At 64.3% G+C, this 57671-nt stretch carries 49 protein-coding genes and 1 pseudogene (1 of these 50 running past the window's edge); 31 read left to right on the top strand and 19 right to left on the bottom strand.

Translation table 11 applies throughout. From position 1 onward, the window contains the following. On the top strand, positions 1-354 hold a 354-nt coding region (locus BMY22_RS10590), incomplete at its 5' end, for a transposase (RefSeq protein ID WP_167363727.1). Between the two features lie 72 nt (positions 355-426). On the opposite strand, the gene BMY22_RS10595 is transcribed toward BMY22_RS10590, so the two are convergent. Further along, a complete protein-coding gene (locus BMY22_RS10595) occupies positions 427-1308 on the bottom strand; it encodes a LysR family transcriptional regulator (protein WP_090621819.1) in 882 nt (293 codons plus the stop codon). A 115-nt stretch (positions 1309-1423) separates the two neighbouring features. Between BMY22_RS10595 and BMY22_RS10600 the strand changes: the two genes are divergently transcribed. The 3 genes from BMY22_RS10600 to rep all read left to right on the top strand — a co-directional run bounded on the left by BMY22_RS10600 (position 1424) and on the right by rep (position 4740). Beyond that, positions 1424-1846 (top strand): DoxX family protein, encoded by a 423-nt coding sequence (locus BMY22_RS10600; RefSeq protein ID WP_090621821.1) that lies wholly within the window; start codon positions 1424-1426, stop codon positions 1844-1846. A 48-nt stretch (positions 1847-1894) separates the two neighbouring features. Then, on the top strand, positions 1895-2623 hold the full coding sequence (locus BMY22_RS10605; RefSeq protein WP_090621822.1) for a pirin family protein: 729 nt from the start codon (positions 1895-1897) through the stop codon (positions 2621-2623). Between the two features lie 107 nt (positions 2624-2730). Next, positions 2731-4740, top strand: a complete 2010-nt coding sequence (gene rep / locus BMY22_RS10610; protein ID WP_090621824.1) for a DNA helicase Rep — start codon at positions 2731-2733, stop codon at positions 4738-4740. Between the two features lie 214 nt (positions 4741-4954). On the opposite strand, the gene BMY22_RS10615 is transcribed toward rep, so the two are convergent. The 5 genes from BMY22_RS10615 to BMY22_RS10635 form a co-directional block, all read right to left on the bottom strand. Next, positions 4955-6841 carry an ABC transporter ATP-binding protein gene (locus BMY22_RS10615; RefSeq protein ID WP_244158846.1) on the bottom strand — a complete coding sequence of 629 codons (1887 nt, stop codon included), beginning with the start codon at positions 6839-6841 and terminating at the stop codon, positions 4955-4957. A gap of 75 nt (positions 6842-6916) precedes the next feature. Beyond that, the gene (gene spt, locus BMY22_RS10620; protein ID WP_167363728.1) at positions 6917-8119 is read right to left on the bottom strand and encodes a serine palmitoyltransferase; all 1203 of its coding nucleotides are present in this window, start codon (positions 8117-8119) and stop codon (positions 6917-6919) included. After that, complete coding sequence (locus BMY22_RS10625) at positions 8103-8366, bottom strand: acyl carrier protein (RefSeq protein ID WP_090621825.1); 264 nt, start codon at positions 8364-8366, stop codon at positions 8103-8105. The genes spt and BMY22_RS10625 overlap by 17 nt, the downstream gene beginning before the upstream one ends. Before the next feature lie 39 nt (positions 8367-8405). Then, the gene (locus tag BMY22_RS10630) at positions 8406-9317 is read right to left on the bottom strand and encodes an NAD-dependent epimerase/dehydratase family protein (protein ID WP_090621827.1); all 912 of its coding nucleotides are present in this window, start codon (positions 9315-9317) and stop codon (positions 8406-8408) included. Between the two features lie 6 nt (positions 9318-9323). Then, the gene (locus tag BMY22_RS10635) at positions 9324-11069 is read right to left on the bottom strand and encodes a fatty acyl-AMP ligase (protein WP_090621828.1); all 1746 of its coding nucleotides are present in this window, start codon (positions 11067-11069) and stop codon (positions 9324-9326) included. A 555-nt stretch (positions 11070-11624) separates the two neighbouring features. Between BMY22_RS10635 and BMY22_RS10640 the strand changes: the two genes are divergently transcribed. After that, a complete protein-coding gene (locus tag BMY22_RS10640; protein WP_090621916.1) occupies positions 11625-12779 on the top strand; it encodes an N-acetyltransferase in 1155 nt (384 codons plus the stop codon). Then, entirely contained in the window at positions 12763-13593 is an 831-nt protein-coding gene (locus BMY22_RS10645) for a nucleotidyltransferase family protein (protein ID WP_090621830.1), read from the top strand. Before BMY22_RS10640 ends, BMY22_RS10645 begins: the two co-directional genes overlap by 17 nt. Here BMY22_RS10645 and BMY22_RS10650 read toward each other — a convergent pair. Beyond that, complete coding sequence (locus BMY22_RS10650; protein WP_244158847.1) at positions 13584-14363, bottom strand: phosphocholine cytidylyltransferase family protein; 780 nt, start codon at positions 14361-14363, stop codon at positions 13584-13586. The two genes, BMY22_RS10645 and BMY22_RS10650, sit on opposite strands and share 10 nt — an antisense overlap. A 168-nt stretch (positions 14364-14531) precedes the next feature. On the opposite strand from BMY22_RS10650, the gene lptF reads away from it, so the two are divergent. The 5 genes from lptF to BMY22_RS10675 all read left to right on the top strand — a co-directional run bounded on the left by lptF (position 14532) and on the right by BMY22_RS10675 (position 20009). Beyond that, complete coding sequence (lptF, locus tag BMY22_RS10655; RefSeq protein ID WP_090621831.1) at positions 14532-15605, top strand: LPS export ABC transporter permease LptF; 1074 nt, start codon at positions 14532-14534, stop codon at positions 15603-15605. Continuing rightward, a complete protein-coding gene (gene lptG, locus BMY22_RS10660) occupies positions 15602-16684 on the top strand; it encodes an LPS export ABC transporter permease LptG (protein ID WP_090621833.1) in 1083 nt (360 codons plus the stop codon). The genes lptF and lptG overlap by 4 nt, the downstream gene beginning before the upstream one ends. A 351-nt stretch (positions 16685-17035) precedes the next feature. Continuing rightward, positions 17036-18076 carry a CDP-alcohol phosphatidyltransferase family protein gene (locus tag BMY22_RS10665; RefSeq protein WP_244158848.1) on the top strand — a complete coding sequence of 347 codons (1041 nt, stop codon included), beginning with the start codon at positions 17036-17038 and terminating at the stop codon, positions 18074-18076. Continuing rightward, positions 18069-19040: a diacylglycerol/lipid kinase family protein gene (locus tag BMY22_RS10670; protein ID WP_090621834.1), complete on the top strand. Its 972-nt coding sequence runs from the start codon at positions 18069-18071 to the stop codon at positions 19038-19040. The genes BMY22_RS10665 and BMY22_RS10670 overlap by 8 nt, the downstream gene beginning before the upstream one ends. Positions 19041-19049: 9 nt before the next feature. Beyond that, positions 19050-20009, top strand: a complete 960-nt coding sequence (locus BMY22_RS10675) for a hypothetical protein (RefSeq protein WP_090621836.1) — start codon at positions 19050-19052, stop codon at positions 20007-20009. Between the two features lie 87 nt (positions 20010-20096). Here BMY22_RS10675 and BMY22_RS10680 read toward each other — a convergent pair whose 3' ends face one another. Continuing rightward, on the bottom strand, positions 20097-21818 hold the full coding sequence (locus tag BMY22_RS10680) for a hypothetical protein (protein WP_090621837.1): 1722 nt from the start codon (positions 21816-21818) through the stop codon (positions 20097-20099). Between the two features lie 446 nt (positions 21819-22264). Here BMY22_RS10680 and BMY22_RS10685 point away from each other — a divergent pair, with 446 nt between their 5' ends. Continuing rightward, complete coding sequence (locus tag BMY22_RS10685) at positions 22265-23032, top strand: aspartyl/asparaginyl beta-hydroxylase domain-containing protein (protein WP_090621839.1); 768 nt, start codon at positions 22265-22267, stop codon at positions 23030-23032. Between the two features lie 66 nt (positions 23033-23098). Here BMY22_RS10685 and BMY22_RS10690 read toward each other — a convergent pair whose 3' ends face one another. Beyond that, positions 23099-23869 carry an aspartyl/asparaginyl beta-hydroxylase domain-containing protein gene (locus tag BMY22_RS10690; RefSeq protein ID WP_090621840.1) on the bottom strand — a complete coding sequence of 257 codons (771 nt, stop codon included), beginning with the start codon at positions 23867-23869 and terminating at the stop codon, positions 23099-23101. A 231-nt stretch (positions 23870-24100) separates the two neighbouring features. Here BMY22_RS10690 and BMY22_RS10695 point away from each other — a divergent pair, with 231 nt between their 5' ends. The 3 genes from BMY22_RS10695 to BMY22_RS10705 all read left to right on the top strand — a co-directional run bounded on the left by BMY22_RS10695 (position 24101) and on the right by BMY22_RS10705 (position 28363). Beyond that, complete coding sequence (locus tag BMY22_RS10695; RefSeq protein WP_090621842.1) at positions 24101-24940, top strand: metallophosphoesterase family protein; 840 nt, start codon at positions 24101-24103, stop codon at positions 24938-24940. Between the two features lie 840 nt (positions 24941-25780). Next, positions 25781-27070, top strand: a complete 1290-nt coding sequence (locus BMY22_RS10700; RefSeq protein WP_090621843.1) for a sugar MFS transporter — start codon at positions 25781-25783, stop codon at positions 27068-27070. Positions 27071-27391: 321 nt separating this feature from the next. Then, on the top strand, positions 27392-28363 hold the full coding sequence (locus BMY22_RS10705) for a glucokinase (RefSeq protein ID WP_090621845.1): 972 nt from the start codon (positions 27392-27394) through the stop codon (positions 28361-28363). Between the two features lie 79 nt (positions 28364-28442). Here BMY22_RS10705 and BMY22_RS10710 read toward each other — a convergent pair whose 3' ends face one another. Beyond that, positions 28443-29024 (bottom strand): hypothetical protein, encoded by a 582-nt coding sequence (locus tag BMY22_RS10710; protein WP_090621846.1) that lies wholly within the window; start codon positions 29022-29024, stop codon positions 28443-28445. A 745-nt stretch (positions 29025-29769) separates the two neighbouring features. On the opposite strand from BMY22_RS10710, the gene BMY22_RS10715 reads away from it, so the two are divergent. Next, positions 29770-31389, top strand: a complete 1620-nt coding sequence (locus BMY22_RS10715) for a malate:quinone oxidoreductase (protein WP_090621848.1) — start codon at positions 29770-29772, stop codon at positions 31387-31389. A gap of 122 nt (positions 31390-31511) precedes the next feature. Continuing rightward, on the top strand, positions 31512-32285 hold the full coding sequence (locus BMY22_RS10720; protein ID WP_090621849.1) for a haloacid dehalogenase type II: 774 nt from the start codon (positions 31512-31514) through the stop codon (positions 32283-32285). Between the two features lie 25 nt (positions 32286-32310). Here BMY22_RS10720 and BMY22_RS10725 read toward each other — a convergent pair whose 3' ends face one another. Then, positions 32311-33066 (bottom strand): metallophosphoesterase, encoded by a 756-nt coding sequence (locus BMY22_RS10725; protein ID WP_090621850.1) that lies wholly within the window; start codon positions 33064-33066, stop codon positions 32311-32313. 326 nt (positions 33067-33392) lie between these two features. Here BMY22_RS10725 and BMY22_RS10730 point away from each other — a divergent pair, with 326 nt between their 5' ends. Both BMY22_RS10730 and BMY22_RS10735 read left to right on the top strand, forming a co-directional pair. Beyond that, positions 33393-33998, top strand: coding sequence for a dual specificity protein phosphatase family protein (locus BMY22_RS10730; RefSeq protein WP_170849312.1), 606 nt, complete (start codon positions 33393-33395; stop codon positions 33996-33998). 153 nt (positions 33999-34151) lie between these two features. Beyond that, positions 34152-34910, top strand: a complete 759-nt coding sequence (locus tag BMY22_RS10735; protein ID WP_090621851.1) for a COG4705 family protein — start codon at positions 34152-34154, stop codon at positions 34908-34910. Between the two features lie 3 nt (positions 34911-34913). On the opposite strand, the gene BMY22_RS10740 is transcribed toward BMY22_RS10735, so the two are convergent. The 4 genes from BMY22_RS10740 to BMY22_RS10755 form a co-directional block, all read right to left on the bottom strand. Then, entirely contained in the window at positions 34914-35105 is a 192-nt protein-coding gene (locus BMY22_RS10740) for a hypothetical protein (protein WP_090621852.1), read from the bottom strand. Positions 35106-35181: 76 nt separating this feature from the next. After that, positions 35182-39045: a DUF3427 domain-containing protein gene (locus BMY22_RS10745; RefSeq protein ID WP_090621854.1), complete on the bottom strand. Its 3864-nt coding sequence runs from the start codon at positions 39043-39045 to the stop codon at positions 35182-35184. Positions 39046-39083: 38 nt separating this feature from the next. Then, a complete protein-coding gene (locus BMY22_RS10750) occupies positions 39084-39935 on the bottom strand; it encodes a restriction endonuclease (protein ID WP_244158849.1) in 852 nt (283 codons plus the stop codon). 252 nt (positions 39936-40187) lie between these two features. Then, entirely contained in the window at positions 40188-40451 is a 264-nt protein-coding gene (locus tag BMY22_RS10755; RefSeq protein WP_139211282.1) for a hypothetical protein, read from the bottom strand. Positions 40452-40567: 116 nt separating this feature from the next. On the opposite strand from BMY22_RS10755, the gene BMY22_RS10760 reads away from it, so the two are divergent. Continuing rightward, entirely contained in the window at positions 40568-41440 is an 873-nt protein-coding gene (locus tag BMY22_RS10760; protein WP_090621857.1) for a helix-turn-helix transcriptional regulator, read from the top strand. A 585-nt stretch (positions 41441-42025) separates the two neighbouring features. Here BMY22_RS10760 and tnpA read toward each other — a convergent pair. Further along, the gene (gene tnpA, locus BMY22_RS10765) at positions 42026-42442 is read right to left on the bottom strand and encodes an IS200/IS605 family transposase (protein ID WP_090621859.1); all 417 of its coding nucleotides are present in this window, start codon (positions 42440-42442) and stop codon (positions 42026-42028) included. A 21-nt stretch (positions 42443-42463) separates the two neighbouring features. Here tnpA and BMY22_RS10770 point away from each other — a divergent pair, with 21 nt between their 5' ends. After that, positions 42464-43519, top strand: coding sequence for an RNA-guided endonuclease InsQ/TnpB family protein (locus tag BMY22_RS10770; protein WP_090621861.1), 1056 nt, complete (start codon positions 42464-42466; stop codon positions 43517-43519). A 158-nt stretch (positions 43520-43677) separates the two neighbouring features. Then, the gene (locus tag BMY22_RS10775) at positions 43678-44685 is read left to right on the top strand and encodes a substrate-binding domain-containing protein (protein ID WP_244158850.1); all 1008 of its coding nucleotides are present in this window, start codon (positions 43678-43680) and stop codon (positions 44683-44685) included. A 6-nt stretch (positions 44686-44691) separates the two neighbouring features. Here BMY22_RS10775 and BMY22_RS10780 read toward each other — a convergent pair whose 3' ends face one another. Further along, the gene (locus tag BMY22_RS10780; RefSeq protein ID WP_090621864.1) at positions 44692-45639 is read right to left on the bottom strand and encodes a LysR family transcriptional regulator; all 948 of its coding nucleotides are present in this window, start codon (positions 45637-45639) and stop codon (positions 44692-44694) included. 205 nt (positions 45640-45844) lie between these two features. Here BMY22_RS10780 and BMY22_RS10785 point away from each other — a divergent pair, with 205 nt between their 5' ends. The 6 genes and pseudogenes from BMY22_RS10785 (at position 45845) to BMY22_RS10810 (ending at position 52082) form a co-directional block, all read left to right on the top strand. Continuing rightward, complete coding sequence (locus BMY22_RS10785; protein WP_090621865.1) at positions 45845-47359, top strand: efflux transporter outer membrane subunit; 1515 nt, start codon at positions 45845-45847, stop codon at positions 47357-47359. A gap of 9 nt (positions 47360-47368) precedes the next feature. Beyond that, positions 47369-49546, top strand: a complete 2178-nt coding sequence (locus BMY22_RS10790) for an FUSC family protein (protein WP_090621867.1) — start codon at positions 47369-47371, stop codon at positions 49544-49546. Next, positions 49536-49736, top strand: a complete 201-nt coding sequence (locus BMY22_RS10795; RefSeq protein ID WP_090621868.1) for a DUF1656 domain-containing protein — start codon at positions 49536-49538, stop codon at positions 49734-49736. The genes BMY22_RS10790 and BMY22_RS10795 overlap by 11 nt, the downstream gene beginning before the upstream one ends. Before the next feature lie 21 nt (positions 49737-49757). Continuing rightward, complete coding sequence (locus tag BMY22_RS10800) at positions 49758-50651, top strand: efflux RND transporter periplasmic adaptor subunit (protein WP_090621870.1); 894 nt, start codon at positions 49758-49760, stop codon at positions 50649-50651. 674 nt (positions 50652-51325) lie between these two features. After that, positions 51326-51592 (top strand): DUF2790 domain-containing protein, encoded by a 267-nt coding sequence (locus BMY22_RS10805; RefSeq protein WP_090621871.1) that lies wholly within the window; start codon positions 51326-51328, stop codon positions 51590-51592. Positions 51593-51814: 222 nt separating this feature from the next. Further along, positions 51815-52082: pseudogene (locus tag BMY22_RS10810) on the top strand (DUF2790 domain-containing protein). A gap of 508 nt (positions 52083-52590) precedes the next feature. On the opposite strand, the gene BMY22_RS24335 reads toward BMY22_RS10810, so the two are convergent. Beyond that, entirely contained in the window at positions 52591-52743 is a 153-nt protein-coding gene (locus BMY22_RS24335; protein ID WP_167363729.1) for a hypothetical protein, read from the bottom strand. Positions 52744-53033: 290 nt separating this feature from the next. On the opposite strand from BMY22_RS24335, the gene BMY22_RS10815 reads away from it, so the two are divergent. Further along, positions 53034-53303 (top strand): DUF2790 domain-containing protein, encoded by a 270-nt coding sequence (locus BMY22_RS10815; protein ID WP_090621873.1) that lies wholly within the window; start codon positions 53034-53036, stop codon positions 53301-53303. 103 nt (positions 53304-53406) lie between these two features. Beyond that, positions 53407-53895 (top strand): nucleoside 2-deoxyribosyltransferase, encoded by a 489-nt coding sequence (locus BMY22_RS10820; RefSeq protein ID WP_090621875.1) that lies wholly within the window; start codon positions 53407-53409, stop codon positions 53893-53895. Between the two features lie 143 nt (positions 53896-54038). Here BMY22_RS10820 and phaP read toward each other — a convergent pair whose 3' ends face one another. After that, positions 54039-54572 carry a TIGR01841 family phasin gene (phaP, locus tag BMY22_RS10825; RefSeq protein WP_090621876.1) on the bottom strand — a complete coding sequence of 178 codons (534 nt, stop codon included), beginning with the start codon at positions 54570-54572 and terminating at the stop codon, positions 54039-54041. Positions 54573-54833: 261 nt separating this feature from the next. Here phaP and BMY22_RS10835 point away from each other — a divergent pair, with 261 nt between their 5' ends. Continuing rightward, positions 54834-57671: the 5' portion of a DUF3141 domain-containing protein gene (locus BMY22_RS10835; protein WP_090621878.1), read on the top strand. It continues 48 nt past the right edge of the window; only the first 2838 of its 2886 coding nucleotides appear in the window; the start codon lies at positions 54834-54836; its stop codon lies beyond the right edge, outside the window.

The following is a 57671-nucleotide window of genomic DNA, read 5'->3' on the forward strand; positions in this document are numbered from 1 at the left end:
CTGATCCTCGATGGCGCGATGAACGGCCCGGCCTTCCTGGCCTATGTCGAGCAGGTTCTGGTTCCCGAGCTGACGGCCCGCGACCTTGTGGTGATGGACAACCTGCCGGCCCACAAGGTCGCGGGGGTACGTCGGGCCATCGAAGGCGCAGGAGCCACCCTGCGCTACCTGCCACCCTATAGTCCCGATCTGAACCCGATCGAGATGGCCTTCTCCAAGCTCAAGGCGCTGCTGAGAAAGGCGGCGGCGCGGACGCTGCCCGAACTGTGGCAGAGCATTGGCGAGGCGATCGGGCAACTCTCAGCGGACGACTGCAGGCACTACTTCAAAGCGGCCGGCTATGATTCTGAATAAAGTGAAAATGCTCTAGCCACTACCCCCGACAACAGGATACAGCGCTGTGGAACGGTCTTGATCGAGCCCCGGTCACCGATTCAAGGCCTCGTGCAGGTAGTCGGTGAAGGCGCGAATCAGCGCCGAGGACTGGCGATGCTGCGGATAGACCGCGTAGACCTTTGTCGGCGGCCCCTGGAAGGCTTCGAGCACCGGCAGCAGCGCGCCCGCGGCCAGCTCCAGGCCGACGATGAAGGTCGGCAGCCAGGCGAGGCCGAGCCCGGCGAGGGCGGCGTCGCGCACCAGCTCGCCGTTGTTGACCCGGTAGCGGCCGCGCACGCCGACGCGCTCGGGACGCCCGTCGCGCCAGTAGCTCCACTCCACTGCCTTGCCGTGGCCGTAGAGCAGGCAGTCGTGCTCGCGCAGCTCCGCCGGCGTCTGCGGCGCACCGCGGCGAGCGAGATAGGCGGGGCTGGCGCAGGTGACCATCTGCTGCGGAGCCAGGGCGCGGGCGATCAGCGTGGAGTCGGCGAGTTCGCCGATGCGCACCGCCATGTCGTAGCCCTCCTCGAGCAGGTCGACCCGACGGTCGCTCAGCTCCAGCTCGACGGCGACCTCCGGGTAGCGTTCGAGAAAGCCCGGCAGCAGGCGCCCGAGATGCAGGGTGCCGAAGGACATCGGCGCCGACAGGCGCAGCGTGCCCCGCGGCGTCGCCCGCAGCTGCAGGATGGCCTGCTCGGCCGCCTCCACGTCGTCGAGGATCTGCCGGACCCGCTCGCAGTAGAGCAGTCCCAGCGGGGTGACGGCGAGCCGGCGGGTCGAGCGGTTGAGCAGGCGCACGCCCAGCCGCGCTTCCAGGCCCATCAGCCGGCGGCTGACGAACTGCTTGGACAGCCCCAGCGCTTCGGCCGCGGCGGTGAAACTTCCGCCGTCCACCACGGCGACGAACAGGCGCATGTCCTCGAGCTGGTTCATTGTCACTCCTGAGTAGACGATATTGCGCTTTCAGGCATCTTAATCGAATCGGAAGGAGACACTAGTCTGTACTCACGGCACACGACATTGCCCCCACCGACCCGGAGACATGGACATGACCCTTTCGACCCCGACCGCCATCCACACCGCCAGCGCCTTCGCCGGCCGCGCCCTGCTCAGCTCGCTGTTCATCGTCAGCGGCCTGGGCAAGGCCGCCGCCCCGGCCGCCACCCTCGGCTACATCGGCAGCACTGGCATGCCCTTCCCCAGCCTGGCCCTGGCGGCCGCGCTGCTGATCGAGCTGGGCTTCGCCACGGCGCTGCTGGTCGGCTACCGCACCCGCCTGGTCGCCACCGTGATGGCCGGCTTCACCCTGGCGACGGCCCTGGCCTTCCACAACCAGCTCGGCGACCAGAACCAGTTCATCCACTTCCTGAAGAACCTGGCGATCGCCGGCGGGCTGCTGCAGGTGGCCGCCTTCGGCGCCGGCGCCCTGAGCCTGGATGCCTACCGCAGCCGCCGCACCGCCCACGCCTGAAATTTCCCGCCCGGCTCCGGCCGGGCCGCACCGACCGAGGAATCCGCCATGCACACCCACGAACTGCGCCGCTCCAGCGAGCGCGGCCAGGCCGACCACGGCTGGCTGCAATCCCGCCACAGCTTCTCCTTCGCCGACTACCACGACCCCGAACAGGTCGGTTTCTCCGACCTCCTGGTGATCAACGACGACCGCGTCGCCCCCGGCCAGGGCTTCGGCCGCCATCCGCACCGGGACATGGAGATCCTCTCCTACGTGCTCGACGGCACCCTCCAGCACCAGGACAGCCTGGGCAACGGTTCGCTGATCCGCCCGGGCGACGTCCAGCTGATGAGCGCCGGCACCGGCATCGCCCACAGCGAGTACAACGCCTCGCCCCGCGAGCCGGTGCATTTCCTGCAGATCTGGATCGTCCCGGCCGTCCGGGGCGTGACGCCGGGCTATCAACAGCAGCGCTTCGCCGCCGCGGACAAGCGCGGCCGGCTGCAGCTGATCCTCTCGCCGGACGGCGAGCGGGGCTCGCTGCGCCTCCACCAGGACGCCCGGGTCTACGCCGGACGGTTCGACGGCGCGGAACGGGGCAGCCTGGAGCTCGGCGGGCAGCGCCACGCCTACGTGCACCTGGCGCGCGGCGCGCTGAGCGTCAACGGCCAGCGCCTGGAGGCCGGCGACGGCCTGCGCGTCCGCCGCGCCGAGCGGCTGGAATTCGCCGACGGCGAGCAGGCCGAGGTGCTGGTCTTCGACCTGCGCCCGCACGAGCTGCCGCGGATGCCGTGAACGGCGGCGGGCACGGGGTACCACCGGATCAGCGGGGCGAAGCCCGCTGAAAAGACGCCGGCCGGGGCTGCTAGAATGCCCGGCCGTCCCGTCCCGCGAGGTCCGCCATGTCCCGACTCAACCCGCGCCAACAGGAAGCCGTGACCTACGTCGGCGGCCCGCTCCTGGTGCTCGCCGGCGCCGGTTCCGGCAAGACCAGCGTGATCACCCGCAAGATCGCCTACCTGATTCAGCAGTGCGGCATCCAGGCCCGGCACATCGTCGCCATGACCTTCACCAACAAGGCCGCCCGCGAGATGAAGGAGCGCGTCGGCACGCTCCTGCGCGGCGCCGAGGGCAAGGGCCTGACCGTCTCCACCTTCCATAACCTCGGCCTCAACATCATCCGCAAGGAACATGCGCGGCTCGGCTACAAACCCGGCTTCTCGATCTTCGACGAGGGCGACATCAAGGCCCTGCTGACCGACATCATGCAGAAGGAATATGCCGGGGACGACGGCGTCGACGAGATCAAGAACTACATCGGCACCTGGAAGAACGACCTGATCCTCCCCCAGGAGGCGCTCGACAAGGCGCGCACGCCCAAGGAGCAGACCGCCGCCGTCGTCTACCTGCACTACCAGCGCACCCTCAAGGCCTACAACGCGGTCGACTTCGACGACCTGATCCTGCTGCCGGTGAAGCTGTTCCAGGAGCACCCGGACCTCCTCGAGAAGTGGCAGAACCGCATCCGCTACCTCCTGGTCGACGAATACCAGGACACCAACGCCAGCCAGTACCTCCTGGTGAAGCTGCTGGTCGGCATGCGCCACCAGTTCACCGTGGTCGGCGACGACGACCAGTCGATCTACGCCTGGCGCGGCGCGCGTCCGGAAAACCTGATGCAGCTGAAGGAGGACTACCCCTCGCTGAAGGTGGTGATGCTCGAGCAGAACTACCGCTCGACCAGCCGCATCCTGAAATGCGCCAACGTGCTGATCGCCAACAATCCCCACGTGTTCGATAAACAGCTGTGGAGCGAGATGGGCCACGGCGACGAGATCCGCGTGATCCGCTGCCGCAACGAGGAAACCGAGGCCGAGCGGGTGGCCATGGAGATCCTCACCCTGCACCTGAAGACCGGCCGGCCCTACAGCGACTTCGCCATCCTCTACCGCGGCAACTACCAGTCGCGGCTGATGGAGCTCAAGCTGCAGCACCACCAGATCCCCTACCGCCTCTCCGGCGGCACCAGCTTCTTCGCCCGCCAGGAGGTGAAGGACCTGATGAGCTACTTCCGCCTGCTGGTCAACCCGGACGACGACAACGCCTTCCTGCGGGTGATCAACGTGCCGCGCCGGGAAATCGGCTCGGCGACCCTGGAAAAGCTCAGCCACTACGCCGGCGAGCGCAACCTCTCGCTGTATGAGGCCGCCGGCGAGCTGGGCCTCGCCCAGCACCTCGACGGCCGCTACTGCGAGCGCCTGGCGCGCTTTACCCGCTGGATGGACGGCGTGCGCCAGCAGTGCGCGCAGAATGATCCGATCGCCGCCCTGCGCAGCATGGTGATGGACCTCGACTACGAGAACTGGCTCAGGCAGAACGCCTCCAGCGACAAGGTCGCCGAGGTGCGTATGGGCAATGTCTGGTTCCTCGTCGAGGCGCTGAAGAACACCCTCGAAAAGGACGAGGACGGCGAGATGACCATCGAGGAGGCCATCGGCAAACTGGTGCTGCGCGACATGCTGGAACGCCAGCAGGAAGAGGAAGAAGGCGCCGAGGGCGTGCAGATGCTCACCCTGCACGCCTCCAAGGGCCTGGAGTTCCCCCACGTGTTCATCATCGGCGTGGAGGAGGAAATCCTTCCCCACCGCTCCAGCATCGAGGCCGACACCATCGAGGAAGAACGCCGCCTGGCCTACGTCGGCATCACCCGCGCCCGGCAGAACCTAGTGCTGACCTTCGCCGCCAAGCGCAAGCAGTACGGCGAGATCATCGACTGCGCGCCCAGCCGTTTCCTCGCCGAACTGCCCCAGGACGACCTGGCCTGGGAAGGCCAGGAGGATGCGCCGGTGGAGGCCAAGGCAGCCCGCGGAAAGAATGCGCTGGCGGATATTCGGGCGATGCTCAAGCGCTGAAGTCGCCTGCCAGCAGGAGCCTCGCCGACCGCCGCGCTCAAGGCTGACCGCCCGAGGAAACCGAAAGTGCGCGCAAGCGCTCGGCTCCGGGGCGGTTCACTCATGGCACTCTTCGACTCTCGGCATCAGGCCATACAACGACAAAGGCTCGCAGCGCTGCGAGCCTTTGTCGTTTCTGTGGTTTTCTGTCCCGTCTTGGCAGCGAGCAGAGACATCAGCTCAATAGAGTACCGATGTTCGGTTTGATAGGAACACCGTTGGACATATCCATATTGCTGACACTCTCGACGCGTGAAAGCTTCCCGTCATGTAAGCGATATACCTGATCGGCGACATTGATCAGTGCAGGCCGGTGCGAAACAGCAATGATGGTAATTTCCGGGGTCAGATCCTTCAGCGTCTGGCTGATGGCCTCTTCTGTCTCCGGGTCCAATGCGCTGGTCGCTTCATCCAGGATCAACAATCGAGGATTGTGAGCCAACGCCCGGGCGATCACGATACGCTGGCGCTGGCCACCGGACAGCTTGCCCCCCCGCTCCCCAACGATCATCTGCATGCCGTCGGGCGACCTTTCCACAAACTCCCAGGCGCCCGCCTGTTTAAGGGCGCGCTCTGCATCCATGGCCGTCAGTGCAGGATCCCCCAGGGTCACATTGGACAGAATGCTGTCGTGAAGCAGCAGGGTTTCCTGGGGAACATAGCCAATGAGCTGCCGCCAGCGCTGCCGGTCCAGCTCCTCGATGGGGACGCCATCGACCAATATGCTTCCGGATTGCGGTGCCAACAGCACGCAGACCAGATCGAGGATGGTCGTTTTCCCTGCCCCCGAGGAGCCGATCAGGCTGGTAAAGGTTCCCGCGGGGATCGTCAAATTGATGGCATCGAGAATCTGCCGGCTGCCGTAACTGAAGGACACGCCCTCGAAAGCAATGGCGTCCTGCAAAGTGGGAGCATGATCGCCACCACTAGGTTCGGCATCGGCCACCGCGGTATCGATCGACTCCCGAAGCGCCCAGTAGGCACTTTCCTGGGCAGCCATGCGGTGGTAGCGCTGCACGGTCTTGTGCAACAGACCCAATACCCTTACGACCAGAAAAATCAGAATCATCACGGACGATAATGGCAGCTTCCACACAATCAGCCCCACATAGAGCCCCACTGCAGCGAGAATCGCCAGCATCGGCTCCTGCAAGGCCCTGAGGGTCTCGCGGCTCATCACCTCACGCTCCATCGCCTTGTTCAGCTCGGCAGCCTGGCTTCTCAGCAGCGAGTCGGCGATATCTTCGCGGGCCATGGCCTTGAGTGGCTTGACCGAGCCCAGCGTGTCGGTCAGGTGCGCAAGCAGTTCACGCATCAAACGGGTTTGGCTTTTACCTGCATGACGCGAGGTTTTCACCATCTTCTGCAAGGCCAGCAGTAGGAAGAACCCCAAGACCAAGGAGAGGATGGCAGCCTGCCAGGACACGAACAGGGCTATGACCATATAAACCATGGCCTGGATGAGCAAGGCCACCATATTGGCGGCATGCTCATACCCGGTAGAGGCCCGGTAGGCTTCGGTGGCGACGGCATTGGCCAGCGCGCCCGTGGGTTGGCGCAGATAATATTCCCAGCGACTTCCCAGCAAGGCCCGAATCAAGTCGACACGCAAATCCGTGGCGACATGCGCCACGGTATAGCCTACCTGGCGGTTGCCCAGCAGGATCAGTACGCTGCTGAGCACCATTCCAAACACAATCACGATCAGCATGGTCGTGACGGTCGGCTCCAGGCCGACTTGGTGCAGGATCTCGATGATCTTGAGCGAAAACGCCGAGTGGTGTTGATCACCCAGCGCCACCGACAACAGGGGCAGCATGGTGGTCAGACCGACGCCTTCCGCGAGGCCGGCCAGGAGCAGACTGATCAGCATCAGCGCTGTACGCGTCGGATAAGCTCGACCAAAGGCAACAAGAATACGCATGGCTATCCATTCAGGGAGAAAGCAGGGAATCCAGGGCAAGGCCAGACAACATCGGCCTCCCCCGGAAAAGCCCGTTGCTGGTTGAGCGGTGCGCTGCCAGGCAGACTCGACCGCCATGAAATCGTCGGCATTGGCCAAGTGTAACGGCAGGAGCGACCTTGAATGGAACGAGCTGACGTGGCTCGCGTTCGGCCGACGGATCGGGCCGAACAATCAGGCCTTGGCAATGACCCCATCGAAAGAGGCACGCAACGAGGCAAAGGCCTGGATGATATGGTCGATCTGCTCGGGCGTATGCGCAGCACTGACACTGCAACGAACCAGTGCCTGACCGCCCGGTGCCGCGAGAGGGGGCACCAGATTCACATATACGCCATGCTCGACAAGGCGTTGCCAGAAGGCCACACCCTCCTCGGAGGATCCCAGCAGGACGGGGACGACGGGGCTGGGCTGCGGACCGACCCGGTACCCCAGCCCCGCCAACCCTTGGTAGAGCCGTCGGGCATTGGACCAGAGACGTTCGCGCAACTCCGGTCGGGCCCTCATGGTCCGCAAGGCGGCACGCACCGATGCAATGGAGGACGGCGATGACGAGGCCGTGAAGATATACGGGCGGCTCGCATAGCGCAGCAGTTCCATTTCCGGGTGATGACTGACTGCGAAGCCGCCTATCGCCCCCAGACTCTTGCTGAAGGTGCCCAGCACGATATCCACGTCCGACTCGACGCCAAGCTCCTCTGCCAGACCCCGGCCATGAGCCCCCAGCACCCCGACGGAGTGCGCCTCGTCGACGAGCAGATATCCGCCCAAGCGCCGCTTGACCTCAACGATCTCCTTCAGCGGCGCTTGGTCGCCCAGCATGCTGTAAATGCCTTCCACCAAGATGAGAGCGTTTCGAGCCGGTTCCCCCAGCCGCAGCATGCGGCGCTCTAAATCAGCGACATCGTTATGGCGAAAACGGATGACCTGGGCACCGCCCAGCTTGCAAGCGTCGTAGATGCTGGCATGGCAGTCCGCATCGAGCAGCACGATATCGCCCGGTCCTGCCAGAGTACTGATGACCCCCAGGTTTGCCAGATACCCCGTCGAGAAAACGATGGCCGAACGTCGCCCGAAAAAGTCGGCCAATTCGGCTTCCAACGCCACATGGCTGCCATAGCTGCCACTCGCCATGCGCGAGCCGGTAGTGCCCGTTCCTTCATGTTCTAGCGCTTGCCGTGCCGCCTCGATGCACTCCGGGTCGAAGGTCAGTCCCAAGTAGTTGTTGGTTCCGGCCAAGACCACCCGCCACTCGCCGATGCGGCCCTCGGTGGGTGAGAAAACCTCGTCGATGCGGGTGCCGAACGGATTGAGCCCGGCCTGGACCAGAGCAGCACGCTCCTGTGCCAGTTTCCCGAATTTATCGAACAACGCCATCGGCATGCTCCATCAGCGAAAAGACTGCTTGCGCCAACTGGGTTGGCGTATGCACGTCCGTCAATATGTTCAAGGGGATGGAAAGATCGAATTCATCCTCGAGCTCCATCACCAAGTCCATGACCTTGACGGAGTCCAGGCCAAGTTCCTGTATCAGATCGATATCCGGGTGGATCGAGGCTCCGGGCGGAGCCAAGCGATTCAGATAGAAAAACAGCCGTTCCAGTATTTTTTCTTGGGAAATCATGGGTAGATCCCTTGGCTCCTAGATTTGCCTTTCGCCGGGCTAGAACCAATGTTCCTGCAAGGCTCTTCCCAACAGGATGCATGGCTCCCACCCCAATGCCGCCTGAATGGAATCGTTGCTGCAGGACCAATCAGGATGCGTTAATTCACACACCTTCGCAGGGGTCAACATGGGAGCACGGCGAGTCAGATACGAGATAGAGAGATTGACTTGTGCGAGAGCTTTCAACAAGGGTGCCGGGATAACAATCTGACGCACCGGAGCATTCCGAATCTCTGCGGCAATGGCTGCAATGCCCCTCCAGTCGTACCCGTCCCTCTGGCAATCGTTCAACTCATAGGTGGCCGAAGGCGCCACCGGCGCCATCAGCCACTGCAACACGGCGCGGGCCAGATCCTCTACGTGAAGCAAGGTGAGCCGCGCATTGCTCTGCCCCAAGGTGAACAGCCATCCGCGAAGTAGCCATTCGAACAGGGGCCGCATTTCTCGATCACCGGGCCCGTATACCGCAGTAGGCCTGAAGACCGTCACGGCAATGTCTCCGGCCGCTTGCTTCACTTGACGCTCAGCTTCAAGCTTCGAGGCGGCATACCAAGACAGATCCGGATGCCGCGCAGCCAGCGAAGACATCAATAGAAAACGCTCGCAGCTACCGCTACGGCGCGCGGCCTCGACCAGGCGCCGACTGCCGTCGACATTAATCCGATTGAAATACTCGGGAGAGCTACCGCGCACCGCTCCGGCGCAATGAATAACCGTATCTGCACCGGCGACCAGCCTTGCCAGCGCATCGCCATCCTCCAGCGCGCCCTGCACCCACTCGATGCCTCCCGCACAGCGGGCCTGGCTACGACTCAAGGCACGCAGCCGGACGCCCGACTCGAGCAAGCGCCGCACCAGCACTCCCCCGATGAAGCCGGTCGCTCCCGTCAGGGCAACAATCCGTGCCATGACGGTCTACCCGAAAGCCATCGGCAGTCTGGATTCGGACTGCATTTGCTCAAGAAAACGTTTGCGTGCCTCAGCCCGCGAGGGCTTCCCCGACGAGGTCCGCGGAAGGGAATGCGGCGGAACGAGTTCAACCGTTGCCGTAAAACCGAACTCGCCGTTGATCAGCCCGGCCAGGGTGCGAACCAGACTCTCCCGTTTTTCCGGGTCGGTTGCACGGCACTGGACCAGCACCACCACCCGTGGATCCGCCTCCGCCGGAACCAGGAAAGCGATCACGTCGCCGGAGCGAACCTCGGGCTGGGATTCGACCAGGTATTCGACGTCCTGCGGCCAGATGTTTCGGCCCCGGACAATCAGCAGATCCTTTTGCCTTCCGGTAATGAACAGCTCCCCGTTATGCAGATAGCCGAGATCGCCGGTATCGAGCCAGTCGCCGTCCATATGGGCTTGCGTGGATTCCTCATCGCGGAAGTAGCCCGACATCAGGCTGGGTCCCTGCAGGGTTATCCGCCCGACCTGACGCTCCGGCAAGGGGTGTCCGGCCTCGTCGCGTATTTCGAGCTGGTGCCCGGGAAGGACTGCACCACAATTGACGAAGAGACTGGCTTTGCTTCCCTCTCCATTGAAAGGGATGGCCATCGACCGATGCTCCAGTGCCCAGCGATCAATCCGATCCACCTGGACCCCGACACCACGGCGAGCGAAGCTGACGCCCAAAGTGTTTTCTGCCAAGCCATAGCTGGGCAGGAAGGCATTGCGATCAAAGCCCGCCGGCGCGAACTGCTCCGCAAACCGCTCCAGCACCTCGGCGCGAATCGGTTCCGCACCAATGCCCGCGACACGCCAGCTGGAAAGATCGAAACGAGTTACCTCACCCTCGCGGGCACGCCGGGAGCAAAGGTCATAGCCAAAGGGCGGGGCAAAGGCAATGGTGCCTCGATTCTGGCTGATCAGATTGAGCCATTGCCTTGGCCGCATCGCGAAGTCCTGGGTTCGCAGATAGTCCACCGACATCTGCGCCGCCATCGGACTCAGTACGAAACCCACCAGCCCCATATCGTGATAGAACGGCAGCCAGGAGACGCAACGATCACCCGGCCCCACGCCAAGCCCGTCTCGAAGCATGCCTTGCAGGTTGGCCATTACCGCCCGTTGGGTGACGGCCACACCACGGGGAAAACGGGTGCTTCCAGAAGTGTACTGAAGGTAGGCTACGTCATCCGGTTGGGAAGGCTCCAGCTCCACGGGCGGAGCCGCCTGAGTCTTGATTTCCTTGACCGAGCCGATGAATAGCGCATTGCAAGAGCCGGCAGCCTCCTGTACGAACGGCAGCCACTCCGAGGGGGCCAGGATGGCCGTCGGCTCGCAGCTTTTCAGCAGACCGCCGAGCTTTTCGACATACGACGCATGGCCGCCCAGACCTGACGGAATGGGCAGCGGCACTGGTATGAAGCCAGCGTATTGACAGCCATAGAAGGCCTCCATGAACCCCGGCTCGGTATCGGCGATCAAGGCGACCCGATCCCCTCTGCTCAGGCCAAGCCCATGAAGGCGCCTGGCCACGGCCAACGCTTCTCTTCTCAGAGCGGCATACTGGACGACGGCTGTCAGACGGCAACGGCCATCGTAGAAGTTCAGGCCGGTATGCCCACGCGCCGCGTAATCAAGGGCCTCCGCCAGTGTCGAAAAATCTGCCACTCGCTGAGGCAGAGCGTGCCGGGTAAGGGTCGCAGACATATAAAGCTTGGCCATCAGTTCAGTCCCTGGCTTTTTTCAGCGCAACAGCTAAACACTGCAACGGCCCGCTCAGTGAAGCTTGCAGCGTACCAAATCGCAGGAAAAGCATGGGGTTGGCTACCATTTCTGTCAGGGTAGTTCATTTTGGCCGGTCAAACGGCCCCTAGACGAGACACAATGATATGGAAGCATGCAGCCCGCTCTGGAGAAGCAGAGAGGCACCGCAACGTGGTTTTTCATGCGATCCACAATAACCCAACTCAGCAAAAAATAAAATTGACAAAATCTCTCATCTGGGCTGTATCGACAGTCAACCGCAAACGCCCGAAGCGTGCTTTCCAGCACGGCGAACCCAAGCCCAACACGCAAAAATTCCATTCAACTATATCATCAACGAAACACCTATAAAATATTCGTCAAAATAACGTGAAAAAATGGTTAAAAAACATCGCCTCCCCCCATATCAGCAGTGAATATAGCTAACCAACCCAACCGCCGAACCGCCATTAGACCTTGAGGGACGATTCTCTGTACTATTGAGAACAACGAAACAAATTGAGGACCTTGTGTGTGGATCGACCTCTTTCCAAGGGAGATGTATCGCTCGTTACCAGGCCGGTACTAAGCAAAGCCGACCTCGACACCTTCATCCGCCTGCCGGGCAGGCTCCACCGGAACGATCCCCACTGGATAGAACCCCTCCACCTTGAGCGCCGCGAACATCTTTCATCGAAGAGTCCCGTATTTGCCCATCTCAAATGGCAAGCCTGGATCGCGTGGTCAGGGACCGACCCCGTAGGACGCATCACCGCACAGGTGGATACGCTGCATCGCCAACTGCACGGCCAGGACACAGGGCACTTCGGCATGCTGGAAGCGGTCGACGACCCCGCCGTTTTCGAGATTCTCATGACAACGGCCGAAAGCTGGCTGCTTGAGCAGGGCGCACGCCGGATAACGGGCCCGTTCAATCTGACCATCAACGAAGAAAGCGGCCTGCTGGTCGAAGGGTTTAATCGCCCCCCCTCAGCAATGATGGGGCATGGCCTGCCCTACTATGGGGCCCGGGTTGAAGCCCTGGGCTACCGCCCGGCCAAGGATTTGCTGGCCTACTGGATGCTCACGGATGAATTGAACTTCCCCCCCGCACTGCGACGCATGATGGATCGCTGGCATGACCGCGTGCGGATCAGGCCGTTGGATCGCCAGCATTTCCAGGCAGAAATCCAGCTCCTGCGGGACATCTTCAATGACGCTTGGGCCAAGAACTGGGGGTTCGTTCCCTTTACCGAGGCCGAATTCGAAGAACTCGGGAAAAACCTCAAGCTGCTGGTACCGGACGATCTGATCTACATCGCCGAGGTCGACGGCGAACCAAGCGCATTCATCGTTGCACTTCCCAACCTCAACGAGGCAATTGCCCCTTTGCAGGGACGCTTATTTCCTTTTGGCTGGCTTCGCCTGCTATGGCGACTGAAGGTACAGCCCCCCCGCACAGCTCGCGTCCCACTGATGGGGGTACGCCAGACTCATCAGCACAGCCGCCTGGGCCCCGTGTTGGCATTGCGCCTGATCGAGGCCCTCAAGCCTCCCTTCGTCAAACGAGGGCTCGAAGCGCTTGAAATGTCCTGGATTCTGGAAAGCAACAGTGGCATGCGCAACATTCTCGAACATATCGGTGCATACATTTACAAGCGGTATCGAGTCTATGAAAAGCAAATTTGAGCCAAAGCGCTATGGCGCTCTGGTCTTGGCGGCCGACAGGCATTCGGGCGATGTCGTGGCGACTGCAGCCGGCGTCGAATGCAAAGCCCTCGCTCCGGTCGGCGGAGTGCCGATGGTGCACAGGGTCATAGAGACCCTGCAAACGAGCCACTCGATCGGCCAGATCACCTTGGTTGGCCCGGATCGGGCCATGCTTCGCAAGGACGCAAAAATCGAGCACCTACTGACCAGCAATGCACTGGACTGGCTGGAGAATGCCAGCTCGCCGAGCGCCAGTGCCGCACACGGACTGGAAAGACAGCCCCCCCAGCAGCCAATACTCCTGACGACGGCCGATCACGCCCTTCTGAGCCCGGCCATTGTGGATCACTTTCTGGAGCAGGCACTCGCAAGTGGGTGCGATTTTGTCGTCGGTGTCGCTCGCCTGGATACCGTGCAGACCCGCTTTCCCGATACGCGACGAACCGCCATACAGCTGCGTGGCGGCCCCTACTGCGGATGCAACCTGTTTGCCTTCATGACGGAGCGCGGTCGGCAGCTCGCTTCTTTCTGGCGGAGAGTGGAACAGGAACGCAAGCGCCCCTGGCGCGTGATCACCGGCGCGCTGGGCCCGATCGCCACCCTCCGCTACCTGCTGGGGCGCCTGACGCTGGAGCAAGCGCTGGCCCGACTGTCACGCCAGCTCGACGTGAAAATAGGCGCCGTTGTCTTGCCCTTTGCCGAAGCGGCCATTGATGTCGACTCCACAGCAGATCTTCTCTTCGTTGAAAAAATCCTGGCACAGAACGCTGCGGAGAAGACCACTCAGCCCTGAACTACTGCCACCGGCCTCTTCCAGAGGCTAACCTTGGCCTTGGCAGCCTCCAGGTCTGCCGGGAAATCAAGTTCCCCCCAGCTCAGCCCTTCGATCGACTGCACGAAAACCTTTCCCGTGGCCTGGGCCAACTGGTCGATGATGCTGAGATACCAGCGCTGCAGTGCTTCCGGCTTGCGCATGTTCTCTTCGAGCGCCTGCCGGAACAACGCCGCACCCTCCGGCTGGAAATACATCATGCCAATGGACTCACCGTCGATGTGGACCAAAGGCAGAACCTTGCCGACACGCGTCAGCCGGTCACCATCAAGGCAGACCTTCATGTCGTCGCTGTCATAGCTGGTCTTTTTGTCTATGGCGAGAGTGATAGGCCGAGGCGGCGCCTCCAGCAGACGCTGCAAAACCGGTAGGTCGAACAGGGTATCCCCGTTCAGGAGAAGGAACTCATCCTGCATGGCCTGCCGGGCCATCCAGCAACTTGCAAGGTTGTCCGCTACCTCGAAGAAAGGATTGAACAGCGTCGAGATGGTCCCCACCCCATAGCGCTCGCCCAGCACACGCTCGACCTGATCCGCCCCGTATCCCACCACCACAGTGATATGCCGTATACCGGCAGCCAACAACCCATCTATCTGCCACTCGATAACACTTTGACCGGCGATCTCGATCAGACACTTGGGCCTGTTTTCGGTAAAAGGAAGAAGGCGCCGCCCTTGGCCTGCACTCAGAATAACGGCCCGACGGCTCTCACTCCGCTTGAAATAACTCATGCTGTCTCCTGTTACTATGAAAAAATCAATCGTCTCTGATCGACCCGGCAGAACTGTTTTTTTAGGATAGACTACCGCTTTTGGGATAGTTTAGGATAGCGCCCCTTCCATACTCGAGCGCATGGCGCGACTGGCGCGTGGTTAGAACCACAGAAGGTTCAAGAATTCATGCTTCTGATCGAGCGATATGTTGTTTCTGAAACCTGTCGGCCTCTCTTGGTCATGGTGGGGATCCTCATCTTCATCTTTGCCGCTTATTCTTCTCAGCGTTATCTGGCAGAAGCCGCAAATGGCAGCCTAGCCCTCGATGTCGTCTTGGACATCGTCTATTACAAGGTTCTGATAGCACTTGAAGTACTTATTCCCGTGGCTCTTTATGTGTCGGTGGCCCTGAGTCTGGGACGCCTGTATCACGACACGGAAATAACCGCCATTGCCGCTTCTGGCATGAGTCCCCTGCGGGTCTATCAGGGGGTAGCCTTTCTAGCGATCCCTATCGCCATTGCCGTGGCGTTTCTGTCCATGCATGGGCGGCCATGGGCCTATGCCAATGCCTACAAGCTCGAGCAGCAATCCAAGACCGATCTGGACATCAATCACCTGCTGCCGGCGCGCTTCAACGTCAATAAAGAAAACGGCCGAATGATCTTGGCAGAACACATCGATCACCGAACCGGACGACTCCGCGACGTACTGATCTTCGATGCCGGACAGACGAGAACCCGCCTGTACCGCTCTCAGGAGGCCCGGATCGCCGACCCCAACCCCGAAGATCCGGTCGTGGAGCTGGTGCACGGCACCGTCTACTCCTTGCAGCACAGTGGAATGCAGGACAAGCGGATATCGTTCAACCAGATGACCATGCACCTTTCCCCGATTGCGTCGGAGGCGGACTTTCGAAGAAAAGCAGCCTCGGGTGCGGAACTCAAGGCCTCCGCAGCCCTGTCGGACCAGGCGGAGCTGCAATGGCGCAACTCCCGCGGACTCAGTACGCTGATCCTGGCGTTGCTCGCCATTCCGCTCAGCCGGACCGCACCGAGGCAGGGTCGGTTCGCCACCTTGTTGCCGATCACGGCTGTGTTTGCCGCGGTCTTCTATGCAGGCGATATCTGTAAAAGCTTGGTGGGAAATGGCACCCTGCCCCTGATGCCCGGGCTCTGGCTGGTCCCTCTTCTCATGGGACTCGTCCTGATCGTCCTGATCATGCGAGATCTGGCGATCATCCGGTTCCGCTCCAGATGAAGATCGTCGACAAATACATTCTCGCCAACGTCTTTCTGGGGTTCCTCGCCGCGGCAGCCTTGCTGTTGCCCCTGTTCAGCACGCTGGACCTCGTCGGCGAACTCGACGACGTCAGCGAGGAAGGCTATCGGCTGGCTCAGGCGCTTCAGGTCGTGATGATGACAGTTCCTCGCCGCGCCGTGGAGCTGGGCCCCTTCATCGCACTGTTAGGCGGCATCGTAGCCCTCGGCCAGCTCTCCCTGACGCAGGAACTCAGCGTCCTGCGAGCGGCGGGCGTCTCCGCCACCCGGATAGCGTTCACCACCTTGATGGCCGGCTTGGTCTTGGCGCTGGCCCTCGGGGCAGTCGATGAGTTTCTGGCTTCGCCTCTGCAACAGAAAGCCCTACAGATACGGGCGAAAGCCATCGCCATGACCGAGAAGGGCAGCAGCAAGGAAAGCAGCATATGGGCGCGCAAAGATGGGCAGGTTGCCCGCATTGGCGGCCTGCGCCAGGGGCGTCCCAGCCAGATAGAAATATTCAGCTTCGATGACCAGGATCACCTGCAGGAATATATCGTCGCCGAATATGCCGATATCCAGCCCGAGGGAGTCTGGCAGCTCCATAACGTACGGCTGAAACGCTGGGTCAATGACGAAGAAGAAAACATCCAGCAGCTCGATCAGTTGCCATGGCACGCCATTCTTCCCAGCACGCGGCTGGATGAGGTATCCCTTCCTCCCGAAAGTTTCTCGGCACGGCAGCTTCGCCGCTATGTGCTGTTCTTGCAGGGTACGGGCCAGCCTGCGACGCAATATGAAATGGCCTTCTGGCAGAAGCTGGGCGTTCCGATTCTGACCTTGGCGATGATCCTTTTCTCGGTCCCCTTCACGTTCGGACAGGCGCGCTCGTCTGGACTGGGCGGCAAACTGGCACTCGGCTCCGTCGTGGGGCTGCTGGTCTACGTGACCAACCAGATCCTGGTGAATCTTGGTCTGCTGTTCAAGCTGAACGCCTTATTGGTTGGGGTTTTACCGGCACTCGTCATGCTCGCCATAGCCATCGTCATCGTGTGCCGACTCGATCGGAGTTCGCGTTGAGCGTATCCATGGCGTCTCGAAACTATTTCAGCCAGCCGCGGGCCGGCCTGGTTGACCCGCTTGGCCAATGCCCGCGCCCAAAATCCACTACCCGACTCCTCGCCACAGTCCGGCCATGATCCATCGTGGCGCCGTGTCTCGAAACCCCGACATCCGACTTGAGTTAACAATCAACCGCACAGGCCATCAGGCTAAGGCATGAAGACCATGACGATACAAGTCCATCTTGTGGGCAACTGCAATGTACGCCTATGGGGATTGACCTCCAGGGAAAGGTTCCGGCGGACGCTTGGAAAGTTTCCCAAGGCCCGCCTGTGCGGGCCGGATGAGTCTTTGCCCGGAGAGGGGAGCGTGCTGCTCCTGCGGGAGGATTACCTGTATGACAACCGAGTGCTGCAAGGGCTCCTGGACACGCCGGGGGTTGCCTTGCAGGACCCTCGCGACGGGACCGTCATCGCGGCACACGTCTCGGCCGAGGATCTAGCGGGGACGCCCCAGCTCGAAGGTCCGGCGATCGAGAACCTGCAGCCGGTACGCCCGGAGACGGTGGCCTCCGGCTTGCAAAAGCAACTGCGCAAATTCGATCCACCGTGGGTCGCCCGTATCTCGGAAGCCAATCGCGAGCATCTTGAAAAGTCCCTGTTCAACGGCGCCTACAAAGGTGTCACGGACTTCATCACGCGCGGCGTCTGGCCGGTACCGGCGCGCTGGGTCACCGGCTGGTGCGTGCGCTTGGGGCTGAGCCCCAATCAGGTCACGGCCGCAAGCTACGTGCTGGCGTTCCTCGCCGGCTATTGGTTCTGGCAGGGACAGTTCGGCCTGGGCTTGATCGCCGGCTGGATCATGACGTTCCTGGATACGGTGGACGGCAAACTGGCGCGGGTCACGGTCACCTCGACCCGCTTCGGCAATATCTTCGACCACGCACTGGATCTCGTGCATCCTCCCTTCTGGTATCTCGCCTGGGGGATGGGGCTGGCGGTGACCTGGACATCGGATATTTCCCTAGCCACGGTGTCCTGGATCATTTTCATCGGCTATATCGCCGGACGGCTGTGCGAAGTCGCCTTCAAGTTCGCCGCGCCTTTCTCCTTGTTCATCTGGCGCCCCTTCGACTCCCTCAATCGACTGGTGACCGCCCGCCGCAATCCCAATCTGCTGCTCTTGACCCTGGCTTGGTGGGCTGGCGCCAACGAGGGAGGCTTGCTGCTGGTCGCCGCTTGGACGGTCGTGTCGACGCTGGTCCTGGGAGCACGGGTGCTCTGGGGGGTCGTCTTGCGCCGGCGCGGAGTAAAACTGCAGCCGTGGCTGAGCCAGATCGACCTTCAGGCCGAGGGCCATCGCCCGATTGTCCGTCTGTTCGCCCCGCGCTCCGGGCTGAACGATGCCTGACGCTCGAGCGATTCCGTCTCGCGTCGCGATCCTGCTGAACCCCCGCAGCGGGCATGTCCAGCGTCGACTGCCCGCACTGCGCCGGATCGCCGCCTCGGTGCCCGAGGTGCAATTGCAGGAAGCATCCAGCCCACAGGACATTGCCCAGGCCCTGCGGGACTGGCGTGCCGCAGGACCTCTGGACCTGCTGGTGGTCATGGGCGGGGACGGCACCTTGCAGGCCGCGCTGACTGCGCTCCTCCAGGAGCAGGCCGGTGACCTGCCCGGGTTGTTGGTCGTGCCTGGAGGCACGACCAACATGAGCGCGGCCGACTTTGGCGCACGCTTGAAACCCGAGGCCGCCTTGCGCGCCTTGTCGGCATGGCTCCAAGGCGAGGGAGCGCCACCGAAAACCGTGGAACGCGCGGTTCTGCGTGTCGAGAGCGAGAGCAGCCGTGGGCCTCAGTTCGGGATGTTTTTCGGAGCAGGAGCCATCCTCAACGGCGTGCGCTACTTCCACCAACACATTCGCCCGACCGGTCTGCGCGGGGTGCTAGGGCCGGCACTGGCCTTCGGCCGCCTGCTGCTCTCGCTGCTCCGCAACCAGCCGCACCCGCTGCTGCCGGCGATGCCCGCCCACCTGAGCGCGGCAGACGGCGACTGGAAGAGCGATTGGTTGCTGGTGCTGGCCTCGACCTTGGACAGGCTGCTGGTCGGCTGCCGGCCCTATTGGGGCACAGAGCAAGCCCCTGTGCATTTCACCGCCATCATGCACCGTCCCCGCCGCCTGCTCCGGGTATTGCCGCCCCTGTTGTGTGGGCGCGGCGCGGCAGTCGCTCATGAGCAAGACGGCTACATCAGCCGCAATCTCAACGCGCTGAGCCTGAGCGGAACCGGCGATTTCATGCTCGACGGAGAACTGTTCCAAGCTCAGGAACCCATTCGTCTTTCCGCCACATCCCCGCTGCGCTTCCTGACCTTTTGAGGCAAGCCGATGCTTAACCTGCCTACACCTCCGACGGCCCTGCTCGCCGAAGTCGCCGAGCAATGCGCCCAGCCGGTTGCCGAGGAGCTTCACACCCTCAGCCGCGAAGTGCATGCCCGCTTCGGCGATGCCCTCAGCGCCGTCCTGTTCTACGGCTCCTGCCTGCGCAGCGGCGACCCGACCGAAGGCCTGGTCGATCTCTATGCGATCGTCGACGATTATTCGACCGCGCATTCGAGCCTTCTGCTGCGCGTGGCCAATGCCTGGCTGCCACCCAACGTGATCCACCTGCAGACGCTCACGACGGGCGGCCGAAGCCTGCGGGCAAAATGCGCAGTGCTTTCCCTGCGGGATCTCGAGCGGGGTACCGCCTGCTGGTTTCAAAGCTACCTGTGGGGACGCTTCGCTCAACCTTCGCGCCTGGTCTATCGCCGGGACGAACATGTCGAGCAGCGAATCCATCGGGCCCTGGCCCGTGCCGCCATGACCCTCATCGGCCAGACCCTGCCCTGCCAGCCGGAGCGCTTCGATAGCGAAACCCTCTGGCAGCGGGCTCTGGCGCTGAGCTATGGCACCGAGCTACGTCCGGAGGCAGCCGATCGCCCCACCCAGCTGGTTCGGCACGACAGCGCCCATTATCGTCGCCTGACCCAGGCCGCCGTCCCGGCGATCGCCGGCATGGAGCCGATTGCCGGCGAAACCGACGCCTATCGCAACCTCCTGTCTCCCGCGGCCTGCCGGCAGAATGCAAGGCGCTGGCGGCTAAGACGCGTACAGGGGCGAATATTGAACGTGGCGCGCCTAGTAAAGTCGTTTTTCACCTTCGAGAATGGCGTCGACTACGTCGTCTGGAAGCTGGAACGACACCTGGGCCAGCCCATCGAGATCACGCCGCGCTTGCGCCGCTTTCCCTTGATCTTCGGCTGGCCGCTGCTCTGGCGACTGCTGAAAGAACGACGCCTGCATTAGCGCCCGCTATCGATCGGTACATTTCCGAGCCCCGAACCTGTTCGGCCAGGGCGGCCGCCTGAGCGCGATACGGCTCGCCCTCGGCCTTCAGCCCTCCCTCGCCGCCACCTTCCCGAGATAACCGACAATCGCCTCGGCTCCCCGGGCGCCGCTCTGCCCCGGCTCGACCAGACCGAGGGTGTCCCGCAGGTAGTCGCGCTGGCGCTGCTCGAAGTCCCGGTGCGAACGCACCGCACCGTCGATGGCCGCCTCCAGGTCGTCGATCTCCGTCAGTACCGGCCCGAGATGCCAGAACCGATAATGCAGATCCTCCTGCCAGGCGACCTTGCGCGGATTCAGGAACAGGCAGGGCCGGGGCCGGGTGAGGAACTCGACCACCTGACTGCTGACGTCGCCGAGGTAGATGTCGGCAGCCAGGGTGTAGGTCATGTCGACGCAGCGGTCGCTGCCCAAGTCGATATGCATGTGGGGGTATTTCCGATACTCGCGGAAAGCTTCGTACTTGGCCGGGGTCGGCGCATCGAACAGGCGGATGTGCGGCGCGAAGATCAGGTTGTAAGTGGTGCTGCGGGCAAAATGGTCAAGCACCTGACGGCCGATCAGCGGCCAGGAGGAAAGACTTTCCTCGAAGTGCGGGCTATAGAGCACGGTCGGCCGGTCGTTGTCGAACAGACGGGGCCGTTCGCCGTTCTGTCGGGCGATCCAGTCGAGCTTGGCATAGATGCCGGAGACGAAGTGGCCAGGCTTCGCATAGCCCAGTTCGAGCAGGCGGCGGGCCTCCTTTTCGCCGGGCATCAGCAGAAAATCGAAGAGCGCCAGTTCCGGAGCGAACGCCACGGCACGGTCGCCGGCGCCGTGCTTGGTGCGGATCAGCTTCAAGCTCGCGGGACAGATCTGGCGCAGATAGAGCGAGGTGCGCTCGGTCGTGACGACCGCATCGAACCCGGAAAAGTACAGGCGGTTCGCCCGCAGGACCCGCTTCTTGCTGCCGACGGCTCCGTCCCGGTGGCGAGTCCAGACCGACCAGGGTCGGTACAACTGATCGAAGTGCAGCGCAACCGGCCCGACCCGCTCGCGAATCAGACGGCGGGCGAATTGCAAGTTCTGCCGCGAGCCGACGATATGCACCTCCAGGTCCGGGTAACGCTGCGCCATGGCCACCGCGATCGGCAGGGAATGAAGGATCTGGTGGATCTGGGCGATATAGGAAAAGCAGATCCGGGGACGGACCAGCGGATCGCCCGATCCAGGCGTGCCCGCCGTCTTCGCCCAGCGCTGCAGCCGATCGTGACAGATCGCGTGATCGTCCAGGTGCGACAGACGCGCCAGGACCATAGACAGGCCGTAGGCGAGCAGGGCGACCAGCTCGCCGCTCTCAGTCACTCTCTGCAGTCCTGGGTGGGGTCCGTCGAGAAAGCCGTCCTTGACGATCCAGGCCACATGGGCGGTGATCTGCGCGGCGGCACCGGCCCACATCAGCCTCTCGATGAAACTCTCGGTGAGATAGGGCAGGACGCAGCGGAACAGCAAGCCGGCGGCGATTGCCCAGACGGGAATGACGATCCAGAAATCCGCCTGCTCGATCTCGCTGCCCCCGATCAGCAGCATCCCCGCGCATCCCATGAACCAATGGTCGCGGACCAGAGGGTTGCCCCCGTTGGAGAACGCCTGGAAAAGCGCGAACGCCAGCCCCAGCAGCAGGACCAGATCGCCCGACACGTCCAGAGGCGAAGCCCCGTGCCAGATCAACACGCTCCCGGAAAGCTGCGCCACGATCATCGCCAGCGCATAAAGCGCGGCACCGATCAACAGCCTCTGCGCCGGCGACAGCGGCCATCGGCTACGGCGGCCTCCCCTACACCCCGCCATCATGCAACCTCTCCAAATCCTGTTATTATCGGGCCGGAAACAGACGTGGAACATACACCAACTTGGCATACATCGCTCCTGCGGCTGCCGGGCCCCTCTGAAAGTCCCGAGACCTCGGTCTCTTTCGGTGTTCGTGACTTATCCACCCAAGAGATCTTCCCGCATCACCGAGACGTTTTTGGAGCATGGCCAGCGGGGATCCAGCCAGAAGCCTCATAGATTCCCGCCTTCGCCGCAGATGTTGCCGATTGGATTGCCGGGCTAATCAGCCTGTCTTGGCTATTGCCGGCACTTAATACAGACGACACCCCGCAAGCCCTACCCAACCGATGCCGGCGATGGGAATGGGCCGTTGTCTTATTCAACATATTGGCAGGAGGTACCCCATGGAAAAGACCCAAGAACACAGCGAGATTCCTGCGCCCAAGCGCAAACGCAAGCATCGCCCCAGCGTCGCCGTCGGCCTGTGGATCATCAAGCGCCTGGAGAACGTGATCCGGCGCTACTCGACCGTCGGCGACTCCCCGTTCTTCGATAACAAGCACTTCCCCTGGATTCCCACCCTGGAGGCCAACTGGGAAAACGTCCTCCGGGAAGTGGAACTGGTCCTGAAGGATCGCGAGCGGCTGCCGAACTTCCAGGACATCTCCAAGGATCAGGTGAGCCTCACCCAGGACGACCAGTGGAAGACCTTCTTCCTCTATGGCTACGGCTACAAGATGGACGGCAACTGCACCCGCTGCCCCGAGACGACGAAGCTGGTCGAGTCGATTCCGGGGATGTTCACCGCCTTCTTTTCGATCCTGGAGCCCGGCAAGACCATTCGGCAGCACCGCGGCCCCTATAACGGCCTGCTGCGTGCCCATCTGGGCGTGATAGTGCCGAAGGACAAGGAGAAGTGCCGGATTCGGGTGGGCGACCAGGTTCGCCATTGGGAGACCGGCCAGTGCATGGTCTTCGACGACACCTATCCCCATCAGGTCTGGAACGAGACCGACGAAAGGCGCGTCGTGCTGTTCCTGGACGTACAGCGACCGCTGGCCTGGCCGGGGCGGATTTTCAACAAGCTCGTACTCCAGCTCATTCGCTGGTCGCCCTTCATCCAAGATGCGCGGCGCAACCACCGTGCCTGGGAAGAGGGCCTGGAGCGCTAAGGACTCCAGCACCGGCTCGCCCCTTGACGCTCTCGAGCAGCCAGGGGCCGAGCCGGGTCGGGGCGATCAGCCGTCCAGCAGCTTGTGCGCCCGGCTCCAGGCGGCCAGGTTGTTGCGCGCCTCCTGTACGAACGGGCTGCGGCGTATCGCACCGATGAACAGATCGCCCAGCAGGCGTCCCGGCAGGCGCAGGGGGCGCTTGAACTGGATCAGCAGCACTGCGCGGGTCTGGTTCGTGTCGTTCCAGACCTCATGCGGATAGGTGTCGTCGAAGACGATGCACTGGCCGGGCTCCCAGTAGAGAGTCTCGTTGCCGACCTGAATCCGGCAGTCTTCCTTGGCTTCCGGCACGACCAGCGCCAGGTGGCAAGTGATGATTCGCTTGGTCACCCCGGTATGCAGCGGAATGTGGGCGCCCGGGCCGAGTATCGAGAAGAAGGCGCTGTTGAGGTCGGGCACCACCGACAGCGCCTGGGCCGTTTGCGGGCATAGCCGGCAGCCTTCCTCGATCCGGTAGCCGTAGCCCCAGAGGAAGAACGAGTGCCAGTTGTGGTCCTTGGCGATGCGCCGGTGATCCGGGGAAATGTCGCGCAGGGCGGGGATCGGCGTGTTCCGCTGCATCAGCTGGTCGAACTCGGCACGAATCGCCGGCCAATGGGCCTCCAGCTCCGCCGTCCACGGGAACTGCTGCTTGTCGAAGGCCTCCGGGTCCCCCACCAGGGAGTTCCTGGCCAGGAAGCGGTTGAACAGCGGCCGCAGTTTCTTGCCGGCTCTGTACAAGAGACCGCGCTTGACCTTGTCCGCCTTCACAACACCAGCTAAAGCCGCATCGCTCATTCCGGGATCCTCAATTCCTGCCAGAGACATTTGGGCAACGGCATCGCCCCTCTGGCAACGCCCGGCCCGACAAAGTCGGGCATCCTCTCATGCTGTAATTTATTTGTGAATCTTGTCGTTTATTTGTGAATACTGTTATAGGGCTTTTGCTCGGCTGACACTTCCGGACATATAGAACAAGCATAAGGCCCTCGACGTGGCCTCATCCGTACGCAGGCACTTTTCGCCACAATGACGAGTATTTTGCACATTTCCGACACCCATTTCGGCACCGAACGGCAACTGATCGTGGAGGCCATGGAGGCGCACGTGCGCGAACAGGGCGCCGACCTGCTGGTGCTGTCGGGGGACATCACCCAGCGCGCGCGGCGCCAACAGTTCGCCGCCGCACAGGCCTTCGTCCGGCGCCTGAAGAGTTACGGCATCCCGGAAACCCTGGTGATTCCCGGCAACCACGACCTCCCCCCGGTGCACAACCCACTGTTGCGCCTTCTGTGCCCCTACGGCGACTATCGCCGGCACTTCGGCCAGGAACTGGAGCCGATCTTCGAGAACGACGAGCTACTGCTGATCGGCCTGAACACCACCCATCCCATGCGCCGCAAGGACGGCCGGGTGACCGCCGACCAGGTGCGTGCGGTCTGCGCGCGGCTGCGCCACTGCGATCCGGCCAAATTACGCATCGTGGTGGCCCATCAGCCCTTCGGCTTGATGGTGCCCTCGGACTTTCACAACATCCAGCGCGGCGCGCGAACGGCGCTGATGCGCTGGGCCGAGGCGGGCCTGGACATCGTGATGGGCGGGCACATCCACCTGCCCTATGTCCTGCCGCTGAGCGGCCAGTATCCCGAGCTGACACGGGAGATCTGGACGGTGCAGGCGGGCACCGCGCTGTCCTGCCGGGTGCGCGGCGGCCTGCCGAACTCGTTCAATCGGCTGTACCTGAGCAGTGCGCAGGGCAAGCAGGCGAGGGTCGAACGCTGGGACTACCACGCCCCGAGCGGCCGGTTCGCGCTCGGGGCGCATTTCGATCTGCACTGGCCCCCCGCCGGTCTCGCCCTCTCCGCCTGAGCGCTCCGGCATGGCCAGGGCTCGATGCCCGGCCTCCTACGGTGGTACTGACCCACCCGGAATCCATGGCGCAGCGCCGAGGGACGAGCGGCGAGATCCTCGGACATCTCCGGGGCTGCCGAAGGCCCCGGCAAGAACGCCCGCCGATCGCCAACGCCCAGCAAGCGCTTCCATGGCCATTCGAAGATCTACTATCATGCTGAATCGTTTTATCACGTAGTTTTCACCGACGACCGCTCATGCGGGAAGTCTTGTCAAACGAAACTCCAAGCACTAAGGTAACGCTATCTCAGCAACAAGCTCCGGGCCGGGACGCAGGTTCACCCCCTGCCCGCACGGGGAGGAAAGCCTTAGTGGTGATTGAAAAACAACAAGATGACGGCAAAAGAGTCTGCCTTGTATAGGCAGACACACAAAGATAGCGCTGTCTAAGTACCGAGGTGCCTTATGCTCCCATCACTCCCGACAATGCCGAACACAGGCGGCGCCCGACCCCGCCTCCCCCGGGCGCCCAGCCTGCATCACGACGCCCCCCTCACAGCAGAGGCTCCGCACCGGCTTTCCCCAAGCGTGCAGTGCGGCGCAATACAGACTGCCAGTGACCGGGCGGCCCTCTCGCGGCCTTCCGGTCGGAGCAGGCGGGGCAGGGCTGCTTCGCTGCAGCACTTCGAGTACGCCAAGGACAGCGCTGTCTAATCCGCGACGGCAAGCCGGCAAGCGGCTCCCCGTTTAGTCCGGGGACGCCAGGGCCCCAGAATCGAAACTTCCCCTGAACGGTACCCGCCCGTCCTCGGCGGAGTACTCCCTGAGCAACAACCACAAAAATAAAGGAAATGCAGGATGGCGATGATAGACACCACCGTTGGCGGCACCGACACGAGCAGTCTGGCAACGGCAAAAGTACAACGACTGAGCCTGTTCGTTTTTGCCCTGTTCTTCATCTTTGGCAGCTTGACCAGTCTCAACGATATCCTGGTTCCCAAGCTGAAAAGCCTGTTCGACCTGAGCTACACCGAGGCGATGCTCGTACAGTCGGCCTTCTTCTTTGCCTACTTCGTGGCCTCCATACCGGCCGGCCTGCTCATCGCGCGCATCGGCTACATGAAGGCCGCCGTCGTCGGGCTGCTGACCATGGCCGCCGGCTGCCTGCTGTTCATACCGGCAACCAGTTCGGCGCTGTTCCCGACCTTCCTCGGTGCCCTGTTCATCCTGGCGGTAGGCGTCACCACCGTCCAGGTCGTGGCCAACCCCCTGCTCTCGCTCTTGGGGCCGAGCTCGACCGCGCACAGCCGCCTCACCCTGGCCCAGGGTTTCAACTCGCTGGGTACGACCGTCGCCCCCTATATCGGTGCCATACTGATTCTCGGCGCCCTGAACGCGGTGGACACCTCGACCTTGTCGCCGTCCGAACTGGCGGCCTTCCTCACCGAGGAAGCCAGCGTCATCAGCACTACCTATGCCGGCATCGCCCTGATCATCTGCCTGGTCGCCCTGGTCGTCTGGCTGCAGAGAAACCAGCTGAAATCCTCGCCAAAAGCCGAGAGTCACAACTTTCTCTCCACCCTCGACCTGCTGAAACAGCCACGCTTCGCCTTGGGTGCCGCTTGCATTTTCCTCTATGTCGGCGCCGAAGTGTCGATCGGCAGCCTGATGACCGACTACCTGACGCTCCCCACCACCATGAACCTTGCCCCCGAACTGGCCGGCAAGCACGTGGCCTACTACTGGGGCGGCGCCATGGTCGGCCGCTTCATCGGCTCGGCGCTCCTGCGCCGGTTCTCGCCCGGCAAGCTGCTGGCCTTCGCCGCCACGGCGGTGATTGCCCTGATCGCCATTTCCGCCCTGTCGACAGGCGCTATCGCCGGCTGGTCGCTACTGGCGGTGGGACTGTTCAACTCGATCATGTTCCCGACGATCTTCACCCTGGCCTCCGAAGGACTCGGCGAGCGAGCCGCCGAAGGCTCGGGGCTGATCTGCTGCGCGATCGTCGGCGGAGCGATCGTCCCGCCGCTCACCGGGTTTGCCGCCGACCTGTCGACCCTTGCCCTGGCACTGGCCGTCCCGGCCATCTGCTATGCCGGCATCGCGACCTATGGCTGGTATGCACGTCGCCCGAGAATCGTCGGCTGAACACGACGGCGATCCGCCGGATCTCCCGGAGACCGGCGGATCGCCGGGTGGCGGAAAAGGGATCTCGGCGACGCCGGAAGACCCGGGACGCAACGAGGCTTTCTTCATCCTTTCAGGCGCAGCAGCCATGACGACCACACTCCCGATTACGGCCCGCCACTTCATGACCGGTCGACGCCAGGCCCTGGCTCATCTTCCTACCCAATAACATCAAAGCAACAAGAGCACGAAACCCATGACTGTCGAAACCTACGTCCCTGCCCTCAGCTCGACTTTGACCCTCATGCACATGGCGTGCTCTACGTTGCCGGAGGAACTGCAATGAAACTGGCACTGGTCGGTGACATCGGGGGCACCAATGCGCGCTTCGCCCTGTGGAACAACGGACGGATAGAGTCGGTACGCACGCTGGCCGCCGCAGAATTCGCCAGCCCGGAACGGGCCATCGAGGATTACCTGGCCTCCCTCGGGCTGGCGTCGGACAGCCTCTCCAGCCTGTGCCTGGGCTGCGCCGGGCCGGTGTCCGGCGAGGACTTCCGCTTCACCAACAACCACTGGACCCTGAACCGCACGGCGTTCCGCACTGCGCTGCAGCTGGACAACCTGCTGCTGATCAACGACTTCACCGCCATGGCGCTGGGGATGACGCGCCTGAGCGAAGACCAGCGCATCCAGATCTGCCCCGGCACAGCGGAGCCCGACCGACCCGCGCTGGTGATCGGCCCGGGCACCGGCCTGGGCGTCAGCACCCTGCTGCCCCAGGGCAACGACCGCTGGGGCGTGGTGCCGGGCGAAGGCGGCCATGTCGACCTGCCGATCGGCAGCCTGCGCGAGGCCGCCTTGTGGCAGCAGCTGTTCGTCGAACTCGGCCATGTGCGCGCCGAAGACATCCTCAGCGGCAGCGGCCTGGTACGCCTCTACCGTTCAATCTGCAGCCTGGACAACCACGTGCCGCACCTGACCTCGCCCGCCGAGATCAGCAGCGCCGCCCTGGCCGGCGATCCGGTCGCCGAGGAAGTGCTGAGCCTGTTCTGCGTCTGGCTCGGCCGCGTCGCCGGCAACGGCGTGCTGACCCTGGGCGCGCGCGGCGGGGTGTACATCGTCGGCGGGGTGATTCCGCGCTTTTCGGCCTTCTTCCAGTCCAGCGGCTTCGCCAAAAGCCTGCGCAGCAAGGGCTGCATGAGCCACTATCTCGAAGGCGTGCCGGTCTGGCTGGTGACGGCCGAATACCCCGGCCTGGAAGGCGCCGGCGTCGCCCTGCAGCAGATGCTGGAACCGGCCGACGCCGCCTGAGAATGGTTCGCCCGCCGGATGCGCCGACGACGGGGAGCAGGCGCCCCCACCGGCGCATCCGGCAACGGCCGCCCCGCCGCTAGCGCTTCACCAGCCGCAGTTTCGGCGGCTGCTGCGCCGCCGGCGCGCGGGACTCGGCGGCATTCGCCCGGATGACCTCCATCATCGCGTAGTGACAAGCATTGAACAGCGGCCCGTCCCTCCAGCCGTCGCCCCGCTGCTCGGCGCTGTCCTCCAGCCCCTCGACGAAAATCACCTCCAGAAATCCGCAGCGCTCCGCCCGGTGCGCCTCATGGCGGTGGCGCGGGTTCACGTTCAACAGGTCGCACAGCCCGTCGAAGCCCAGGGACTCGGCCATTCCCTCGCGGTCCTGGACCAGGATGCGTCCAAGGCTCGCCAGTGCCTGGCACAGGTCCTCCACGGCGTCGCTCCGGTGGCTGACGGCCTGTCGCTCCAGATCGGCCACGGCCAGCCGGGTGAACGGCAGGAAGGGCCGCAGCTTGCCGGCCTGGCGGCGCAGGGCGCGACGCTCGGCGCGGATGGCGTCCAGCTCCTGGGTGAACGCCCGGCACAGCCGGCGGATCGCGATCAGCCGGGTACGCGCACTGGCAGTTGGTTGGGCGGAGAGGTCGGCAAGAATATGCAGGTGTTCGGCTTTCATGGAATCGACTCCATCCAGAATGCATGGCCGTATGCGACACCCGCCAGGCGAGCGCTGGCCGCCTGGCGGGTTTTCGGGAATCCCTTCGGCTCCGGCTGCCCGCCTCGCGTGCGGACCATCGGGTAGCGGAAGGCCACCTCAGTTTCAGTCTTGTACCCAAGTCCGATTTCGGCCAGTGCGCCGCGTGCGATCCATCGCCTCCACCCTCCCTGCCAAGGTGGCGGGCAGGCGGAAATCCGCCTTCCAATGCGGGATTTTCTCCCGGCGAATGGCGACATTTCGCCACATGACGACCTAAAAATGACGATTGCTTGCCCTAGAGCATGGATTTTTGAATTTTTCGTGAAGATGGCATGCATCCTGCTCGGTTAGTCATGCGATGCAGGGCCGCCCTGCATCCACGGACGAAAGCCTTCCGGATGCGAAGGCTCGCGCATCGACGGGTTCGCGCCTGACAAGGGGTGTGCGACGCGAGCCCCGGAGCGGCACGCCATGACTGCCCTTTCGCGAACGACCGCAGCCGCTCTCCGGCTGCCCGGCAGCCCACCCGCGGGACGATACCCCGGCATCGCGACGGGGACCGGCGACGCCGCGACCGCCCGAACAAGAACAACAGTTGATCCGGATGCGACAGCTCCACCGAAAGCAGCGGCAGGCGCTCGCCCGACCTGCCGGCGACAGGACGCATTAAGGCGGCGTTCCGCCTCGCCCCTGCCACACCTCACAACATCGAAAGGTCCGTCTTATGAAAAAACTGTTATTGACGCTTCTGTGCTTCGGCGTGGTCGGCTGCTCCAAACAGGACGACGCGGAAAAAACCGTGGATGTCCTGCTGATCGGCGGCGGCATCATGAGTGCCAGCCTCGGCACCTACCTCCAGGAGCTGGAGCCCGACTGGACGATCGACATCTACGAACGCCTCGACCAGGTCGCCGAAGAAAGCTCCAACCCCTGGAACAACGCCGGTACCGGCCATTCGGCGTTCTGCGAGCTGAACTACACCCCCGAGAAGCCCGACGGCCACGTCGACATCAGCAAGGCGGTGGCGGTCACCGAATCCTTCGAAATTTCCCGGCAATTCTGGGCCCACCAGGTTCAGCGGGGCGTGCTGAGCAACCCGCAATCCTTCATCAACGACGTGCCGCACATCAGCTTCGTCTGGGGCGACGAGAACGTCGCCTTCCTGAAGAAACGCCATGAAGCGATGCAGCACAGCTCGCTGTACCGCGGCATGGAGTACACCGAAGACCAGGCGACCATCGAGCAATGGGCGCCGCTGGTGATGGAGGGCCGCCCGGCCGACCAGAAGGTCGCTGCGACCCGCATGCCGATCGGCACCGACGTCAACTTCGGCGAGATCACCCGCCAGCTGATGGGCGCGCTGACCAAGCACGACAACGTCACGCTGAACCTCAAGCACGATGTGCGCGACTTCAAGCGCAACGACGACGGCACCTGGAGCGTGACGGTCGCCGACCTCGCCAAGGGCGGCGAGGAAAAGACCATCAAGGCCAGGTTCGTGTTCATCGGCGCCGGCGGCGGCGCGCTGCCGCTGCTGCAGAAGACCGGCATCCCCGAGGCCGACGGCTACGCCGGCTTCCCGGTGGGCGGCCAGTTCCTCTACACCAGCAACCCGGAAGTCGTCGAGCGTCACCTGGCCAAGGTCTACGGCAAGGCCTCCGTCGGCGCCCCGCCGATGTCCGTGCCGCACCTCGATACCCGCCTGATCGACGGCAAGCGGGCGATCCTCTTCGGGCCCTTCGCCACCTTCTCCACCAAGTTCCTGAAGAACGGCTCGCTGCTGGACATGCCGCGCTCGCTGAGCACGGACAACTTCATGCCGATCATGCACGCCGGCTTCGACAACCTGCCGCTCAGCACCTACCTGATCGGCCAGCTGATGCTCAGCCAGGAAGAGCGCATCGAGGAACTGCGCGAATACTTCCCGCAAGCTAAGGCCGAGGACTGGAAACTGCTCACCGCCGGCCAGCGCGTCCAGGTCATCAAGAAGGATGCCGAACACGGTGGCGTCCTGCAGTTCGGCACCGAGGTGGTGGCCGCCGCGGACGGCAGCATCGCCGCCCTGCTGGGCGCCTCGCCGGGCGCCTCCACCGCCGCGCCGATCATGCTCACCGTGCTGGAGAAGACCTTCAAGGACAAGGTCAAGACGTCCGAGTGGCAGGCCAAGCTGAAGGAAATCATTCCCTCCTACGGCCAGAAGCTCAACAACAACCTCGAGCTGACCAACAGCATCCGCGCCATGACCAGCGAGCGCCTGCAACTGAACTTCATGCAGGTCGAGCCGGAAGCCGCCGAGGCCCAGGCCGAAGCCGCCGCCGCACAGCCCGTCCAGGCGGCCCTGTAAGCCGTCCCGCCCCGCTATCCCCCTCGCCCTGAGGGGGATGTTTTTTCGGCCTCCCGAAACAGTGATTGTCCTCAGGCCAAAGGCCCGCAGGAAGCCGTTGCCCCATCCAGAAGGAACTCCCGATGCGCCCCCTCCATACCCTCCTGACGTTGCTGTTGGCCTTCCTCGCGGCAGGCCTGCAGCCAGCACTTGCCGCGCCCGCGCAAGAGCAGACCAGCCCGAAACCCAAGGTCATCTTCTTCGACGTCAACGAAACCCTGCTGGACCTGGAGTCCATGCGCCAGTCGGTCGGCGCCGCCCTGGGCGGCCGGCAGGACCTGCTGCCGCTGTGGTTCTCGACCATGCTGCACCACTCGCTGGTCGAAAGCGCCACCGAGCAGTACCACGACTTCGGCACGGTCGGCACCGCCGCGCTGATGATGGTGGCGAAGAACAACGGCATCGCACTGACCGAGCAGCAGGCCCGCAGCGCGATCGTCACCCCCCTGCTCAGGCTGCCGGCCCACCCCGAGGTGCGCGAAGGCCTGCAGACGCTGGAGAACCAGGGCTACACCCTGGTCACTCTGACCAACTCGACCCGCCGCGGGGTGCAGACCCAACTCGAGAACGCCGGACTGGCGGACCTGTTCACCGACAACCTGAGCATCGAGGAGATCAAGCTCTACAAGCCGCACCTGCGCACCTATCGCTGGGCCGCCGAACGGATGGGCGTCAAGCTGGAAGAAACGCTGCTGGTCGCAGCCCACGGCTGGGACGTCGCCGGCGCCAAGGCCGCCGGCATGCCGGCGATCTTCGTCGCCCGTCCCGGCCAGAGCCTCTATCCGCTGGCTGCCGAGCCCGACCGCACGGTCAAGGACATCCGCGAGCTGGCCGAGGTGCTCGGCAAGCGTCCCTGAACGGATCGGGGCGGGCGAGAAGCCCTCAGACCACCCCAGCCTCCTCCAGCGTCACCACGCAGCCCGGATCGAAAGCGACCTGTTCGCCCGCATAGCCGCGCGGATTGGAGATCACCCGGGTGCCGGCGAGCCGGTAGTCGACCGCGTAATGGGTATGGCCGTGAATCCACAGATCGAGGCCCTCGCCCATCAGCTCGTCCCAGGCGTTGACGAAGGCCGCGTCGAGAGGCGTGCCGGCGTAGGGATGGCCGGCGATCGAACGCAGCGACGGCGCATGGTGGCTGATCACTACCGTCTGTCCCTCGAAAGGACACGCCAGGCGTTCGCGCAGCCAGCCCCGGGCGCTCCCGGCCAGGGCGGCGAAATCCTCGGGCAAGGGCGCACGCCCCTCCGCTCCCCAGCGGATCTGCCGGAAGTCCGAAACCCGCCGCTGCGCCACCTGCCGCGCCTGCTCGTCCTCGCCGGTCGCCCGATAGTCCGTCCAGGCGGTGACGCCGAGAAAGCGTACCCCGCCCAGCACCGCCTCATCGAAATCCAGCACCTGTACCTGCTCGTCCGCCGCCTCGCGCAGCTGCCGCAGGGTCGCCTGCAGGTTTCCGCCGTAATACTCGTGATTGCCCGGCACATAGAGCACCGGACAATCGAACGCTCGCCGCGCCCACTCGACGCCACGAACCCCGACATCGATATCGCCGGCCAGCACCACCACGTCCGCCGCCACCGGTACCGGCGTGAAGGGGGAAAGCTCGTTGTGCAGGTCGGACAGGATGTGGATGCGCATGGGACTACTCCTTGAAGTCTTCTGGGACTATAGCCGGACGGTGTTGCGGGGAGACGAACGGGCGCAGCGGACTCGCCTCTCCCGAGGCCGAAGGAGTGCAGCTGGCGTCCTTCTGCAAAACGGCTTTTCCATTTTATTCACACGCAATTTACGAATCTCTGACCCGTATTGCGTTAACTCTGCTCACCAACTGAAAAGAGCTAGAGTTCATGCATATTCGGCTAGAAATCAAGAAAAAACTACAACTGGAAGCCTTGTACTTTGTCAGCGCACTCGCTCTCTTCTGCCTTTATCTGAGCCTGGCGCCCGAAAAGACTCCCGAAATCATGGCACCCGTCAAAGTCGCGGTCTCCCGACAGACCTGGGCAACGCCTGTCGACAAGTCTTTCAATCTTTACGAGATGTCCCCGACACTGTTTCGAAGTGCCCTGCCCGATCGGGACAACCTTGAACTGCTGCAAAAGCTGAATACTCATACCGTGATCAGCTTTATCAAGAACGACGATAAAGCGTGGCTGGGCAACGCACCGATTCGACTCGTCAGTCTGCCGATGCACGCCGACCGAGTCAGCGACGACGACGTACTCCACGCATTGCGCCTCATACGAAAGGCCGAAACCCAAGGGCCGGTTCTGATCCATTGCAAACATGGAAACAATCGTACCGGCCTGATATCCGCCATGTACCGCATCGTGATCCAAGGCTGGAGCAAAGAGGAAGCCCTCGACGAAATGCAACATGGCGGTTTCGGCGATATCGAGGACATGACGGATGCAACGAACTATGTGAGAAGCGCCGATACCGACGGCATTCGTACTGCCCTGGCGCAGGGAAACGACTGCACCACGCAGGTGTCGACCTGTTACATCGGCTCATGGTTCACGCATGCTATTCATGGCTCGGATACTCCTGAGGAAATACCGGGCAAATAAGCCGAACACCAGCGGCCGGTTTTTCCACGCCCTCCGGCATCCAATGAATGCCGCCGACAGCAGTCCCCATGCGTGCGCAGAATCGATAAATAGCAAGGAGTCACGCAAGCCGAAAAACAACAAACGAGCCAAAGCCCAATCGGAGATTGAGATATGCGTATGGTGGACGGAGCAACGCTTAGCAAGGTTCCGGAAGTAACCCTGGCCTTTTGGGTTATAAAAATTCTCGCCACCACTCTCGGCGAAACCGGTGGCGATGCCGTCTCCATGTCAATGGATCTTGGCTACCTGGCAAGCACCGGCATATTCATGGCAATTTTCATGATTGCCGTAGCCATTCAAATCCGTGCAAAAGCATTTCATCCGGCCTTGTATTGGCTGACCATCATCGCCACTACCACCGTCGGCACAACGCTCGCAGACTTTACCGATCGCTCGCTGGACGTCGGTTATGCAGGCGGCTCGGCCATTTTGCTCGCGCTGCTGCTTTGCTCGCTGTTTATCTGGCATCGCACGCTCGGCTCGCTAGCCATAGGCACGATAAGCACACCACAATCGGAAATATTCTACTGGGTAACAATAATGTTGTCCCAAACGCTGGGAACAGCCCTGGGAGACTGGACCGCGGACACCGAGGGCCTTGGCTATGCGGTCAGCGCAATGATCTTCGGCTCGCTGCTGGCGATGGTCGCCGCCGCTTATTACAGATCGAAAATATCGCACACGGCATTGTTCTGGGCAGCCTTCATCCTCACCCGGCCGCTTGGCGCAGTCGTCGGCGACTTCCTCGACAAGCCTCTCAACCAAGGCGGCCTGGAACTCAGTCGGTATTCCGCCTCTGCCGCCCTCATATTGTCGATCCTGCTTCTGATCTTTACCCTCAAGCAAAAAGCGGCAAAGAGTGCCCATTGACTCTTAAAGTGCGGCCAACAAGTCATCCGCCTCGTTGACTGCGACGCCTGCGGAGTGGGAATCGAGGCCGGCATAACCGCCGAGCACGGCTCGGCGAAAGAACTGCTGGTTGATCCACTGCTCGACCAGCGCCTGTCGAGTTGCGCCGGTAAAGTCTTCCTCGGCGTTGCCGCAATGCCGTTGGCCGAACGGCAATCGACCGTACAGGTGAAAAGCCAGCTTGAGCTGATCGGTAGTCCAGCGGTTCGAACTCGTCGCTTTTCGCTCCTCGTCACGCCACCTCGAATACCACGCTCATCGGCCCGCTGCCGCTATGGCTGCGATACCGTACCGGCCCGTGGTAGACGAAGGGCGCGGCCTTGCCGTTTTCCAGTTTGTTCTCCCGCACGAACAGGTGGATGGAGAGGCCGAGTTTCTCGTGGTCGACGATTTCCCGGCCGCGCTTGCCCTCCGGAGTAGTCTTGTTCTGGCTCTGCCAATGAAAGGTTCGCTCGTCGATCCAGCGATCCAGATAGCGGTGCGCGTCGGCCTTGCCCTGTTTGTTCAGCGTGATCAGCAGCACATGGGCCTTGGCTTTCGGCAGGAACACATGTCCGGAATTCCAGTTGCCCGGATTGAACGCCTCGCCGAACAGCGCCGGAATCTCCTCGCGCAGCAGCCGCTGCCCAACCGCCAGTTGCAGCGGGTCGAGCACCGACTTGAGCCGTGCGAAGGTGCGTAGTTGCTCGGTCAATTCATCGTCGACCGCTATATCGGCGTAGTCGGGGTTGTTGGCGCGCAGGAGGTAGCTACCGTCCGCCGCCTTGTGGATCACCCGCAGCAGGTACTGGTTGTCTCCCGCTTCGTCCTGGCGCTCGATGGCCAGGGTGGCGCCGGTGATGGCACCGGCGCTGTTGGGATTGATCTGCTCCAGCAGCAGGTAGTCGCCGTCGCGGATGGGGTGCTTGCCGCCGTTCATCGAGTTGCCCGAGGCGCGGGCGATGAAGTGGCGTGCGGGGTCGAGGCGACCGAAGCCTTCGCCGAGCAGACGGTACTCCTCGCCATCCGCGCGGCCGGTCTTGAAGTGGCCGCAGGCGATTTTCAGGTTGGGGAAGTACGGCAGCTCGGTGCCCGTGCGCGGGACAACGGGCAAGGCGGCCACGGGCGCAGCTTGGGTGGACTGGCGCACCTCATAGGCCGCCAGGCGGTAGTCGACCAGCTCCTGCACCCATTCGGCGAAGCGCTCCCGGTCCTCTTCAGTCACCTGAAATAACGGCGCGAAGCGCTCATCTTGTGTCGTGAAGTAGCATTTTTCGCCGGCTTTGCGGTTCCCGCCAATCCAGGCATTGACCGGATTACTCGTCCAATAGCGCAGCCATTGCCGCTCCCGGCCGCTGGCCAGCTGCGCCTGCTCGGGCGGCAGGTCGGCGAGCAAGGGCCGGCGCCGCCGCAACACCTGCCAGGAGCGCTCCGCCAGCTCGGCGAGCACCGGCGCCTGGCGCCAGCCGTCCAGTTCCTGAAAGGCCTCCAGCAAGACCATCTTGAAACTCTTGGTCAGGACGGTGATTTCCAGCTCGCGCAGGAACGCCCGATGGGCCGCGAATAGCGCGCGCTCCGCTTCGTCGAGGTCGCCCATGCCCTCGACCAGAGAGAACCATTCGCCGTACTGCTGGCGCGCCTCTTTGAGGCTTGCCCCGGACCGGTAGAACTCGCTCAGCGTGGGACGCCGGCCCAGGCTTTCGCGCAGGGCCTGGTAGTCCGGCTGGAGGCTCTCGCCGTCCAGCGCCTTGAGGAAATCGATCAGTTGCAGGTCGTAGTTGACGAAGCAGCCGTCGGGCAACGCCAGCCGGCGCTCCTCGGCGGCGCGGGCGTATTCGGCCAGTTGCCGGTGGTTCATGCTCCGTCCCATCAGGGCCTGGGGCTTGTGCAGGAAGCTCTGGTGGTTGCCGATGAAGTCGAGCACCACCAGCTTGTCCTTGCCCGGCGCTTTACGTAGGCCGCGGCCCAGTTGCTGCAGGAAAAGAATCTTCGATTCGGTGGGGCGCAGCAGCATCACGGTGTCGATGGCCGGTAGGTCGACGCCTTCGTTGAACAGATCCACCGAAAAGATCGCCTGCAGGCAACCGTCGGCCAGTTGCGCCAGCGCCTCGCCCCGCGACAGCTCGGAACCGGCGTAAACCGCGCTCGCCGCAATCCCGTGCTTGCGGAACTGCTCGGCCATGAACTCGGCATGACGGACCGACACGCAGAACGCCAGGGTCTTGCGCTGGGCGTGTTGCCGCCAGCTTTTCAGGGCGTGGCGCGCACGGCCCAGGGTGGCGAGCTTGTGGGCCAACTGCTCGGGGTCGAAGCGGCCGTTGCGCCAGGGAATCTCCCGGTAGTCCACGTCCTCGTCGAAGATTCCGTAGTAGTGGAAGGGCACCAGCAGTTTGCTTTCGATACCGCGGAACAGATGGGTCTCGAACACCAAGTTGTCGTCGCACAGCGAGAGGATGTCCGAGCAGTCGGTGCGGTCCGGGGTCGCCGTCAGCCCGAGCAGAAAGGCCGGGACGAAGTGCTGGAGCAGGCGGCGATAGGTCGGCGCGGCGGCGTGGTGGAATTCGTCGACGACGATGTAATCGAAATGCTGCGCCGCAAAGCGCTCCAGATGCTCGGCGCGGCCGAGGGTCTGCACCGAGGCGCAGAGCACGTCCGCCTGGCTGTCGCGCTGCTGGCCGCGGTAGAAGCCGACCCGCCAGTCCGGGCGGATGCGTAGGAAGGTCTCCGCCGCCTGGTTGAGGATTTCCTCGCGGTGGGCGACGAACAGCACGCGCCGGGCACCGGCCTGGGCGGTGTCGAAGGCCGCCAGCCAGGTCTTGCCAAGACCGGTGGCGAGCACCACCAGGCCGCGCAGGAAGCCGTTCGCACGGGTTTGCGCCAGGGCTTTCAGGGCTTCGCGCTGCACCGCTGTCGGCTCCGGCAACGGCTCCACCTCCTGGCTACCCGGTGCGACAGCACGCGGCGGCGGAACGCGCCGCGCCTCGTAGGCGTCGATCCAGGCATGGCTCAGCGGCAGGGCGCGGGGCTGGGCGAACAGCTCTTCGAAACGGCTGCGCGCTTCGAGAAAGCCCGCATCGCCGGGATAGTCGATGCGGTAGTTCCACTCCAGCCCCTCCTGCAGCGCCTGCCGGCTGATGTTGCTGGAGCCGATGAAGGCCTGGCCGCGCAGGCGGCCTTGCTCGTCCTGGCCGGCGAACAGGTAGGCCTTCAGGTGGAAGCTGCCGCTGGCGCACTCAAAGATGCGCACCTGGGCGCCCTGCTCCTGCAGCAACATCAGCCGGCGCAAGGCGTCCGGGTCGGTGACGTCGAGGTAGTCGCTGGTGAGGATGCGCACGCGGGCCGCCGAACCGGGGTGGCCATCCCCGCCCGCACGCTCCAAGGCGGCGAGCAGGTCCGGCAGGAGCAGGCGCAGGCCGGTGCTTTTGACGAAGGCCACCGCCAGATCGATCTCGTCGGCACCGTGGATGGCGCGGCAGAGGTGCGGCAGGAAGGGATTGCCCTCGTCCCCGCTGACCAGGCGCGCCACCGGAGCCGCGGCGCGACGGATCAGGCCGTTGAGCCATTGCTCGCCTCGTTCCGGGCGCGCATCGGCGGTGCGCCAGCACTGGATATTCGCCACCTGCTCCAGCGGCGCCAACCAGGTACTCAAACGCGCTTCGTCGGCATCGGTGAAATATCGCCCCTGCTGCCCGCGCTCGCCCTGGCCGAGCTTGAAGCTGCAATAAAACACGCCGCCCGGCTTGAGCGCCCGCCACAGACGGGCCAGGGTCTCCGGCATCTCGGCCGGAGGCACATGCAGCAGGCTGGCGCAGGCCCAGATGCCGTCGTAGAGCGCCGTTTCCTCGACCTCGGCGAAGCGGCGCACGACCACCGGCTGGCCCAGGTACTCGCCGGCCAGCCGGGCCAGCGCCGGCGAAGCATCGAAGGCGGTGACCCGGTAACCGCGCGCGAGGAATGCCTTGGCATCGCGCCCCGAGCCGCAACCGGCGTCGAGGAGATGGCCGCCGGCGGGGATGGCGTCGAGAAAACGCCGGTGGAGTTCGCCCATCTCCAGCCCCACGGTTTCGGCGAAGAACTGCCGGGCCTGGGTCTCGTAGTAGCGGTGCGTGTCGCTCAAGGCTGTGCGTCCTTATCCATGGAGGGTTCAGCCGCCGCTCAAGTCCGGGTGCCGCGGCAGTCCGGGTAGTTCGAGCAACCCCAGAATTGCGTGCCGGCCTTGCTGCCGCGCTTGACCGTGCGCCGCACCATGGGCGCGCGGCAGAGCGGGCAATTCCGGGGCGTGGACGCCGACCGGCCCGACACGCCGGAGATCCAGTAGTCCAGGGTTTCGCCATCGATCAGAGTCAGCTTGCAGCTGGCGGCGAACTGCCGGGCGTCTTCGGTGAAATGCCCGGAGGTCACCACGAAGCCCCCCGCCGCGCCCTGCGCCGCCACCACCCCGTAGAGTTCGCGCACCACCTTGACGCCGACCTTGAGGGCGCGCCACTGCTTGCACTGCACCAGAAACCGCTTGCGGCCCTTGCGCAGGACGAGGTCGACGCCGCCGTCCGGTCCGGCGGCCCCGGTTTCCTCGACGGTATAGCCCTGGCGACGGAAAACCTCTCCGACCAGGCGCTCGAACTGCTGCCAGTCGATCCCATCCGCCGCCGCTCCCGGGTCGCTCAGCGCCTTGCGAAAGAGTTGGTTCTGCCGGCTGCGCCTGACCACGGAGACCAGCGCGCCGATGCCCAGCAGGCCGGGCAGCAGATACTGCCCGCCCCAGGCGGCGACCGTGACGAGCGGGTCCAGGGCGAGGTCGGGGTGGCGGGTCAGGTTCTGGACCAGCTTTTCCAGCTCCGCCAGACTGTCGAGGGTGGCCAGGCTGCCCAGCGTGGGCAGCGGCCCCTGCTCCGCCAGGGGATGCAGGAACCACCAGGCCGCGACGCCGGCAGGCAGGCTCAGCCACCAGGGCAGCCAGGCGCAGAACCGGATCAGGCCGGCAACGAACGAGCTTTTGCTTCGGGACAACGAGGGGCTCCTGTCGGGCAATGCTGCGCCGCTATTCAGGAGCCTTGCCAGGGGGAGCATGCGGATCGGGCGGACGGCGCGGCGGCTGTCCATCCTGCCGCCGGTTCCCTGGCAGGCGAGGCAAGCGCTGGACTGAATCACGGTCCGCGGGGATGGGGTGGAATCGGGCTGCAAGACTACTGCATTACCGCCACGGGCCACAAAGCCCCGCTACGCCCCGGCAAGCCGGAGCGCATCGCCCGGCTCCGCCATCTATTGCCGCAGCAGCCTCAGTTGCATCTCCAGCCGCTTGCTGCGTGCCCGTTCCGCGCGCAGTGCCGAGCGCAGCTCGCGGCACAGCTTCAACAGCCCTTGTGCTGCGCTGCGCAAGCGCACCAGGGAGGCCCTGGCCTCGTCGAGCGCCTCCTCCTGCTTGCCGATCCGCCGGCCCTGCAGCAACAGGCCCAGCGCGGACAGGGACAAGCTCCCCAGCAGCAACACGCTGCCCACATTCCCCAGCAGACCCATAACGTCCATCCCCTCTCCTCCGGCAGTACGTCTCATCGAATGACCGCGGCAAGATATGTAACTTTAAAAGACATATCTAGAATGTAGACTTATACAGGTAAAGTTTTCGCACGGATGGAGAGGCCATGAAACGCGAACAATCGACTGCCCAGGTGCGCTGGGACCTGGCATTGCGCTATCGGCTGATTGAAACGGTCGCCTGGTGGGAGGGGCGGCTGACCACGCAGCACCTGATGCAGAGCTTCGGCATCAGCCGGCAGCAGGCCTCCAAGGACATCAACGCCTACATCGCGGAGCATGCGCCCGAAAACCTTACATATGACCGGCAGCTCAAGGGCTACGTGCCCAGCGCGCAGTTCCAGCCGCGGTTCATCGACGACAGCGCCGACGCCTATCTGCACCTGCTGAACCAGAACCACGATCGTGCACCGCACGTCGAGGGCCTGGCCCTGGCCTATGCGCACACCGAAGTGCTGCGGGTGCCGGACCGCACGGTACGCGCCGAGGTGCTGCGGCCGCTGCTCAAGGCCTGTCGCGAGGGGCTGCGCCTGGAAATCGGCTACGTCTCCCTGGCCAACCCGCAGCCGGAAGGGCGCCTGATCGCGCCCCACACGCTGGTCTACACCGGGATGCGCTGGCACGTGCGCGCCTACTGCGAGAAGAACCGCGCCTACCGGGACTTCGTGCTGAGCCGCCTGCGCGGCGTGCCGGAACTGCTGGAGGCCTCGGCACACGGCCGCGCCCAAGACGAGGGCTGGAATGCCGAGGTGACCCTCCGGATCGAGCCGGACCCGCGCCTCAGCGCGGAGCAGCGGGCGATCATCGAGACCGACTACGGCATGCGCGCCGGGCATCTGGCGGTGGCCAGCCGCGGTGCCCTGGTGCAGTACGTGCTGCAGCGCTTCCAGATCGACACCACCAAGATCGAGCCGAAGGCCGCCGCCCAGCAGATCGTGGTGGCCAACCTGGAGGAACTGGAGCGTTGGCTCTACAGGTGAGCGATCCATCCCGGTTGGTATCGCGCCCTGTAAGCCATTGCCCACGAATATGGTAAGCAGGAAATGATCGGAGTCCTTTTCATACCGTACTGGCATAACGCCAACTCGTTGAAAGGCTGGCAGCATCCGCTTTTTCCGGCGCCCGGAAGCGCGCTCGGCGGGTATTTCCGACCGATTGCCCTGCTCGGGCAGGTCATTAATATCGCTCCCACGTCGACGGATCGACACAGGCCGTCAAGGATGACGGTCAGGGACATCGCAGGACGACGATTCATCAGGATGATGAACACAGGGAGTGCGAAACAAGCGAGGAGGCAGGGGGTGACCCCGCGCCTCCTTTGTTTTGTCCGCGAACAAGCAGGCCCGGCCATCGACCGCCAGCCGGGTGCCGTCCTTGGCGGAAGGACACCTGCCGGCACAAACGCCGCGCGGCCGGCACCCCACGTGTCCCCGACCACCAGCCGCTCCGGACGTCGCGATACCCACTCCCCGCGATCGGAGTGGCATCCAGGATTTACCGGAATGCGCGGAAGGCCCCGTACTTTTAGTGCGGGGATGGATAGCGCGGGGCGCGCTTAGCGCCCCCTATAGCGGCCTCGTCTGCTGTTCGATGTATTGCTTAACAACCGAAAGCGGCGCTCCGCCTACGCATCCAGCGAAATAGCTGGGGCTCCATAGCGCGTTGCTCCGGTATGCCGGCGCGATCAGCTCAGGGTGGAGCTGCTTCATTCGACGACTGGAGGCACCCTTCAAGCTGTTCACCAGCTTCGAGAGAGCCACCTTCGGCGGATAGTTCACCAGGAGATGAACATGGTCCGTCTCGCCATTGAACTCACGCAGCTCAACCTCGAAGTCTTGGCAAACCTTTCGGAACAGGTTTTCCAGCGTCTCAAGATGCTCAGACGAAAACACACGCCCTCGGCACTTGGTAACAAAGACCAAATGGGCGTGCAGCTCGAAAATGCAGTGTCTTCCTGTGCGAATTGCTGTGTCTTCTTTCATGGACCAAATATACTTGACGGCATGAAACAGACCAAGACCCTACAAGTTCGCGTTCGGGACAAGCATGCTCCGCTGCTCCGGCAGATGGCCCGCAGCGTCAACTTCGTCTGGAACTATCTGAACGAACTCAGCCAGCGCTCGATCCGTGAGCGTGGAGTCTTTCTGTCGGCCTACGACATGGATCGGTACACCAAGGGGGCTGGCAAGGAGCTGGCCCTTCACTCCCAGACTCTGCAAGAAGTATCGCGCGAGTATGTGACCCGCAGGGTCCAGTTCAAACGCAACCGGCTAGCCTGGCGCAAGTCCGGTGGCGCTCGTCGCTCCCTTGGCTGGACTCCATTTAAGGCCGGCGCGGCCAGTTGGAAAAACGGTCAGGTCTACCACAACGGCCACTACTTCAAGGTCTGGGATAGCTACGGCCTGAGCCAATACCCGTTCCGCTCGGGCAGTTTCAGTGAGGATGGCCGGGGCCGCTGGTACTTCAATGTCGTCGTCGAGGTCGATGTTGCCGTGCCGCTCGGCCAGGACGCCATCGGCATAGACTTAGGGCTGAAGGACGTAGCGACCTGTAGCGATGGCACCAGGCTGGAGAACAGCCGCTTTTATGGCGGCATGGAGGACAAGCTGGCAACTGCCCAGCGCGCCCACAGGAACTCCCGCGTCCGAGCGATTCATGCCAAGATCGCCAATCGCCGCAAGGATGCCTTACACAAGTTCAGCCGGTCGCTGGTGAACCGGCACGGCACGATCATCGTGGGCGACGTAAGCTCCGCGAAACTCGCCCAAACCAGGATGGCCAAGTCGGTACTGGATGCCGGCTGGGGCCAATTGAAAACGATGCTGGCCTACAAATGCGCTCACGCAGGCATCGTGTTCAAGGAAGTGGGTGAGGCGTACACCACCCGTACCTGTTCATCCTGCGGATCGCTCAGCGGCCCGCAGGGTGTCAACGGACTACGAATAAGGGAATGGACCTGCAGTGCGTGTGATGTCACGCACGACCGCGACGTGAACGCGGCCAGGAACATTCTCGCGGCCGGGCATGGCCGTCCAGGAGTGGGAATCCACGGCCTTTAGGCCGGGGAGGATGTCAAGCTAACCTCCATAGGCTTTGGCAATTCACGATCTGGTGCCGCCCTGGCAGGAATGACATCATTCGGGACAGACGTCGGCGCATCGAACAGCCCATGTGGCACGCCGACCTGCCGGAATGCTACAGCCTGCAAGGATCTGGCTTGAAAAGACCGCACTTTTTCCGCCTTCCTCGCCTTGCGGTTCTGCTCTGCGGGCTGCTGCTCGCCCCCCTCGCCAGCGCCGCCCCGCTGCAGTTCGCACTGGTCGCCAAGCGGGTGGACCACCGTTTCTTCATCCTGGCCGCCGAGGGCTGTGCCGAGGCCGCCCAGGCCCAGGGCGATAGCTGCCTGTTGCTGGGCGCTGCGGGGCCGACGCATTTCCGCCGACAGAACGAGGCCCTGAAAGCGGCCTTCGAGAGGGGGCTGGACGGTATCGCCCTGTCGGTGACCCATTCGAAGTGGCTGGCCGATCATGCCCTGCAACGGGCCGGCAAGACGCCACTGATCACCTTCGACTCGGACCTCGGGCCCGCCGAGCAGCCGCTGCGCAAGGGCTACGTCGGGCTCGACAACCTGCTCTTCGGCCAGCAGTTGGGCATGCTCGCCCAGCGCTTCAGGCCGCAGGGCGGAAGGCTGTGCATCCTGAGCGGCAGACCGCAGGACACCAACCTCTCGGAACGCATCCGGGGCATCCGCCAGCAGCTGCGCGGCGAGCCGGCCGCGAACGAAGCAGGCGACCGGCTGAGCGGAGAACATGGCTGGAGCGAACCGCCCCGCTGTCCGCTGTACGACACCGACGATCAGCAGAACGCGCTGCTCAAGCTCGCCACCCTGATGGACGCCGGCGAAGCCGACGTCATCATCAGCACCGGCAGTTGGCCGATCCACCAGGCCGACACCTATCGCGGGCAACTCGGCCCGCTGCTCGCCAGGCTCGACAAGCAAGGCGGTCGCCCAGCGACCATCATCGCCACCCCCGAACCCAACGCGGCGCAGCTCGCGCTGCTCGACGACGGGCTGGTACAGGCCTATCTCAGCATGGAAAGCCGCGAGATCGGCCGGCAGAGCTATTGGATGATGAAACGCCTGGCGCAGGGCCTGCCCGTCGCCGAGCGGGTTCTCGTCGAGAGCCACGTCTACCTGCCCGGAGCCGCGCCGGCGAACCCCTGAAGCCGCTCAGACCTGCAACTGCCGGCTGCACTCGGCAAGGCTGCGCAGGTCGGCCTCCAGGTGGCGGGGAATGTAGTCGCGTAGGAACTCCACCCAGGTGCGGATCTTCGCATCCAGGTACTGCCGCGACGGGTACAGCGCAAAGACCCCGAGCGGATAGAGGGTGTACTCCGGCAGCACGCGCACCAGACTGCCGTTCTGCAGGCTTTCCAGTGCCGAATAGACCGGCAGGGCGCCGACCCCCATGCCGGCCTTGAGCGCCACGGTCATGGCGTCGACGGTGTTGACCTGGAAATGGGTATGGCTGACGCTCACCAGCTCCTGGCCGTCGGGGCCGTCGAGCAGCCACTTGTCGAGGCTCATCACCGGATAGACCAGGCGCAGGCAGCGATGTCCGGCCAGGTCGGCGGGCTCGCGCGGCAGTCCGCGGCGGGCGAGGTAGGCCGGCGAGGCGCAGAGCACGCTGTAGATCTTGCCGAGCTGCTTGGAGATGAACCCGGAGTCCGGCAGCTCCGGGGCGGTCACCACCGAGATGTCATAGCCCTCGTCGAGGATGTCGGTGGTGCGGTTGGCCAGGGTCAGGTCGAAGCTGACCTCCGGGTACTGCTCGCTGTATTCGGCGACGGCCTTGATCAGGTAGTGGTGGCCGATGCCGGTCACCGCATGGACCTTCAGGTTGCCGGCGGGGTTCGCGTGGGCCTGGCCGGCCTCGGCCTCGGCCTCGGCGATGTAGCCGAGGATCTGCTCGCAGCGCTGCAGGTAGCGCTGGCCGGCCTCGGTGAGGGCGATGCGCCGGGTGGTGCGGTGCAGCAGGCGGGTGCGCAGGTGCCCCTCCAGGGTGGCGACCGCCCGCGAAACGTAGGAAGTGGTCAGGTCGAGGCGGGTCGCAGCCGCAGTGAAGCTGCCGGTTTCCGCCACGCAGACGAAGATGCGCATGTGGGAGAGAATGTCCATCGATCGCTGTTCCACTGGATGACGAGGGGCCGGACGCGACAGGAATGCGCCGCCAGCCGCTCACGGGCAGGCAGTCTGCCAAGGATTATGGCCTTTTAGTACAAAATCAATCATCTAACAGTCGCCTTACTCTCTTGCCCATCCCCTCTTAAAATTGACCTGACTCAAAGCTTCTCCCTCCTCCCGCAACATCAGGATCACTACAGTGCACCGCAACCTGTGGTCGGGCTTCTGTCTGTCCAGTCTGCTCGCTGTGTTCTCGACGCTTTCCGGCTGTATCGACAGTCGCGGCATCATCCCCCAGGCCCTGCGTTTCGACGACGCGAAGCTGACCACCGACCAGACGATCCGCAAGGCCGACAGGACGGTGGAATGGCCGCGCGATCAGTGGTGGCAGGCCTACGGCGACCCGCAACTGAACGCCTGGGTCGAAATGGCCCTGGCCGGCAGCCCCAACCTGGCCATGGCGGCCGCGCGGCTGCGCCAGGCCCTGGCGCTGGCCGGGGTCGCCGAGTCGGAGCATGCGCCGCAGGTAAAACTCGATGCCTCGGTGCAACGCAAGCACTGGCCGGCTGACCGCTACTTCTACGGCCCCGGCGTGCTCGGCGACACCACCGGCTGGAACAATACCACCGCGCTGGGCATGAACTACGACCTCGACCTCTGGGGCCGCCTGCGCAGCGACACCGAACGGGCCCTGAGCCTCGCCGAGGTGGCGGCGACCGAGGAGCGCGCCGCGGCGCTGGAGCTGCAGAACAACGTGGTCGCCGCCTACATCCAGCTGGCCCTGCACCATGCCCGGCTGGACATCGCCGAGGCCGAACTCAAGCAGCGCGAACAACTGCTGGAGCTGGCCCGCGAACGCCTGGCGATCGGCATCGGCACCCAGCTGGAGATCAGCGAGGCCGAAGCGCCGCTGCCGGAAGCCCACCGCCAGATCGACCTGATCGAAGAGGAGATCGCCCTGACCCGCAACCAGTTGGCCGCCCTGGCCGGCAAGGGGCCGGGCGAAGGGGCACGGCTCGAACGGCCGAAGCTGTCGCTGCACGGCGAGCCGGCCCTGCCCTCGAACCTGCCGCTGGAGCTGCTCGGCCGCCGCCCGGACGTGGTCGCCCGGCGCTGGCAGGTGGCCGCCGAGGCGCGCGGCATCGAGGTCGCCAAGGCGGATTTCTATCCCAACGTCAACCTGGTCGCCTTCCTCGGCGCGAGTTCGACGACCGGCGATATGCTGAATTTCCTGACCAACGGCAGCAAACTGACCTACGGCATCGGCCCGACCCTGAGCCTGCCGGTGTTCGACGGCGGGCGCCGGCGCGGCAAGCTCAGCGAAGCCACCGCGGCCTACGACCTGGCCGTCGAGCAGTACAACCAGACCCTGGTGGAGGCGCTCAAGGGCGTGTCCGACCAGTTGATTCGCCTGCATTCGCTGCACGAGCAGGAGATCTTCGTCGGCCACGGCCTGGAGACCGCCGAACGCCGCTACCAGCTGGCCGAGGAGGCCTACCGCCGCGGCCTGACCGACTACCGCTCGGTGCTCGAGGCGCAGAGCCAGCTGTTCGATCAGCAGTTCCTCGAACAGCAGATACACGCCGCCCACCTGACCGCCCAGGCCGACCTCTGGGTGGAGCTCGGCGGCGGCGCGCTGACGGACGACAGCGGCCCCGCCGCCGAGCAGCTGGACGCTCACAAGACTACCCTGCACCTCCCCGGTCGCCACTGAGGAATCCCCATGAAAACCGTGGCCGATGCACCGGTCGGCGCCTTCCGCCGTGCCCTGGGCGACTGGGCACTGAGCGAGGGCATGACCTGGGTATTCGTGTTCAAGGCCCTGCTCACCGCCTTCGTCGCCCTCTGGCTGGCCTATCGCCTGGAACTGCCGCAGCCCAGCACCGTGCTGGCCACGGTGTTCATCGTCATGCAGCGGCAAAGCGGCGAGGTGCTGGCCAAGAGCTTCTACCGGATCATCGGCACCCTGCTGGGCCTGGTGGTGATGGTCACCCTGATCGCCCTGTTCAACCAGGAGCGCGTGCTGTTTTTGCTCTGCCTGGCGATCTGGGTCGGCCTGTGCACCGCCGGCGCGGCGCGCTACCGGGACTTTCGCGGCTACGCCTGCGTGCTCTCCGGCTACACCGCGGTGATGATCGGCCTGCCGGCCACCTTCAACCCGGACGGCGCCTTCATGCAGGCCCTGTGGCGGGTGCTGGAGATCTCCGTGGGGATTCTCTGCACCGGCCTGGTGATGGGCCTGATCCTCCCGCAGACCAGCGGTGCTACCTTGCGCGCCACCCTCGCCACGCGCTTTCGCGACTTCGCCGGATTCGCCTGCGCGGGCCTGGCCGGCGAACTCGAGCCGCAGCGCATGGAGCAGCTCAGCGCGCGCTTCGCCGCCCAGGCGGTGGCCCTGGAGAACCTGCGCAACGCCAGCGCCTTCGAAGACCCCAACATCCGCCTGCGCAGCGGCCGCCTGGCGCGCCTGAACAACGAGTTCATGGTCCTCTCGACCCGTTTCCACGCCCTCTACCAGTTGCTCCAGCGCCTCCAGGGCGAGGCCGGCGGCCACGTGCTGGAGGCGCTGCAGCCGTGCCTGGCGCAGCTCGGCGCGGAACTCGCGCCGCTCGCCGAGCGCCTGTACAGCGAGGGCGACGCGACGAGCCTGGCTCAGGGCCTGCAGATCAGCCAGCAGGCGCTGATGCAGCGCATCCGCGACGGCCGCCAGCAGCTCGTCGAACGGCAGGCCGACGAAGCGCGGCTGACCGACTTCAACACCGCCGCCGAGCTGCTGTTCCGCTTCGCCAACGACCTCCACGGCTACGCCCAGACCCAGGCCTCGCTGGCCGACCAGCACCATGCCCGGGAAAGCTGGAAGGGCAGCTTCACCCCCCGGGCCAACGGCCTGGCCGCGGCGGTGGCGGGCATCCGCTGCGCCCTGCTGATCCTCGCGCTCAGCGCGTTCTGGCTGGCCAGCTCGTGGCCCAGCGGCAGCACCTTCGTGCTCACCGCCGGGCTGGTCTCGGCGCTCAGTTCGACCTCGGCCAACCCCGCGCGCCTGAGCCGGCAGTTGCTGGTCGGCGCGACCGGCAGCGCGGTGGCCGGCTTCGTCCTGCAGTTCTGGATCTTCCCCTGGCTGGACGGCTTCGCCCTGCTCTATGCCTCGCTGGTGCCGGTGATCGCCTTCGGCGCCTTCCTCCTCGCCCGTCCGCAGACCCTCGGCTACGGCGTCGGCCTGCTGATCTGGTTCTGCATGCTCGCCCTGCCGGCCAACCAGACCCACTACCTGCCCTACCACTTCTTCAACGAATACCTGGCGATACTCGCCTCCATGGGCCTGGTGGTGGTGTCCATGCTGATCCTGCCGCCCGACCGCCCCTGGCTGTGGCGGCGCCTCGAGCAGGATCTGCGGATGCGCGTGGTGTTCGCCGTCAGCGGCAAGCTCAAGGGGCTGGTCGACGGCTTCGAGAGCGGCACCCACGACCTTCTCAACCAGGCCTACGGTCTGGCGGCACGCCGCCCGGACGTGCAGCGCCAGCTGCTGCGCTGGATGTTCGCGGTGCTGGAGATCGGCCATGCGGTGATCGAGCTGCGCCAGGAACAGGCCGCCCTGCCGGACGAACCCTGTTATGCCGAGGACACCCCCTGGCAGCTCGGCGTCCGGGCGCTCGGCCGCGCGCTGGTGCGCCTGTTCATCCAGCCCGACGAGGCCAACCGGCAGCGCGCCCTGGCCGCGGTCGAGCAGGCCATCCAGGCGGTGCGCGACACCCCCGAGCTGCGTCCGCCGCAGTTTGACAGCTCGCCGCTGCGCCGGGTACTCAGCTACCTGCACTTCATCCGCAGCTCGCTGCTCGATCCCAATTCGCCGCTGGCCGAGGGCTCCGCCAGCCTCGCCGGGAGAGTCGTCCATGCCCCGTGAAATCGCCCTGTTCGGCGTCTACATGCCGAGCCTGACCCTGCTGTTCCTGGCCACCCTGGCCGGCAGCTGGGCCCTCGACCGGCTGCTCGCCTGGTTCGGCCTCTACCGCCATGCCTGGCACCCGACCCTGCTGCGCATGAGCCTGTTCACCTGCCTGTACGGGCTGATCGCCCTGTACATCTACCGCTGACCGCCCCACATAGGCCCGGATATGTCCTGGAAAAGAGTCATCAGTGTCGTCTTCACCCTGCTGGTCTTCGCCGCCGCCGCCTACATCGTGCGCACGCTGTGGGTGCATTACATGGATTCGCCCTGGACCCGCGACGGCCGGGTGCGCGCCGACGTGATCAACATCGCCCCCGACGTCGCCGGCCTGGTGGTCGAGGTGGCGGTGAAGGACAACCAGCCGGTCAAGAAGGGCGACCTGCTGCTGCGCATCGACGACGAACACTATCGCCTGGCGCTCAAGCAGGCCGAAGCCCTGGTAGCCGCGCGCAAGGCCCAGTTGCAGATGAACCAGGAGAACGCCCAGCGGCGGACCGACCTCGACGCGATGGTGGTGTCGCGGGAGAGCCGCATCAACGCCAGCCACCTGGCCAGCGCCGCCCAGGCCGACTATCAAGAAGCGCTGGCGCAGCTCGACCTGGCCCGGCTCAACCTGGGCCGCACCGAGGTGCGCGCGCCGGTCGACGGCTACGTCACCAACCTCAACGTCTTCGAGGGCGACTTCGCCAACCGCGGCGAGGCCGCCCTGGCCCTGGTGGATAGCCATTCCTTCTACGTCTACGGCTACTTCGAGGAAACCCGCCTGCCGCTGATCCGCGTCGGCGACCAGGCCGAGCTGCGCCTGATGAGCGGCGAACGCCTGACCGGCCGGGTCGACAGCATCGCCCGCGGCATCTACGACCGCGACAACCCGGAAAGCCGCGAGCTGGTCGCCGACGTCAATCCGACCTTCAACTGGGTGCGCCTGGCCCGCCGGGTACCGGTGCGCATCCAGCTCGACGCGGTGCCGGAGGGCGTGACCCTGGCGGCCGGCCTCACCTGCACGGTGATCGTCATCCCCAGCACCGACACGCCGCGTCCGCTGCCGGATCGCTGGTAGCCAGAGCAGGCCCGTGGGAGCGGCCCTGGCCGCGAGGGCGGGGAGCGCCGGAGCCTCTCGCTCTCGGCCGAGGCCGCTTCCACAAGCACCTGCAACTGTCACATAACTTCCCGCCGCCTTCTTATTGTCGACCCGTCATTCCCCAGCAAAAAACTGCCGCATTGACAAAGAAAAACCTCCCGCCTCCGCCAACAACTTTCCCATCGAACTCACTGGCTCCCACAAGCCTTTCGCCGGACATATCCAGGCGCTACTTTCCGCTGCCGCCAAGAGCCAGAAACAGCACACGGATTATTACGAAAAACAAATAACAGCGTTACCAGAACACACTTCAAAAGAATCGACGAGCGGACCTGTCCCCGTTGCCAGGAAGCTCTTTTCATTCCTCAAAACACCCCGAAAAGCCCCGCCAAATCTGGCCAGCAGCGACCCGGCAGGGCCTTGACGGGCAGGCGGTAATTGTTGCCAATCCGGTCAACAGTCTTTGGCGTTATTGTTTCTGTAATAGTTATTTCAAAACCATTACAATGAACTCACCTTCCGGAAAAAAGTTGCCGAACCGGAAGCAACCCATTGCCCAACCGCAACACCCGAAAGTTGGACAACAACTTCGCCCGGCTCACCGCGAGGCCGGGGAAGTTTTCGATAAAGTTTCGCTCTACAGGTAATCCTCGATGAAAGCATTAGCCTTGCTGGCTTTGGCTGGAGTTTCGTGCATGGTGGCGGCCGACGAACTGCCGCCCCCCGCGGATCATCCGAAATCGTTGGAAGTTGAACACTACGCCTATGGGATGCACCCGGACATCGCCCGGGTCCTCACGACCTCCGCGGTGCCGAATGTCTGCCAGTCCGTGCCGGTGCAGATGACCTACGAGGATCACCAGGGTCAGCGTCACGTCATGGAATACCTGGTGATGGGCAGCGGCTGCTCGAACGGCTGACCGTCCAGCGCGAAGACGGGCATTGTTGCCGATCCGCTCAACGCTCCTTGTCGCAATCGGCCATGTAACCCGTCCCCCGCAGTCGCTAGAGTGACTCCGCCGTCCGCACGCAAGTGACGACACCGGACGGCAGACCCCGCGGACGCTTCTCTCCGCACCCTTCGACCGGCCTCTCGCGGGGCCGGCCGAAGCCTCCCGAAGACCTTTCCGACAGGCAACCTGATGAAAACGTCGACCCTGCTGCTCCTGGCCGGGGTTTCCTGCATGGCCATGGCCGAAGCCCGGCCGATGACCGCGGACACCACCGGCGCCCCCCGCCTCGAGCACTACGACTACTCGATGGACCCGGACATCGCCCGGGTCATCAAGATCACCGAGATTCCGAACGTCTGCGAAGTCGTGCCGATGCAGATGGTCTACGAGGACAGCCACGGCCAGGCGCCACGTCCTCGAATACAGCGTCATGGGCCGCGGCTGCGGGAGCTACTGAGCGCCGCCAGGCTCCCGCCCGCCCCCGGGCCTGAGCGAAGTTTCCCCCGACCTGCCCGGCCCGCCGGGTGTCGGTGCGCATCCAGCTCGATACGGTGCCGAAGGTCCTACCTCTGGCGGCCGACCTCACCGGTACGGTGATCGTCACCCCAGCGCCGCGCCCGTTACCGGACCGCTGCTAGCAAGGGCAGGCCCGTGGAAGCAACCCTGACCGCGAAAGCGGGGATCGCCGAAACCTTTCGGGCCGAGGCCGCCCCCACGAGCGCCTGCAACTGTCACATAACTTCCGACCGCCTACTTACTCGTCGACTTGCCATTCCCCTGCGAAAAAGTGCCGCATTGATAAATGAAATTCATCCCGAGTCCTCTGAGAACTCTTCACTTGAACTCATCCGGTACCCCAGGCCTTTTTTCAAACATATCAACGCGCCACGCGAATTATTACATCAGATAAATGACAGCATTACCAAAACATGCCTTAACATAACCAGCAAGCGAACCGCACCACATCACTGCACCACATCAAAATGCCACTTCCCAGCACCACAAAGAGCGGAAACACTGCACAGATTATTACGCAATACAAATAACAGCATTACTAAAACACGCCTTAAAAGAGAAAACTGGCGAACCGCACGCTGTTGCCAGGAGCCCATTTTCATCGTTTCCATCCTCCTGAAAGCCCCGCCACATCTGGCCTCGAACGATCCATGCGGCCTCTGACGGGCATGCGGTAATTGTTGCCCATTTGGTCAAAAGTCTTTGTTGTTATTGTTCTGTAATAGTTGTTTCAAAATCATTACAATGAACTCACCTTCCGGAGATGAATTGCCGAACCGGAAGCGGCTCATTGCCCAACCGCAACACCCGAAAGGTTGGACAACAACTTCGCCCGGTTCACCGCGAGGCCGGGGAAGTTGTCGATAAAACTTCGCTTTACAGGTAATTCTCGATGAAAGCAAAAGCATTGGCCTTGCTGGCTTTGGCTGGAATTTCGTGCATGGTGGCGGCTGACGAACTGCCGATCTCCGCGAATCATTCGAAATCGTTGGAAGTTGAACACTATCGCTATGGGATGCACCCGGACATCGCCCGGGTCATCAGGACTTCCGCAGTTCCGAATGTCTGCCAAGCCGCGCCGGTGCAGATGACCTACGAGGATCACCATGGCCAGCGTCACGTCATGGAATACATGGCGATGGGCAAAGGCTGCACAAACTGAGCGTCGCCTCCAGGCTCCATCCGCCGCCCCGGGCATTGCCGCCCGCCCGGGCCTGAGCGAAGCTTCCCCCGGCCATCCGGCCAGCCAACGCGGGGGAAATGCCATGCCGAAAGTCTATCTGGCGGGGCCGGACGTGTTCCGCCGCGACGCTCTCGAGCACGGAGCCCATCTCAAGCGACTGTGCGCCGCGCACGGCCTGGAAGGCCTCTATCCCCTGGACAACGCACTGCCCGCGGGCCTCGCGCCGGCCGCCGCAGCGCAGTGGATCTTTGCCGCGAACGTCGCTCTGCTGCGCAGCGCCGATGCCGTGCTGGCCAACCTCGAGCCCTTCCGCGGACACGAACCGGACTCCGGCACGGTATTCGAGGTGGGCATGGCCGTGGCCCTCGGCAAGCCGCTGTGGGTCTGCTTCGCTCCCGCCGGCGACCTGCGCGCCCAGGTTCCCCACGACCCGGACGGACGCGACGCACAGGGCTGGCAGGTGGAAGACTTCGGCCTGCCGCGCAACCTGATGCTCGCCTGCAGTTGGGCGGGACACAGTGCGACGGTGGAAGCGGCGGTCGCCGCCCTGGCCCGGCATCTCGGCGTCTGAAACGGGACACCGGGGGCCCTCGGCGAATCGCAAAATCGGAGGGATAGGAGCGGCCTTGGCCGTGCTGCTCTACCGAGGCCGCCCCAAACCCGGGGTCTCTCGCGAAGGCGCCATGCGCTTCGCCCAGATGCCCCGACGCCGGCTCAGCCCTTCGGCTTGCCGGCGACCAGCCGGCCCGCCTCGCGACTCAGGCGGATCACGTTGTCGGCCAGCTCCACGCCCTGGCCGGCAGCCTTCCAGCCGCGGCCATACAGGCAGTCGGCGCTCTTCGCCGCCGTCTCCAGGGCGCTCACCAGGGGTTCGGCGTCCGCCGGCGCGTTCTTCGACAGCTCCGCGACCATGCCGCGCAGCTGCGAGGCACTAGCGTCCATCTGCTGTCGGGCAAGATCGAGGAAGACCCTCTGGCTCGCCGAAGCCAGCTCCTGAACCTGCCGGCCGTACTCCAGCAGCCGCTCCGCCTGGGCTGCCGGGGACAGTTCGGCGACCGCCTCCGGTCCGTGTGCCGAGAGCAGCCGGCGCCAGCTGGCGAAAAAACCGTCGCTGGTCACGCGCAGCGCCTGGAGCTGCAGCCGGGCGAGCCGCTCGCTGCCGTCGATCACCCCCTTGCCAAGCCGCTGCACGGCATCCAGCCCGGACGGCTGACCGTTCTGGAACGCTTCCGAATCAAAGATGGACATATCTGAACCTCCCAAAGGCAACGACCGGGTCGGCTAGGCGCACCGGATCGCGGCGAACCGTCTGACCGCATTATCACTTTCCCGAAAGCCTTGCTGCATCGACTTTTTGCATTGCACAAAAAAAGTTTGCTCCCCCCTTGCCCCCTCCGCTATAAGAAACGGGCCATCGTCCCCGACCCTCCATGGCATTCGAATCCACATCGACTGGCTTCTCCTGGAGGAACGCACTGCTTGGCCTTACTCCACACGAAGAGGGTGATCATGAGCCAGGAGACTTTTTTTGCGCAGCAGGAAGACTGCTTCTCCTCTTTCCACAACTATCTACAGCATATCGGCGAGTTGCAGAAGCTGCAGGCGCGCAACCTGCAGGACGGCATTCGCCGGCGCCAGGAGAAGTCGCTGCAGGCACTGGCCGAGAGCGCGCCGCAGGTGCCCAACGCCACCGACTGGCTCGACTACCTGAGCGACTTCAACCAGCGCACCCTGCTATTCTGGGACACCCTGCGCCAGCGTGCCGACAACACCCTGAACCACCGGCAGGCCGGCTACCCGGTGCTGCTCAAGTTCGACCACGAACTCCTGCTCGACGGCCGCAGCCTGCCCTCCCCGGTCAACTATTCGCTGCTGCGCATCCTCCCCGGCGTGGGCCAGATGACCGACGTCGCCCTGCCGCCGGTGATCGTCATCGATCCGCGCGGCGGGCACGGCGCCGGCATCGGCGGCTTCAAGGAGGAGTCGGAGATCGGCGAAAGCCTGCGCGCCGGACACCCCACCTACTTCATCGCCTTCAGCCACACCTCGGAGCCCGGCCAGACGCTGGGCGACGTCGCCGCCGCCCAGGCCCGCTTCATCGAACTGGTCAGCGAGCGCCACGCCCACGCCGGCAAGCCGGTGCTGATCGGCAACTGCCAGGCCGGCTGGGCGCTCATGGGACTGGCGGCACTGCGTCCGGAACTGCCGGGGCTGGTGGTGGTGGTCGGCGCCCCGCTCTCCTACTGGGCCGGGACCAACGGCCGCAACCCGATGCGCTATGCCGGCGGCCTGCTCGGCGGCGCCTGGATGACCCGCCTGGGCAGCGACCTCGGCAACGGCCGCTTCGACGGCACCTGGCTGGTCAGCAACTTCGAGAATCTCGACCCGGCCCACGCCCTGTGGGGCAAGTACTACGAGCTTTTCTCCAGCATAGACAGCGAAGCGCCGCGCTTCCTCGACTTCGAGCGCTGGTGGGGCAGCCCCAATCTGTTCAACAGCGAGGAGATCGAGGTCATCGTCGACGACCTGTTCATCGGCAACCGCCTGACCGGCGCGCGGGGCAGCCTCACCGACCTGCGCAAGATCGAGGCGCCGGTGGTGGTGTTCTGCTCCTACGGCGACAACATCACCCCGCCGCAGCAGGCCCTGAACTGGATCGTCGACCTCTACCCCAACGATCTGGCGCTGCACTCGGCCGGGCGCACCATCATCTACCTCAAGCACGCCAGCATCGGCCACCTGGGCATCTTCGTCTCCGGCAAGGTGGCACGCCGCGAGCACCGCCAGCTGATCGGCGCGATCGACGCGATCAAGGCCCTGCCGCCCGGGCTGTTCGAACTGATCATCGACGACGTGCCCCACGCCGACGACCGCACGCAGGCCTACAAGGTGCATTTCGAGCCGCGACGGATCGCCGACATCGTCGCGGACGACGACGGCCGCGACGACGAACGGGAGTTCGCCCTGGTCGAGCGCGTCTCGGCGATCAGCAGCACCTATTACGACTGGACGGTACGCCCCTGGCTGAGCCGGGCGGTCGACGAGCCGGGCGCCGAACTGCTGCGCCAGAGCCACCCCTTCCACCAGCAGCGGCTGGCCTGGAGCAGCCTGAACCCGGCGCTCTGGTGGCTATCCGGGACGGCCGAGCTGGCGCGCCGCCAGCGCCGCCCGGTGCGGGCCGACAACCCGCTGCTGGCCTGGCAGGAACTCGTTTCCGGCTGCGTGGAGAACGCCCTGGATACCTGGCGCGACTTCCGCGACGCCGGCCAGGAGCTGGCCTTCCACATGTTCTACGGCGGGCTCAGCACCCTCGCCAGCGGCAGGCAGGCGAAGAGCAGTGCGGAACCCGCCAGCGAACGCGACCGCGCCCTGATCGCGCGCCTGCACGAAGCCCTGCCGCTGGGCGACGCGCGGGAGGCGGCGATCCGCATCCTGCTGCTGCTCGCCCGGGCCAGCGGCCGGCTGGACAAGGACATGCTGGAAAACATCGTCAAGGACTACCGCCGCCGGGCCAGCAGCGACCCGCAGGTCCCGGACGTCGCCAGTCTGCGGGAAACCACCCGGCTGCAGAACCTGCTGGTCTTCGCCTACCCCGAGGAGAGCCTGCAGAGCCTGCCCGAGCTGCTTCCCGAGCCGGAGGAACGCCAGCGGATTCTCGCCGAGGTCGTGCGCATCGAACCCGACTGGCAGCGCAGCGACGGCCCACTGGGCGAACTCTGGCGCCAGCTGTTCGAAGTGCTGGAGCTGCCGCAGGCGGACTTCGCCCGGCTACGCGCGGAACTGCCCGCGCCGGCCCCGGAAGTGATCGCCGAGGCGAGCGTCGCGGCGCCGTCCGTCGCTGCCGAGGCCATCGCCGAGGAAAGCGCCGCTCCGGCGCCCGAGCCGCAAGCGCAGCAGCCCGCAGCGGAAGCCGCGGCGCCGCAGGTCGGGGCGGAAGCGCCGAGCGAGCCGGCCCCGGTCGTCGAACCCGCCGTCGTGCCGGAACCGCAGGCCGAGTCCGTGGCCGAGCCGGCAATCGGTGCCGCGGCCGAGCCGGTGGCCGAGCCTGTCGCCGCCGAGCCGCCGGCGGAGGTCAAGGCGGAAGCCGCAACCAAGCCGCACATCCGCGTCCGCTCGAACACGGTGACCGAGGCCCCGGCGAGCGGCGAGCCGCAACCCGCCGCCGCAGCCGCCCCGGCCGCCGTGGAAACAGCGCCCGCCTCTGCCGAAGCCGCCCCGGTCAGCGCGGAAGCGCCGCCCGCCCCCGCCGAAGCCATCCCGGCTACCGCGGAAACGCCGACTGTTCCGAGCAAAGCCGCCCCGTCGGCAAAAGCCGCCAGCCCGGCGACGAAGGCGACCAGGACGCCC

Origin of the sequence: Azotobacter beijerinckii (assembly GCF_900110885.1) — a bacterium.
Classification (GTDB): domain Bacteria; phylum Pseudomonadota; class Gammaproteobacteria; order Pseudomonadales; family Pseudomonadaceae; genus Azotobacter; species Azotobacter beijerinckii.

What these genes read in the sequence shown, in the direction of transcription:
- BMY22_RS10735 (WP_090621851.1), top strand. Translation starts at nt 34,152, where the DNA reads ATGCGTATGGTGGACGGAGCAACGCTTAGCAAGGTTCCGGAAGTAACC.
- BMY22_RS10625 (WP_090621825.1), bottom strand. Translation starts at nt 8,366, where the DNA reads ATGATTTCCCAAGAAAAAATACTGGAACGGCTGTTTTTCTATCTGAAT.
- BMY22_RS10730 (WP_170849312.1), top strand. Translation starts at nt 33,393, where the DNA reads ATGGCACCCGTCAAAGTCGCGGTCTCCCGACAGACCTGGGCAACGCCT.
- BMY22_RS10780 (WP_090621864.1), bottom strand. Translation starts at nt 45,639, where the DNA reads ATGGACATTCTCTCCCACATGCGCATCTTCGTCTGCGTGGCGGAAACC.
- BMY22_RS10760 (WP_090621857.1), top strand. Translation starts at nt 40,568, where the DNA reads ATGAAACGCGAACAATCGACTGCCCAGGTGCGCTGGGACCTGGCATTG.
- BMY22_RS10630 (WP_090621827.1), bottom strand. Translation starts at nt 9,317, where the DNA reads ATGGCACGGATTGTTGCCCTGACGGGAGCGACCGGCTTCATCGGGGGA.
- BMY22_RS10705 (WP_090621845.1), top strand. Translation starts at nt 27,392, where the DNA reads ATGAAACTGGCACTGGTCGGTGACATCGGGGGCACCAATGCGCGCTTC.
- BMY22_RS10690 (WP_090621840.1), bottom strand. Translation starts at nt 23,869, where the DNA reads ATGAGCGATGCGGCTTTAGCTGGTGTTGTGAAGGCGGACAAGGTCAAG.
- BMY22_RS10650 (WP_244158847.1), bottom strand. Translation starts at nt 14,363, where the DNA reads ATGAGTTATTTCAAGCGGAGTGAGAGCCGTCGGGCCGTTATTCTGAGT.
- BMY22_RS10720 (WP_090621849.1), top strand. Translation starts at nt 31,512, where the DNA reads ATGCGCCCCCTCCATACCCTCCTGACGTTGCTGTTGGCCTTCCTCGCG.
- lptF (WP_090621831.1), top strand. Translation starts at nt 14,532, where the DNA reads ATGCTTCTGATCGAGCGATATGTTGTTTCTGAAACCTGTCGGCCTCTC.
- BMY22_RS10795 (WP_090621868.1), top strand. Translation starts at nt 49,536, where the DNA reads ATGCCCCGTGAAATCGCCCTGTTCGGCGTCTACATGCCGAGCCTGACC.
- BMY22_RS10695 (WP_090621842.1), top strand. Translation starts at nt 24,101, where the DNA reads ATGACGAGTATTTTGCACATTTCCGACACCCATTTCGGCACCGAACGG.
- rep (WP_090621824.1), top strand. Translation starts at nt 2,731, where the DNA reads ATGTCCCGACTCAACCCGCGCCAACAGGAAGCCGTGACCTACGTCGGC.
- BMY22_RS10755 (WP_139211282.1), bottom strand. Translation starts at nt 40,451, where the DNA reads ATGGACGTTATGGGTCTGCTGGGGAATGTGGGCAGCGTGTTGCTGCTG.
- BMY22_RS10800 (WP_090621870.1), top strand. Translation starts at nt 49,758, where the DNA reads ATGTCCTGGAAAAGAGTCATCAGTGTCGTCTTCACCCTGCTGGTCTTC.
- BMY22_RS10725 (WP_090621850.1), bottom strand. Translation starts at nt 33,066, where the DNA reads ATGCGCATCCACATCCTGTCCGACCTGCACAACGAGCTTTCCCCCTTC.
- phaP (WP_090621876.1), bottom strand. Translation starts at nt 54,572, where the DNA reads ATGTCCATCTTTGATTCGGAAGCGTTCCAGAACGGTCAGCCGTCCGGG.
- lptG (WP_090621833.1), top strand. Translation starts at nt 15,602, where the DNA reads ATGAAGATCGTCGACAAATACATTCTCGCCAACGTCTTTCTGGGGTTC.
- BMY22_RS10600 (WP_090621821.1), top strand. Translation starts at nt 1,424, where the DNA reads ATGACCCTTTCGACCCCGACCGCCATCCACACCGCCAGCGCCTTCGCC.
- BMY22_RS10605 (WP_090621822.1), top strand. Translation starts at nt 1,895, where the DNA reads ATGCACACCCACGAACTGCGCCGCTCCAGCGAGCGCGGCCAGGCCGAC.
- BMY22_RS10770 (WP_090621861.1), top strand. Translation starts at nt 42,464, where the DNA reads ATGAAACAGACCAAGACCCTACAAGTTCGCGTTCGGGACAAGCATGCT.
- BMY22_RS10635 (WP_090621828.1), bottom strand. Translation starts at nt 11,069, where the DNA reads ATGGCCAAGCTTTATATGTCTGCGACCCTTACCCGGCACGCTCTGCCT.
- spt (WP_167363728.1), bottom strand. Translation starts at nt 8,119, where the DNA reads ATGGCGTTGTTCGATAAATTCGGGAAACTGGCACAGGAGCGTGCTGCT.
- BMY22_RS10700 (WP_090621843.1), top strand. Translation starts at nt 25,781, where the DNA reads ATGGCGATGATAGACACCACCGTTGGCGGCACCGACACGAGCAGTCTG.
- BMY22_RS10670 (WP_090621834.1), top strand. Translation starts at nt 18,069, where the DNA reads ATGCCTGACGCTCGAGCGATTCCGTCTCGCGTCGCGATCCTGCTGAAC.
- BMY22_RS10815 (WP_090621873.1), top strand. Translation starts at nt 53,034, where the DNA reads ATGAAAGCAAAAGCATTGGCCTTGCTGGCTTTGGCTGGAATTTCGTGC.
- BMY22_RS10675 (WP_090621836.1), top strand. Translation starts at nt 19,050, where the DNA reads ATGCTTAACCTGCCTACACCTCCGACGGCCCTGCTCGCCGAAGTCGCC.
- BMY22_RS10790 (WP_090621867.1), top strand. Translation starts at nt 47,369, where the DNA reads ATGAAAACCGTGGCCGATGCACCGGTCGGCGCCTTCCGCCGTGCCCTG.
- BMY22_RS10685 (WP_090621839.1), top strand. Translation starts at nt 22,265, where the DNA reads ATGGAAAAGACCCAAGAACACAGCGAGATTCCTGCGCCCAAGCGCAAA.
- BMY22_RS10805 (WP_090621871.1), top strand. Translation starts at nt 51,326, where the DNA reads ATGAAAGCATTAGCCTTGCTGGCTTTGGCTGGAGTTTCGTGCATGGTG.
- BMY22_RS10820 (WP_090621875.1), top strand. Translation starts at nt 53,407, where the DNA reads ATGCCGAAAGTCTATCTGGCGGGGCCGGACGTGTTCCGCCGCGACGCT.
- BMY22_RS10595 (WP_090621819.1), bottom strand. Translation starts at nt 1,308, where the DNA reads ATGAACCAGCTCGAGGACATGCGCCTGTTCGTCGCCGTGGTGGACGGC.
- BMY22_RS24335 (WP_167363729.1), bottom strand. Translation starts at nt 52,743, where the DNA reads ATGAAAATGGGCTCCTGGCAACAGCGTGCGGTTCGCCAGTTTTCTCTT.
- tnpA (WP_090621859.1), bottom strand. Translation starts at nt 42,442, where the DNA reads ATGAAAGAAGACACAGCAATTCGCACAGGAAGACACTGCATTTTCGAG.
- BMY22_RS10715 (WP_090621848.1), top strand. Translation starts at nt 29,770, where the DNA reads ATGAAAAAACTGTTATTGACGCTTCTGTGCTTCGGCGTGGTCGGCTGC.
- BMY22_RS10645 (WP_090621830.1), top strand. Translation starts at nt 12,763, where the DNA reads ATGAAAAGCAAATTTGAGCCAAAGCGCTATGGCGCTCTGGTCTTGGCG.
- BMY22_RS10710 (WP_090621846.1), bottom strand. Translation starts at nt 29,024, where the DNA reads ATGAAAGCCGAACACCTGCATATTCTTGCCGACCTCTCCGCCCAACCA.